47 protein-coding genes are annotated in these 42666 nt (G+C 70.9%); 19 read left to right on the plus strand and 28 right to left on the minus strand.

Features of this window, described 5'->3' with window-relative positions:
• The 5 genes from mptB to V7E09_RS02665 all read left to right on the plus strand — a co-directional run.
• A partial coding sequence (mptB, locus tag V7E09_RS02645; RefSeq protein WP_324522971.1) for a polyprenol phosphomannose-dependent alpha 1,6 mannosyltransferase MptB occupies positions 1-1031 on the plus strand: 1031 nt, incomplete at its 5' end.
• Between the two features lie 23 nt (positions 1032-1054).
• Complete coding sequence (locus V7E09_RS02650; protein WP_324522972.1) at positions 1055-1948, plus strand: DUF1731 domain-containing protein; 894 nt, start codon at positions 1055-1057, stop codon at positions 1946-1948.
• Positions 1949-2018: 70 nt separating this feature from the next.
• Complete coding sequence (gene guaB, locus V7E09_RS02655) at positions 2019-3539, plus strand: IMP dehydrogenase (RefSeq protein WP_324511188.1); 1521 nt, start codon at positions 2019-2021, stop codon at positions 3537-3539.
• A 5-nt stretch (positions 3540-3544) separates the two neighbouring features.
• Entirely contained in the window at positions 3545-4651 is a 1107-nt protein-coding gene (locus tag V7E09_RS02660) for a GuaB3 family IMP dehydrogenase-related protein (RefSeq protein ID WP_324511232.1), read from the plus strand.
• A gap of 2 nt (positions 4652-4653) precedes the next feature.
• Positions 4654-6540 carry a penicillin-binding transpeptidase domain-containing protein gene (locus V7E09_RS02665; RefSeq protein ID WP_324522973.1) on the plus strand — a complete coding sequence of 629 codons (1887 nt, stop codon included), beginning with the start codon at positions 4654-4656 and terminating at the stop codon, positions 6538-6540.
• Here the strand turns inward: V7E09_RS02665 and V7E09_RS02670 are convergent.
• The 4 genes from V7E09_RS02670 to V7E09_RS02685 are packed head-to-tail and all read right to left on the minus strand — an operon-like array spanning position 6537 to position 8659.
• Entirely contained in the window at positions 6537-6944 is a 408-nt protein-coding gene (locus V7E09_RS02670; RefSeq protein WP_324511190.1) for a hypothetical protein, read from the minus strand. The genes V7E09_RS02665 and V7E09_RS02670 overlap by 4 nt on opposite strands.
• On the minus strand, positions 6944-7711 hold the full coding sequence (locus tag V7E09_RS02675) for a hypothetical protein (RefSeq protein ID WP_324511191.1): 768 nt from the start codon (positions 7709-7711) through the stop codon (positions 6944-6946). The genes V7E09_RS02670 and V7E09_RS02675 overlap by 1 nt, the downstream gene beginning before the upstream one ends.
• Positions 7712-7721: 10 nt before the next feature.
• Complete coding sequence (locus V7E09_RS02680) at positions 7722-8213, minus strand: diacylglycerol/lipid kinase family protein (protein WP_324522974.1); 492 nt, start codon at positions 8211-8213, stop codon at positions 7722-7724.
• On the minus strand, positions 8213-8659 hold the full coding sequence (locus V7E09_RS02685) for a diacylglycerol/lipid kinase family protein (protein ID WP_324522975.1): 447 nt from the start codon (positions 8657-8659) through the stop codon (positions 8213-8215). The genes V7E09_RS02680 and V7E09_RS02685 overlap by 1 nt, the downstream gene beginning before the upstream one ends.
• Before the next feature lie 50 nt (positions 8660-8709).
• Here V7E09_RS02685 and V7E09_RS02690 point away from each other — a divergent pair, with 50 nt between their 5' ends.
• Positions 8710-9006, plus strand: coding sequence for a chorismate mutase (locus tag V7E09_RS02690; RefSeq protein ID WP_324511193.1), 297 nt, complete (start codon positions 8710-8712; stop codon positions 9004-9006).
• Positions 9007-9017: 11 nt separating this feature from the next.
• On the opposite strand, the gene V7E09_RS02695 is transcribed toward V7E09_RS02690, so the two are convergent.
• From V7E09_RS02695 to V7E09_RS02725, 7 genes are all read right to left on the minus strand, one after another.
• Positions 9018-9749 carry a glutamine amidotransferase gene (locus V7E09_RS02695; protein ID WP_324511194.1) on the minus strand — a complete coding sequence of 244 codons (732 nt, stop codon included), beginning with the start codon at positions 9747-9749 and terminating at the stop codon, positions 9018-9020.
• Positions 9746-10855, minus strand: coding sequence for a carboxylate-amine ligase (locus V7E09_RS02700; protein ID WP_324511195.1), 1110 nt, complete (start codon positions 10853-10855; stop codon positions 9746-9748). The genes V7E09_RS02695 and V7E09_RS02700 overlap by 4 nt, the downstream gene beginning before the upstream one ends.
• 10 nt (positions 10856-10865) lie before the next feature.
• Positions 10866-11417 carry a serine O-acetyltransferase EpsC gene (gene epsC, locus V7E09_RS02705; RefSeq protein WP_324511196.1) on the minus strand — a complete coding sequence of 184 codons (552 nt, stop codon included), beginning with the start codon at positions 11415-11417 and terminating at the stop codon, positions 10866-10868.
• 71 nt (positions 11418-11488) lie between these two features.
• Positions 11489-12310 carry a putative RNA methyltransferase gene (locus tag V7E09_RS02710; protein WP_324522976.1) on the minus strand — a complete coding sequence of 274 codons (822 nt, stop codon included), beginning with the start codon at positions 12308-12310 and terminating at the stop codon, positions 11489-11491.
• 7 nt (positions 12311-12317) lie between these two features.
• On the minus strand, positions 12318-13076 hold the full coding sequence (locus tag V7E09_RS02715) for an SDR family oxidoreductase (RefSeq protein WP_324511198.1): 759 nt from the start codon (positions 13074-13076) through the stop codon (positions 12318-12320).
• Between the two features lie 11 nt (positions 13077-13087).
• A complete protein-coding gene (locus tag V7E09_RS02720; protein WP_324511199.1) occupies positions 13088-13891 on the minus strand; it encodes an SURF1 family cytochrome oxidase biogenesis protein in 804 nt (267 codons plus the stop codon).
• Complete coding sequence (locus tag V7E09_RS02725; RefSeq protein WP_324511200.1) at positions 13888-14217, minus strand: DUF3099 domain-containing protein; 330 nt, start codon at positions 14215-14217, stop codon at positions 13888-13890. The genes V7E09_RS02720 and V7E09_RS02725 overlap by 4 nt, the downstream gene beginning before the upstream one ends.
• A gap of 42 nt (positions 14218-14259) precedes the next feature.
• On the opposite strand from V7E09_RS02725, the gene fabG reads away from it, so the two are divergent.
• The 5 genes from fabG (at position 14260) to V7E09_RS02750 (ending at position 18397) form a co-directional block, all read left to right on the plus strand.
• A complete protein-coding gene (fabG, locus tag V7E09_RS02730; RefSeq protein ID WP_324511201.1) occupies positions 14260-14979 on the plus strand; it encodes a 3-oxoacyl-ACP reductase FabG in 720 nt (239 codons plus the stop codon).
• Positions 14980-15029: 50 nt separating this feature from the next.
• Entirely contained in the window at positions 15030-15803 is a 774-nt protein-coding gene (gene fabI / locus V7E09_RS02735; protein ID WP_324511202.1) for an enoyl-ACP reductase FabI, read from the plus strand.
• 38 nt (positions 15804-15841) lie between these two features.
• Positions 15842-16645 carry an ABC transporter ATP-binding protein gene (locus tag V7E09_RS02740; RefSeq protein ID WP_324511203.1) on the plus strand — a complete coding sequence of 268 codons (804 nt, stop codon included), beginning with the start codon at positions 15842-15844 and terminating at the stop codon, positions 16643-16645.
• Between the two features lie 6 nt (positions 16646-16651).
• A complete protein-coding gene (locus V7E09_RS02745) occupies positions 16652-17119 on the plus strand; it encodes an NfeD family protein (RefSeq protein ID WP_324511204.1) in 468 nt (155 codons plus the stop codon).
• Positions 17120-17185: 66 nt separating this feature from the next.
• Entirely contained in the window at positions 17186-18397 is a 1212-nt protein-coding gene (locus tag V7E09_RS02750; RefSeq protein WP_324522977.1) for an SPFH domain-containing protein, read from the plus strand.
• A 91-nt stretch (positions 18398-18488) separates the two neighbouring features.
• On the opposite strand, the gene V7E09_RS02755 is transcribed toward V7E09_RS02750, so the two are convergent.
• From V7E09_RS02755 to V7E09_RS02770, 4 genes are read right to left on the minus strand one after another with little or no spacing between them, the layout of a single operon-like run.
• On the minus strand, positions 18489-19472 hold the full coding sequence (locus V7E09_RS02755) for an NAD-dependent epimerase/dehydratase family protein (RefSeq protein ID WP_324511206.1): 984 nt from the start codon (positions 19470-19472) through the stop codon (positions 18489-18491).
• A gap of 38 nt (positions 19473-19510) precedes the next feature.
• Positions 19511-20017 (minus strand): uridine kinase, encoded by a 507-nt coding sequence (locus V7E09_RS02760; RefSeq protein ID WP_324511234.1) that lies wholly within the window; start codon positions 20015-20017, stop codon positions 19511-19513.
• Positions 20018-20076: 59 nt separating this feature from the next.
• Complete coding sequence (locus V7E09_RS02765; protein WP_324522978.1) at positions 20077-21726, minus strand: phospho-sugar mutase; 1650 nt, start codon at positions 21724-21726, stop codon at positions 20077-20079.
• Positions 21726-22532, minus strand: a complete 807-nt coding sequence (locus tag V7E09_RS02770; RefSeq protein WP_324522979.1) for a purine-nucleoside phosphorylase — start codon at positions 22530-22532, stop codon at positions 21726-21728. Before V7E09_RS02770 ends, V7E09_RS02765 begins: the two co-directional genes overlap by 1 nt.
• A gap of 72 nt (positions 22533-22604) precedes the next feature.
• Between V7E09_RS02770 and V7E09_RS02775 the strand changes: the two genes are divergently transcribed.
• Both V7E09_RS02775 and V7E09_RS02780 read left to right on the plus strand, forming a co-directional pair.
• A complete protein-coding gene (locus tag V7E09_RS02775; RefSeq protein WP_324522980.1) occupies positions 22605-24032 on the plus strand; it encodes an NAD(P)H-quinone dehydrogenase in 1428 nt (475 codons plus the stop codon).
• A 93-nt stretch (positions 24033-24125) separates the two neighbouring features.
• Positions 24126-25037 (plus strand): hypothetical protein, encoded by a 912-nt coding sequence (locus tag V7E09_RS02780; RefSeq protein WP_324511210.1) that lies wholly within the window; start codon positions 24126-24128, stop codon positions 25035-25037.
• Positions 25038-25108: 71 nt separating this feature from the next.
• On the opposite strand, the gene V7E09_RS02785 is transcribed toward V7E09_RS02780, so the two are convergent.
• The 9 genes from V7E09_RS02785 to V7E09_RS02825 form a co-directional block, all read right to left on the minus strand.
• Positions 25109-26161, minus strand: a complete 1053-nt coding sequence (locus V7E09_RS02785; RefSeq protein WP_324511211.1) for a glycosyltransferase family 2 protein — start codon at positions 26159-26161, stop codon at positions 25109-25111.
• A gap of 103 nt (positions 26162-26264) precedes the next feature.
• Positions 26265-27074 carry a hypothetical protein gene (locus tag V7E09_RS02790; RefSeq protein WP_324511212.1) on the minus strand — a complete coding sequence of 270 codons (810 nt, stop codon included), beginning with the start codon at positions 27072-27074 and terminating at the stop codon, positions 26265-26267.
• Between the two features lie 78 nt (positions 27075-27152).
• Complete coding sequence (locus V7E09_RS02795; RefSeq protein ID WP_324522981.1) at positions 27153-28346, minus strand: SLC13 family permease; 1194 nt, start codon at positions 28344-28346, stop codon at positions 27153-27155.
• A gap of 104 nt (positions 28347-28450) precedes the next feature.
• The gene (locus V7E09_RS02800) at positions 28451-30217 is read right to left on the minus strand and encodes an acetyl/propionyl/methylcrotonyl-CoA carboxylase subunit alpha (RefSeq protein ID WP_324522982.1); all 1767 of its coding nucleotides are present in this window, start codon (positions 30215-30217) and stop codon (positions 28451-28453) included.
• A 119-nt stretch (positions 30218-30336) separates the two neighbouring features.
• Entirely contained in the window at positions 30337-31236 is a 900-nt protein-coding gene (locus V7E09_RS02805) for a decaprenyl-phosphate phosphoribosyltransferase (RefSeq protein ID WP_324511215.1), read from the minus strand.
• A gap of 75 nt (positions 31237-31311) precedes the next feature.
• Positions 31312-31923, minus strand: coding sequence for a Maf family protein (locus V7E09_RS02810; RefSeq protein ID WP_324522983.1), 612 nt, complete (start codon positions 31921-31923; stop codon positions 31312-31314).
• Positions 31924-32036: 113 nt separating this feature from the next.
• Positions 32037-32654, minus strand: a complete 618-nt coding sequence (locus V7E09_RS02815; protein WP_324511217.1) for a DUF937 domain-containing protein — start codon at positions 32652-32654, stop codon at positions 32037-32039.
• 132 nt (positions 32655-32786) lie between these two features.
• The gene (locus V7E09_RS02820; RefSeq protein ID WP_324511218.1) at positions 32787-33020 is read right to left on the minus strand and encodes an acyl-CoA carboxylase subunit epsilon; all 234 of its coding nucleotides are present in this window, start codon (positions 33018-33020) and stop codon (positions 32787-32789) included.
• Complete coding sequence (locus V7E09_RS02825) at positions 33017-34591, minus strand: acyl-CoA carboxylase subunit beta (protein ID WP_324511219.1); 1575 nt, start codon at positions 34589-34591, stop codon at positions 33017-33019. Before V7E09_RS02825 ends, V7E09_RS02820 begins: the two co-directional genes overlap by 4 nt.
• 81 nt (positions 34592-34672) lie before the next feature.
• On the opposite strand from V7E09_RS02825, the gene V7E09_RS02830 reads away from it, so the two are divergent.
• Positions 34673-35449 carry a biotin--[acetyl-CoA-carboxylase] ligase gene (locus V7E09_RS02830; protein ID WP_324511220.1) on the plus strand — a complete coding sequence of 259 codons (777 nt, stop codon included), beginning with the start codon at positions 34673-34675 and terminating at the stop codon, positions 35447-35449.
• Between the two features lies 1 nt (position 35450).
• Here the strand turns inward: V7E09_RS02830 and V7E09_RS02835 are convergent, their stop codons facing one another.
• The gene (locus V7E09_RS02835) at positions 35451-36080 is read right to left on the minus strand and encodes an alpha/beta fold hydrolase (protein ID WP_324511221.1); all 630 of its coding nucleotides are present in this window, start codon (positions 36078-36080) and stop codon (positions 35451-35453) included.
• Between V7E09_RS02835 and V7E09_RS02840 the strand changes: the two genes are divergently transcribed.
• Entirely contained in the window at positions 36079-36585 is a 507-nt protein-coding gene (locus V7E09_RS02840; protein WP_324522984.1) for a GtrA family protein, read from the plus strand. The genes V7E09_RS02835 and V7E09_RS02840 overlap by 2 nt on opposite strands.
• A 39-nt stretch (positions 36586-36624) precedes the next feature.
• On the opposite strand, the gene V7E09_RS02845 is transcribed toward V7E09_RS02840, so the two are convergent.
• The gene (locus V7E09_RS02845; RefSeq protein ID WP_324511223.1) at positions 36625-37338 is read right to left on the minus strand and encodes a Type 1 glutamine amidotransferase-like domain-containing protein; all 714 of its coding nucleotides are present in this window, start codon (positions 37336-37338) and stop codon (positions 36625-36627) included.
• A 52-nt stretch (positions 37339-37390) separates the two neighbouring features.
• On the opposite strand from V7E09_RS02845, the gene V7E09_RS02850 reads away from it, so the two are divergent.
• The 3 genes from V7E09_RS02850 (at position 37391) to V7E09_RS02860 (ending at position 40731) form a co-directional block, all read left to right on the plus strand.
• Positions 37391-38569: a 5-(carboxyamino)imidazole ribonucleotide synthase gene (locus V7E09_RS02850; RefSeq protein WP_324511224.1), complete on the plus strand. Its 1179-nt coding sequence runs from the start codon at positions 37391-37393 to the stop codon at positions 38567-38569.
• Entirely contained in the window at positions 38566-39069 is a 504-nt protein-coding gene (gene purE / locus V7E09_RS02855) for a 5-(carboxyamino)imidazole ribonucleotide mutase (protein ID WP_442956830.1), read from the plus strand. Before V7E09_RS02850 ends, purE begins: the two co-directional genes overlap by 4 nt.
• Positions 39070-39210: 141 nt before the next feature.
• Complete coding sequence (locus tag V7E09_RS02860) at positions 39211-40731, plus strand: LCP family protein (RefSeq protein WP_324522985.1); 1521 nt, start codon at positions 39211-39213, stop codon at positions 40729-40731.
• Positions 40732-40735: 4 nt separating this feature from the next.
• Here the strand turns inward: V7E09_RS02860 and V7E09_RS02865 are convergent, their stop codons facing one another.
• Entirely contained in the window at positions 40736-41581 is an 846-nt protein-coding gene (locus tag V7E09_RS02865; protein WP_324522986.1) for a serine hydrolase, read from the minus strand.
• An 83-nt stretch (positions 41582-41664) separates the two neighbouring features.
• Entirely contained in the window at positions 41665-42363 is a 699-nt protein-coding gene (locus tag V7E09_RS02870; protein ID WP_324522987.1) for a TIGR03089 family protein, read from the minus strand.
• Between the two features lie 35 nt (positions 42364-42398).
• On the opposite strand from V7E09_RS02870, the gene V7E09_RS02875 reads away from it, so the two are divergent.
• The coding region (locus V7E09_RS02875; protein ID WP_324522988.1) for a sugar phosphate nucleotidyltransferase at positions 42399-42666 on the plus strand (268 nt) is incomplete at its 3' end.

The following is a 42666-nucleotide window of genomic DNA, read 5'->3' on the forward strand; positions in this document are numbered from 1 at the left end:
GCGGTTCGGTCTACCGGCACGGGCTCGGGTCGGCGTTCGGCCCGTTCGGCGAGTCTGTCCATTCGCTCTGGCGTGGACACGGCGTCGCGTATCCGGCTCTCAGCCTCGTGGTGAATCAGGTCGTGGTCGCCGCCACCGGCAACCACGCCTACTGGTCGATCGTCGCCCTCCGGATCCCCGCCCTCCTCGGTGTCGCCCTGATCGCGGCCTGCGGGCCGCGGATCGCCCGCTTCCTCACGCCGAACGACCCGGACGCGGCGGGGCGGGCCTGGTGGTGGGGGGTGCTGAATCCGCTGGTGGCCGTCCACTTCATCGGGGGTGCGCACAACGACGCCTTGATGGCCGGCGTGTCCGTACTGGCCATCTACGCCACCGTCGTCGGGATCCAGGCCGGAGACACGCGGCGGGGACGCCTGCTGGTGTGGCTGGCCGGGCCCGTCCTCGTCGGCGTCGCGATGGCGCTGAAGCAGCAGGGCGGCCTGACCGTCTTGGCGGTCGCAGGCCTCCCCATCCTGGCCGCGCTGCGTGCCACCCCGCTGCCCGCCCGGCTGTTGCCCTACGGTCGGCGCACGGCCGCGGTCACGGCGATCGCCGTCGCCACCTTCGTCGCCCTCAGCCTCGTCACGGGCAAGGGATTCGGCTGGACCGCCTGGCTGTCGTTGATGGGATCGGCCGGGACACCCGCTCCCTTCGCGCTGCTGTCGGCGTGGGGCGGGGATGCCGTCGCGGCACTGGGGGCCGACCCCGCCGGATTCCGGGCGGTCGTCGGGGTGGCGTCGAACTTCGTGTTGCTGGCGGTGCTCGCCTGGGTGGTGGTCCGGTTCAGCGACCGACCCGTGGCCGCGGTCGGGTGGGGGTCGCTCGCCGTGGCCATCCTCGGCCAGTCGATGCACCCGTGGTACTTCCCGTGGAGCCTGGCCCTGCTGGGGCTGGTGCCGCTCACCACCCGGCAGCGAGGTTGGGTGGCCGGTTTTGTGATGGCCTTCGTCACCTGGAACGCCGTTCAGACCGTTTTGTGGCACGGAGGGTGACGAGCCGGTCTACACTCGCCCGCATGCGTGTCGCCGTCACCGAAGGGCCCCCTCACCTGGTCGGCGGGCTCGCCGAGGCCCTGCTGGAGCGCGGCGACGAGGTGGTGTTGCTGGAACGCGTGCCGCACGCGGCTCCCCCTGGCGTCGAGCGGCGGCATTGGGATCCGCTGGCCGGTTTGATCGACGGCCCAGGATTGAGCGATGTGGACGCCGCCATCAACATGTTCGGTAGTCCGATGACTGGACGCTGGTCGCCCGCGGTCAAGGAGGAACTGCGCGGCAGTCGCGCCACCGGGACGCTCAGCGTCGTCAGCATGCTGGATCCGGACGGCCGATGTCAGCGACTGTTGACGCTGTCCTCCACGAGGTTCTACGCCGACGCGGGGGCCGAGCCTCGCACGGGGGACTCCCCGCGAGGGTCGGGCTTCCTGGCTCAGGCCATCGGGATGTGGGAGGCGGCGGCCCGCCACAGCCCCGTGCCCACCGCCCTTCTGCGTACCCCCGCCATCCTCGCCCAAGGGCAGGGTTACCTGGCCCGCCGCGAGCACGGGCTGCGGGGGCGGGTCGGTACCGGACGTCAATACGTTCCCTGGATCCACCTGACGGACTGGGTGAACGCGGTCGTGCTGCTGCTGGGCGACCGCACCGAAGGACCGCTCAACATCGTCGCCCCCGCCGACACCACCGAGGCCGAGTTCGTGGCGACCTGGGCGCGCGTCCAGCGGCGCCGGGTGCCGCTGCCCGTGCCCGACTGGGTGATGCGGGCCAGGTTCGGCGCCGACGCGGCCCAGGAGTTGTGGTGGGCGAGCGCCCGCGCCGTCCCGCAGCACCTCCTCGACGTCGGGTTCGCCTATCGCTACCCCGATCTGGAATCGGCTCTCGCGCAGGCGGCCGGGCCCGCGTCCGCCCAGGGCTGATCGGGCCGGCGTCCCGCTGCAGACGCGTAGACTGCGGCGTGAACCAGCGTCGAGCGGAAAGTGGGTTGGCATGGCTTTGGACGATCTGACGGCGGCAGGGGTCCCGGCCCCGTTCGCGCCGCTCGGGCTCACGTTCGACGATGTCCTGCTGCAACCCAACGAGAGTGACGTCATCCCCGCCGACGTCGACCCGACCACGCAGGTCAGCCGGCGGATCACCTTGCGGATCCCCCTGATGAGCTCGGCGATGGACACCGTCACCGAGTCCCGCATGGCCATCGCCATGGCGCGTCAGGGCGGGCTGGGAATCCTGCACCGCAATATGACCGCCGAGGAGCAGGCCGCCCAGGTCGACCGGGTGAAGCGCTCGGAGGCGGGCATGGTCGATCAGCCCATCACCACCACCGTGGATGCGACCATCGGTCAGGTCGACGAAATGTGTGGCACGTATCGGGTCTCCGGTCTCCCGGTCGTGGACGATCAGGGCCACCTGGTCGGCATCATCACGAACCGCGACATGCGCTTCGAGGACGATGCGAACCGCCCTGTGGGCGAGGTCATGACCCGCATGCCGCTCGTCACCGGGCACCCGGGCATCTCGTCCGAGGACGCGTTGAAGCTGCTGGGGCAGTACAAGATCGAGAAGCTGCCGCTGGTTGACGACGACGGAATCCTGCGCGGCATGATCACGCTCAAGGACTACGTGAAGTCCGACAAGTACCCGCTGGCCACCAAGGATCCGCAAGGCCGCCTCCGCGTCGGGGCGGCCATTGGCACCTTCGGGGACGCCTGGGAGCGGGCCATGCTGCTCGTGGAGGCGGGCGTGGATGCGCTGGTCACCGACACCGCGCATGGCCACAGCCGCTCCGAGATGGATCTGATCCGCCGGTTGAAGGCCGAGCCGCTGGCCGCCCACGTGGATGTGATCGGCGGCAACGTCGCCACCTACGAAGGCGCCAAGGCCATCGTCGAGGCGGGCGGTGACGCCGTGAAGGTCGGCATCGGACCCGGCTCCATCTGTACCACCCGCGTCGTCGCAGGCGTCGGCGTCCCGCAGGTCACGGCGATCTACGACGCCGCTCGCGCCGCCAAGCCCGCCGGAGTGCCGGTGATCGGCGACGGCGGGCTGCAGTACTCCGGCGACATCGCCAAGGCCCTGGTGGCCGGGGCCAACGCCGTCATGCTGGGCTCGTTGCTGGCCGGTTGCGAGGAGAGCCCCGGCGAGCTGGTGTTCATCAACGGCAAGCAGTTCAAGAGCTACCGGGGGATGGGCAGCCTGGGCGCCATGAAGGCGCGTGGCAAGGCCGGCAGCTTCGCCTCCGACCGCTACTTCCAGGCCTCGGCGACCACCGATGACAAGTTCATCCCCGAGGGCATCGAGGGGCAGGTCGCCTACCGGGGGCCGCTGGCCGCGGTGGCCTATCAGCTCATCGGTGGGCTGCGGCAGTCGATGTTCTACTCCGGCGCCCGCACGGTGCCCGAGCTGCAGGAACGCGGCCGGTTCGTCCGCATCACCTCCGCCGGTCTGCGCGAGTCCCACCCGCACGACATTCAGATGACCGTCGAAGCCCCCAACTATTCAGCTAAGTGAGCGACATGATCGAGATCGGACGCGCCAAGCGCGCCACCCAGGTGTACGGCTTCGACGACATTGCCATCGTCCCCACGCGACGCACCCGCACCCCCGAAGACGTGAAGCTCACGTGGACGATCGACGCCCTCACCTTCGACTTCCCGATCGTGGCCGCGCCGATGGACTCGGTGATGTCGCCGGCGACCGCCATCGCATTCGGCAAGCTGGGTGGGCTGGGGGTGCTCAACCTGGAGGGGCTGTGGACGCGCTACGCCGACCCGCAGCCGCTGCTGGACGAGCTCGCCGAGATCAGTGACGCTGTCGCAGCGACCCGGCGGATGCAGGAGATGTACTCCGCCCCGGTCCAACCGGAGCTCATTCGGGCGCGGATGCAGGAGATCCGGGACGCGGGGGTTCCGGTCGCCGGGGCGCTCAGCCCGCAGCGGGCCCAGGAGTTCGCCTCCGTGGTCGAGTCCTCCGGCGTCGACTTCTTCGTGATCCGCGGTACCACCGTCTCCGCCGAGCACGTGTCGGCCTCCGATGAACCCCTCAACCTGAAGGAGTTCATCCGCAAGCTCGACGTCCCCGTCATCGTGGGTGGCTGCGCCACCTACCAGGCTGCCCTGCACCTGATGCGGACCGGCGCTGCTGGCGTCCTGGTCGGCTTCGGCGGCGCCGCCACCGGCCGCACCCGGCACGTCCTGGGTGTTGAGGTTCCGATGGCCTCGGCCATCGCCGACGTCGCCGCCGCGCGCCGCGACTACATGGACGAGTCCGGCGGTCGCTACGTCCACGTCATCGCGGACGGCGCGCTGGGGCGCTCCGGTGATCTGGCCAAGGCGATCGCCTGCGGCGCGGACGCCTGCATGGTCTCCACCCCGCTCGCGCGTGCCACCGAGGCCCCCGGCAAGGGCTGGCATTGGGGTCCCGAGGCCTGGCACCCGCGCCTGCCGCGCGGCGAGCGCGTGCGGGTGGGCCGGGTCGGCAGCCTCGCCGCCATCGTCGAGGGTCCCTCGCATGTGCCCGACGGCACCATGAACCTCGTGGGCGCGCTCCGCAAGGCGATGAGCACCACCGGCTACACCGAGGTCAAGGAGTTCCAGCGCGTCGAGATCGTCGTCCACGCCTGACCATGAGGCGCGGGCTCGCGCTCGTGGTGGCCGTCACCCTGCTGGTGACGACCGGCGGGCTGGTGTGGTGGTTCGCTTACCTTCCCGGTGCCCGCGCCCGTGAGCGGGCGGACTCGGTCGCGGCCGGGCTCGCCTCCGGAACCCTGCAGGACGCCTGGTTCACCGCCCCCGGCGCCGCCGCGGAGCTGACCCGCATCTACAGCGGCATGGGAGCCCTGCGTCCTCAGGTGACGGTCGGGGAACTCACGTCGCAGGCCGATGGCGCGCTCGGAGCTGACCTGACCTGGCGCTGGGAGATCCACGCGGGCAAGGACCCGTGGGAGTACACCACCTTGCTGCGGCTGCACCGTGCCGACGGCCCGGACTGGGCAGCGGAGTTCACGCCCGCGCTCGTCGCGCCCGGGCTGGAGACGACGGATCGGCTGCGGGCCACGCGGCTCTCCGCGGTGCGCGGCGCCATCCTCGGGGAGGGCGGGGAGATCCTGGCGGGCAACACGTCCGCCTATCGGGTGGGGATCGACAAGACGCTCACCACCCCGGAGTCGGCCCTGGCGAGCGCGCGGACGCTGGCCGACCTGATGGGGATCGACGCCGACCGCTACGTGGCCCGCGTGGAGGGCGCCGGCTCGAAGGCCTTCGTCGAGGCGCGCGTCCTGCGCCGCGGTGACCCGGCCGAGTCGGAGCTGGCGCTCCGCGCCGTCGACTTCGCCGGAGTGCGCGCGATCACCACGACGTTCCCGCTAGGGCGCACCTCCAGTTTCGCCCGGCCCTTGCTGGGGGTGGTGGGGGAGGCCACCGCGGAGCAGGTGGACGCGTCGGCGGGCACGATCCGAGCCGGGGATCTGGCAGGGCGAGGTGGCCTGCAGGAGGCCCGCAACCATGTGCTCGCTGGTCTGTCCGGGTTCGTCATCGATCGCGTCGACGCCGACAACCGCGCCACGGAACTGTTCTCGGTCGAGCCGCTGAACGGAACCGATGTCGTCACCACCGTGGACGCCGACCTGCAGCAGGCCGCCGAGTCGATCCTGGCGGGCGTCGGTCCCGCCAGCGCGCTGGTCGCCATCCGGCCCTCCGACGGAGCCATCCTGACCGCTGCGGTCGGGCCCGGGTCGCAGGGCTTCTCCACCTCCACCCTCGGGCAGTACGCCCCCGGGTCCACCTTCAAGGTGGTGACCTCGCTGGCCATGCTGCGCGGTGGCGCCACCGCCGATTCCCTGGTGCACTGCACCGACGGCGCGGTCGTCGACGGGTACCGATTCGACAACTGGCAGGGCTATCCCCGCACCGCCCTGGGGGACGTGCCGCTCCACACCGCCTTCGCGTACTCGTGCAACAGCGCGTTCCTCAACGCCCGGGACACGGTCAGCCAGGCCGACCTCGTCACGGCGGCGGGCAGCCTGGGACTCACGGCTCGCGCCCAGATCGTGCTTCCCGGCTTCCTCGGCTCCGTGCCCGAGGATGCGTCCGGCACCGCCCACGCCGCCTCCATGATCGGGCAGGGGCAGGTGCTGGCCAGCCCGCTGGGCATGGCGACCGTCGCGGCCAGCGTGGCCGCAGGCCACACCGTCACCCCCGTGCTGGTTCCCGAGCCGGGGCAGCAGCCCGGGACCCCGGCCGTCCCGCTCGCCACCGACGAGGCTGACGCGCTCCGTTCGCTGATGCGCGCGGTGGTCACCGAGGGAGGTCACGCGGCACTCGCCACGGTGCCCGGGGACGCGGTCGGCGCCAAGACGGGCACGGCTAGCTACGGCTCCCCGGTCCGGTATCACGGCTGGATGATCGCCATCCAGGGTGACCTGGCCGTCGCGGCGTTCACCGAAGACGGTTCCAGCGGGACGACGAACGCCGAGCCGCTGGTGGTGGCGTTCCTGGAGGCAGCGAACGGCTAGTCGTCGGCGGCGGTCAGCCGGGCCACGTCGGCGGCGAAGGCGTCCCGAGCCCGGCGTTCCTGTTCGGGGGAGTCCCACACGATCGCGTCGAGCGCGACGACCGACTGCTCGTGGACGCGCGCCACGGCGGCCGCGGAGATGAGCCCTGCCCGGCGCAGCAGCAATGCGGCACCCAGATAGGTGTCGAACGTCGCGATGCCTCGTTCGGCCCGTTCGGCGCGCACGGCAGCAGGGGTGTCCACCACGTCGTGGATCAGGACGGCGTCCACGAAGCCGGCGAAGCGCTCCCGGACGAGTTCCCCGACGGTGACGTCGCCCTGCCCGGAGTCGCCGATGAACACCAGCCGGTACTCGGGGAACAGTTGCCGGTAGTGGGCGATGTTGGCGATCTTGCGAGCCGCCATCAGGTCGTGGCTCGCGAGGGCGGCGAACGTGCCGGTGAGGACGCTGTGGGAGGCGATGCCGGCCGTCGCAGGGTGGCACGGGTGTGGTTCTCGATGAGTCCGAACAGGTCGCCGGGGCGGGCGGTGACGAACGTCAGGTCGCCCAGCGAGTAGGCCGCATCCTCGGGGCCGCGGTCCAAGGCGTCGAGCACCGCCAGGACGCCCGGATACACGGTGCCGCGCGGGAACCGGCGGTCGTGCAGGGCCGCGGCGACCGTGTCGTCGATGTCGCACAAGACCTTTGCCTCGCCAGGGTGCACCCCGACCGACTCGGCGGCGATGTGGGCCAAGATGGTCGCGCGCACCTCCTCATCGGCGATGTCGGCGAAGACGAGCTCCTCCAGGTCGTGATGGTCGGGCCGGTTGTTGATGGCGTTCTTCACGGCGGTGAGTTGCTCGCCACCCACCGCCAGGAACACCGCCGCGATGGTCTCGGCGTCGGCCCCGTCGGTGTGCCCGGCTTGCAGCCCGTACACGACGTTGGCCAAAGCGGGCACCGACAGCGCCTCGAGCCGTTCCAGGATCAGGTTGCGCAAGGCGGTGCGGTGATCGGGGCCCAGCAGACGATCGTCCAGGCTGGCGAACAGTTCGGCGGCGTCGACGCTGGCCAGCGCGTGATCGAAGTCCGGGTCGGAGGCCTGGCGCAGCAGCGACAGCACGGCGGCTTCGTCGTCGCGGTCGGTGTGGCCCCGCAGCAGGGCGGTGAGCAGGTCGAGGTTGAACGGCACGCGCGCCAGTCTAGGAACCGGCAGGTGCGCGCACGCGCAGCGCGGCATGCTGCACGCGAATGCGCAGGTCGGCGACGGGTCCGACGTCGTCGCCGTCGAGGTGGAGGGGGGCCGGATCGTCGGGGACGGCCCACAGGGTGCGCACCTTGGTGTAGCGAAGCGCCGTCGTGTCGAGCCGGTGCCCGGTCAGCCCGGCGAACGCGACCGGCCCCCACTGGGCGCGGGTGCGCAGCGGAAGCTCCATGACGTCGAGCAACCCGTCGTCGGGGACGGCGTCGGGGAACACCTCGATTCCGCCGGGGATCGTGCCCGCGTTGGCCACCAGCAGCGTCCAGGTCTGCACCCGGCGACCGGGGGCGTTGTCGAGGGAGACCCGCATCGCCAGGGGACGCGCGAACAGATGCCGGGCGCCGCTGGCCAGGTAGGACAGCCACCCCAGGTGCCGTTTGAGCCGTGGGCTGGTGGTGCCCACGGTCGCCGCGTCGTGGCCCAGGCCTGCCATCACCAGGAACGGGCGCTCCGCGGTGGGGGCCCCGACCGCACCCTCGGGGGTGACCTCCCCCAGCCGATGTCGACGGTCCGCGCGGGGGCGAACAACGCTCGGTCGACGGCCAGCAGGGGCTTGCGGGTCCGCAGCCGCAGGTTGTAGGCGAACAGGTTGGCGGTGCCGATCGGCAGGATCCCCAGCTCGACGCCGGTGCCGGCGACCGCGCGCGCCACCTCCCGGACGGTGCCGTCGCCGCCGGCGACCACCACCACCCGTGCCCCGGCGGCCACCGCGTCGCGGGCCTGCGGATAGCCGTCGGCGTCCACCGTGGTGGTGGCGACGATCGGGGCGGGCAGGCCCGCGTCCCGGCAAGCGGACTCGAGGACGCGACGCATCACGGCGTAGCCTCGGGCGGCGGGGTTCATCACCGCCCACAGCGTCCCGGACGCGGCCTCGCTCACGCGTCCCATTGTGCCCGGGTCGGGGACCGGTCCGCCGCTAGGGTGGGGGCATGACCCAGTTGCCCGCCGAACTCACGGAACTGCGCGCCAGCATCGACAACCTCGATCAGGCCCTGATCTGCCTGCTGGCCGAACGGTTCAAGGTCACCCAGCGCGTCGGGCACCTGAAGGCGGCCAAGGGCCTGCCCGCGGCCGACCCCGCGCGCGAACAGCAGCAGATCGCCCGCCTGCGGCGGCTGGCCGACGAGGCGGGCCTGGATCCCGAGTTCGCGCAGAAGCTGCTCGCGTTCATCGTCACCGAGGTGGTCCGCCACCACGAGCAGATCGCTCGCGACACCCGCGGCTGACGCCGGCCGCGTCAGGCCTGAGCGAAGCGGGCGACGAAGTTCGCCAGGATCAAGGCGGGCTGGTCGCCCACGTCGGAGGACCGGGCCTGCGTCGACAGGGTCTCGAAGTCGGCCGGGTCGAAGTAGCCGGCGTCGGCGTAGATCGCCATGCGGGCCACGAGGCGCTCGGCGTCCAGTTCGGGATGGAACTGCGTCACGTACACGTTCTCGCCGACCCTGAATGCCTGCACGGGGCAGGCCGTGCCGCTGGCCAGCAGGACGGCCCCCGGTGGCAGTTCGGCGCACGCTTCCTTGTGCCCGGTGAACGCCCGGAAGCTGGGGGCCAGCCCTTCGAACAGCGGGTCGACGAGCCCGGCCTCGGTCAGGGTGACCGCCACGGCACCAGCCCCCTCGCCGTACTGGCGGTCGACGACGCCGCCCAGATGCGAGGTCACCACCCCGAGCCCGTAGCACAACCCCAGCAAGGGGACGCCGCCGGCCAGTGCCGCGTCCACGAGGCGGCCCAGGTCGGCTTCGACACGCACCTGGGTGTCGCTCTTGTCCTCATCGGAGGCGTTGAACTGCCCGCCGCCGATGATGACGCCCGCGAAGTCGTCGGGGTCGATCATGGGCAGCGGGGCCTGCTCCGCGCGCACCTGGATGAGGCTGCCGCCTGGCAGCCCGGTCAAGGTGAGCAGGGTCTGGAACTCCGCCTCGGCGGCACCGTCGTGGTCGCGCACCGACACGTGCAGGAACGGTTTCATAGATCCTCCTTCGTCTCGGCGCACACCGCATCCACGACCCCGAGTAGTCCCGAGTGTGCCGCCGCCCGCTGCCGGGTGGCGCTGTTGCCGTGCGCGCTCAGCGTGAGCGCGTGATCGAGGTCGTCTCGGCAGCCGAGCCGCTCGGCCAGCGGGGCGAGGCGGGCATGCCACGAGGCCACCAGCTCCCGCATCGGCACCGGTCCGTCCGCGGTGATGACCTCAGCCTCCAGGCCGTAGCGGGCGGTGCGCCACTTGTTCTCATGCACGAACCAGGGCGCCAGCGGAGGCAGCGGTGTCCCGGTCTGCTCCCCGACGATGAGGTGTTCGGTGAGGCACTGCGTCCAGGCGGCGAGGCAGCCGATCTCGGTCAGCGTGGGGGACGTGTCGGTGACCCGCAGTTCGACGGTGCCGAACTTGGGGGCCGGGCGCACGTCCCAGCGGATCTCCGAGGGGCTGGAGACCATCCCGGCCGCGGAGACCTGCTCGTAGTACGACTCGAAGGCGGCCCAGTCGGGCACGTCCGGAGGGAGCCCGTTGGTGGGCAGTTGCTGGAACAGCATGGTGCGCTGGGAGTCGAAGCCCGTGTCCTCGCCCTCGAAGAAGGGACTGGACGCCGTCAGGGCGAGCAGCAGCGGGGACAGCCGGGTCAGGCCGTGGACGAGGGGGAGGGTGAGGTCCCGGTCCGGTACCCCGACGTGCAGGTGGGTCCCGCAGATCAGCATGCGGCGTCCCCACCAGGCGTTGCGCTCGGCGACCGTGTCGTAACTGGGTCCGCGCTCCACCTCGACGTCGGCGGCGCGACTGAACGGATGGGTGCCCGCGGCGTACACGGCCAGCCCCTCGGCGTCGGCCGCGCCGGACAGCCGCTCCAGGTCACCGCGCAGTTCGGCGACGGCGGCCCCCACCGTCGCGTGGACGCCCGTGACGAGTTCCACCATGCAGGTGAGGTACTCCCCGCGGAGGGGACCGTCCTTGGTGGCACCCAGCCGCGCCAGCGTGGCGGGAGCGCCGGGAGCCAGCGCCCGCGTCGAGGTGTCGACGAGGGCGACCTCCCACTCCACCCCGAGCGAGCCGCGGGCGGAGGGAGTGAAGTCCAGGGGGCTCATGATGGCCGACCTAGGCGACCGGATCCGACTGCGTGTTGGCCACGACCCCCGTGACCACCGAGTTCGGCGGGATGTCGTGGACGACCAGCGCGTTCGCGCCCACCTTCGAGCCCGCTCCGACGGTGATCGGACCGATGACCTTCGCTCCCGCCCCCAGCAGGACGCCGTCGCCGATGGTCGGATGGCGCTTGAACCGGCCACGACTGCGTCCGCCGAGGGTGACCTGGTGGCACATCAGCACATCGTCGCCGATCTCCGCCATCTCGCCGATCACGATGCCCATGCCGTGGTCGATGAAGAACCGGCGGCCGATGACGGCGCCGGGGTGGATCTCCACCCCGGTGAGGAACCGGGCCACCTGAGAGAGCAGGCGGGCCAGCGGCCGAGCGGTCGGACGGCTGGTCCACAGCCAGTGCCCGACCCGGTGCGCCCAGATGGCGTGGACGCCGGGGTAGAGCAGGGCGATCTCGAGCTTGTTGACGGCCGCGGGATCCTCGCGCAGGGCCGTGTCGAGGTCTTCATCCGCGCGCTGCCACACGGCACGAAGAGACGGGGTGGCCATGCTGGTTCCTTTCGGGCGGTCAACGCTTGTGGGGAAACCTACCCGTCCGTCGGAAAACAGCCGTGTTCATCTCAGTCGTGTGGCGCGCCGGAGCCGGGGCGGCGCAGCACCCACACGCTGACTGCCACCTCGGTGAGGACTCCGGCGACGTCGCCGTGATGACCGTGGAAGGCGTTGGGGCCCATCGCGATCAGGTCGGCGGCCAAGGGGGCGTCGGCGTCCAGCGGCGCCCGCACCCGATGGCGTGCCACGGCGTCGAACCGGCCATGGAGGCTGCGCAGCAGCCGGTCGGCCTTGCCCTCCTCGATGTCGAGCAGTCCCTCGCGGGCACGCAGGGAGGCCAGGTGCTCCTTGTCCGGGGTGACGATCAGCGCCAGCCCGGAGGGCCGCAGGATGCGGGCGAACTCGGCGATGTTGCGGGGAGCGAACACGCACGTGACGACGTCGAAGCGTCCCGAGCGGAGCGGGAGGGCCGCCCACGCGTCGGCGACGACGGCGGCGGCGCGGGGATGGACGCGGCCGGCGCGTTTGGCCGCGGGGACGGACACGTCGAGGCTGACGCCGCGCGCGGCCGGGTGGGTCTCCAGCAGGCGTGCCAGGTGGTGTCCGGTCCCGCCGCCGATGTCCGCGATCGTGACGCCGTCGTCGACGCGGCGGGCCAAGGCGTCGTCCACCGCATCGAAGGCGCCCGAGGCGAGGACCCGGGCGCGGGCAGCCACCATCGGCGGGGTGTCGGCGTTGCCGGGCTGCGGCCCCCCGAGCAGGTTGAGGTAGCCCTGGCGCGCGGCGTCGTACCGGTGCCCGGCCCTGCAGGACGCGCCGTGGTCGTCCAGGTCGAGCGGGTTCCCGCAGGACGGACACGACAGCAGCCCGGCTGCGGCGGCCAAGCTCACCGGAGGATCACAGCCCGCGCAGGCGCCCGCCGTCCACGGGCACGATGCAGCCGGTGACGTACGAGGCGGCCTGCGACAGCAGGAAGGCGGCGACCCGGCCGAACTCGGCCGGCTGCCCGACGCGACCCATCGGGGCGGCGAGCCCCATCGCGGCGACGGCTGCCTCCGCGTCGGGGGTCTGGGCGGCGAGCCAGTTGATCCGGTCGGTTTGGATGGTGCCCGGCATGAGGCCGAACACCCGCGACCCGGAGGCCCCGAACTCGTCGGCCAGCTCCCGGATCAGGAGCGCGAGACCGGGGCGCGTGACGTTGGAGGGGGCCATGTCGGCGAGGGGTTCCTTGGCGGAGGTCGAGAGCACGAAACCGAGCGTGACGGGGCCGGTGGCGGCCGAGACGACCTCGCGGGCGGTGCGGATCGCGGCGACGACGACGGAGTCGAAGGCCGCGGCGTAGGTGGCGTCGGGGGTGGTGAGGACGCCTCCCTTGGCGGGTCCTCCGACGCTGATCATCGCCCCATCGAGGCGATCCCACGTCTGGAGCGCGAGGGCGCAGGCCTCGGCGGCGGAGGAGAGCTCGTTCAGGTCCCGGGCCAGCCCGATCGCGGAGTCGGGGCCCAACGCTGCGACGGCAGCCTCCAGCTGCTCGGGGCGCCGGGCGACCAGGACCACCTTGGCGCCCTCCGCGACGAGCTGGTCGGCGGTGGCGCGTCCCAGGCCGCCCGAAGCGGCGGTGACGACGAAGACCTTTCCGGCGAGTCCGAGATCCATGGTGAAGCCTCCTAGGCGTTGTTGTTCGCGGCGGTGTCGGACGGTGGGGACTGCGGTGGGAGGCCGTCGGCCCGCGCCCGGGCGGCCTTCGCCTTGGCTTTCTTGCGGTCGCGCACATCGTTGCGGATGAGCACCACTAGGCCGAAGCCGGCGATCGCGGCGAACGAGAACCACTGCAACGCGTAGGACAGGTGCGGACCCTCGGTGAGCTCGGGGGGCGTCACGGGGATGAGTTCCTCGCTCTGGCCGGGCTCCACGGTGATCAGGCTGAGGTAGCCGTTGACCAGCGGACGGCCGAGCCACGGTGCGATCGCGTCGGAGTTGATGAGCCGCACCGTGTTCTCGGTGGGCGTCATGGCGTTCGTGCTGCCCTGCTCGTTGCGGCGCACGTACCCCACCAGGTGCACCTCCCCGGCGGGCGGGGCGGGGAACACCTTGGGGAAGTCCTGTGAGGCGGGCCGCACGACGAAGCCGCGATCCACCAAGACGACCTGGCCTCCGGTGGTGACCAGCGGGGTGACCAGCTCCCAGCCGGTCTCGTCGTTGTGGGAGCGGTAACGCGCCTGGAGCTGAGAATCAGCCAGGAAGGTGCCGCTCACCTCGACGCGCTGCCACTGATCCTGCTCGGTGATCACGTGGGAGAAGGCGTCCTCGAAGGAGACCACGGCCGCCTGCTCGTGGGTGACCACGTTGGCGTTGCGGTCACGGCGCTGTTCGAGCCGGTCCAACTGCCACTGTCCAAGACTCACGAACGTGAACCCGAGGGCCACGACGAACAGGCCCATCAACGCCCAGCGCAACCACACTCTCTTCACGCGGCATCGCCCTCCGCCACATCGCCGGGGACCACATCGCCCGTGGTCAATTCCGGCGGCCGCTCGGCCTCCGGCGGGCGGGCGACCGGGGCGGCGTGGTTGTCGGCGGCGTTGCCCAGCAGAACCGCGAGACCGGGCAGCAGCGCCGCCGCGAGGAACAAGATCAGGTTGTGGGGCGCCGGGCTGAGGACGGCGGCGAAGAAGGCCACCACCCGGAACCCCATCGTGATGAGGTAGCGGCGCATGCGCTGCTCGGTGGAGAGCGTCCTGCCGATGCGCGCGTCGGTGATCACCGACGGGCGATCCTCCGCCCCACGTCCAGCCATGATGTCAGCCTAACCCGGCCCGCGAACCGCGCACGATACGGTGTGCGGGTGAAGCAGCAACCACGCAGCATTCTGGTGACCGGCGGAGCCCGCGGCATCGGAGCGGCGATCGTCGAGGCGTTCTTGGAACAGGGGCACACGGTGGCCGCCGCGAGCACCAGCGGAGCGGCCCCCCAGGGAGCGCTCGGGATCGTGTGTGATGTCACCGACCCCGCCTCCGTGGACGCGGCGTTCGCCCAGGCCGAGGAGGCGCACGGCCCGGTCGAGGTGGTCGTCGCGAACGCGGGCATCACCAAGGACACGCTGCTGATGCGCATGACCGACGCCGATTTCGACGCCGTCGTCGACGTCAACCTCAAGGGCGCCTTCAACGTCGCCAAGCGGGCCTCGCGCGCCATGCTGCGCGCCCGCTGGGGGCGCATGATCTTCATCGGGTCCGTGGTCGGCCTGTACGGCTCTCCCGGTCAGGTGAACTACGCGGCGACCAAGTCCGGACTCGTCGGCATGGCCCGCTCCCTGACCCGGGAGCTGGGCGGGCGGCACATCACCGCCAACGTCGTCGCGCCCGGATTTATCGAGACTCGGATGACCGCCGAGCTCCCCGAGGCGACGGTCGCCGGCTACCAGGCTGCGATCCCCGCCGGTCGCCTGGGACAGCCCCAGGAAGTCGCGGCCGCGGTCACGTTCCTGGCCTCGGACGCCGCCGGCTACATCAGCGGGGCCGTGATCCCCGTCGATGGCGGCCTCGGCATGGGCCATTGAGCCCGATCAGTCACCACACGCCCACGCACCACAGGAAGAAGAGCGCAGCCATGGGAATCCTCGACGGGAAGACGATCCTCGTCACCGGTGTCACGATGACGTCCTCGATCGCCTACAAGGTGGCGGAGATCGCCCAGCAGGAGGGGGCCCGCGTCCTGGTCTCCAACTTCGGCCGGGCGCTGAACCTGACCAACCGCGTCGTGACGCGGCTCGACCCGGTCCCGACGGTGCTGGATCTGGACGTCACCTCCGAGGATCAGCTCGCTGGCTTGGCGGACGTGCTGCGGGCCGAGGGCGTCGAACGACTCGACGGCGTCGTCCACTCGATCGCCTTCGCCAACCCGGAGACGGCGCTCGGCGGCGCTTTCCTGGAGACTCCCTTCGGGGACGTGTCGGCGTCGGTGCACATCTCCGCGTACTCGCTGGTATCCCTGACGATGGCCTGCAAGCCGCTGTTCGGAGAGTCGGCCTCGGTGGTCGGGATGACGTTCGACGCGCGGGTCAGCTGGCCCGCCTACGACTGGATGGGCGTGTCGAAGGCGGCCCTGGAGTCCGCTTCGCGCTACCTGGCCCGCTACCTGGGTCCCGAGGGCGTGCGCTCCAACATCGTGGCGGCCGGGCCGGTCGACACCATCGCCAAGAAGGCCATCCCCGGATCGCACTCCTTCAACGACATCTGGGCGCAGCGCGCTCCGCTCGGGTGGGACGCCGCCGACGCCACCCCGACCGCGAAGGCCGTCGTGGCCCTGCTGTCGGACTGGTTCCCCGCCACCACCGGCGAGCTGATCCACGTCGACGGCGGGCTGCATTCAACGGGCGCGTGAACCTCCTGCAGGTGCTGTCGGGCCGGTAGGTTGAAGTCATGGCACCGGTTGTTGAACTCGCAGACGTCACCGTCGTCCGTGGCAAGGCCACGCTCCTGGATCGGGTGAACTGGGTCATCGACGAGGCGGACCGGTGGGTGATCATCGGCCCGAACGGGGCGGGTAAGACGACGCTGCTGCAAGTGGTCTCGGCCAACCTGCACCCGACCGCAGGCAGGGCCGCCATCCTCGACGAGGTGCTGGGTGCGGTGGACGTCTTCGAGTTGCGCCCGCGCATCGGCGTGACCTCTGCGGCACTGGCCGAACGCATCCCTCGCTCGGAGTCGGTCGGCAATGTGATCGTGTCGGCGGGCTACGCGGTAGTGGGCCGGTGGACCGAACGATACGACGTGACCGACTTCGAGCGGGCGGGGGCGCTGATGCGCCAGTTGAGCATCGAGCGTCTGGGCAAGCGGACGTTCGGCACCCTCAGCGAGGGCGAACGCAAACGCGTCCAGATCGCCCGCGCTTTGATGACCGATCCGGAACTGCTGCTGCTGGACGAACCGGCCGCGGGCCTGGATCTGGCCGGGCGGGAGTCGTTGGTGGCGACGCTGGGGGAGATCATCGCCGACCCGCACGCACCCGCAACCGTGCTGGTGACGCACCACCTGGAGGAGATTCCCGCGGGCATGACGCACGCCCTGCTGCTCAAGCAGGGCCGCATCGTCGCCGCCGGACCCATCGCGGAGGTGCTCACCGACGACCTGCTCAGCGACGCTTTCGACCTGCCGCTGCAGATCACCCAGACCGACGGCCGCTGGTCGGCGCGCGCCCGCAGCGCCGCCCCCACGGGGAGCTGAGCCGCCATGTGGGAGTGGGTGCAGGCCAACTTCTGGACGCTGTGGCTCGTCGCCGCGGGCGGCCTGGCCGTCTCGGAGATGCTCACGTTGGACATGACGCTGCTCATGCTGGCGGGCGGGGCCCTGGCCGGGGCCGGCGTGGCCCTGTTCTTCCCGGCCCTGCTCTGGCTGCAGATCCTCGTCGCGGCCGTGGTGTCCGTGGCGTTGCTGGGTTTCCTGCGGCCTCAGGTGCTGAAGCGACTGCATCGGGGCCCCGGCTACCGCAGCACTTTCGAGCAGTTGCTGGGCAGCATCGGTCGAGCGACCGGCGAGATCACGGCCGCGGGCGGTGAGGTGAACGTCAATGGCGAGACGTGGTCGGCCCGCAGTTATGACGGCGATCCGATCCCCGCAGGGACCGAGGTCGACATCATCGAGGTGGACGAGCTGACCGTCGTGGTACAGCCGCGACACAAGCCCCTGAGCGGGGGCTGACCGAACCTGGGCCGGGGTGGCGGCGACTCGCTAGGGTGTGGGAAACACCCTAAAGAAGGAGTCGGGATGGAGTTCGTGATCCTCGCCATCGTCATCCTCGCCGTCGTCGGCGTCGCATTGGCACTGTCGGTCCGCGTCATTCAGCAACAACAGCTCGGCATCATTCAGCGGCTGGGGAAGTACCACAGCACGATCGACCCCGGTCTGCACCTGATCTTCCCGTTCATCGACCGGGTGGCCTACACCATGGACATGCGCGAGGCGGTCGTCCCGTTCCCGCCCCAGGGTGTCATCACCGAGGACAACCTGATGGTCGGCATCGACTCCGTCATCTACTACCAGATCGTCGACCCGGTTCGGGCGGCCTACGAGGCCCAGAACTACATCCAGGCCATCGAGCAGCTCACGCAGACGACGCTGCGCAACATCATCGGCGGCATGGACCTGGAGGAGACCCTCACCAGCCGTGAGGACATCAACCAGAAGCTCCGCACGGTCCTCGACGAGGCCACCGGCAAGTGGGGCATCAAGGTCAACCGAGTCGAATTGCGTTCGGTCGAGCCGCCCGCCACCATCCGCGACGCCATGGAGAAGGGCGCCCGTGCCGAGCGCGAGAAGCGAGCCCAGGTGCTGCTGGCCGAGGGCCAGCGGCAGTCGCAGATCCTCTCCGCGTCCGGTGACCGGGAGTCCAGCATCCTGCGCGCCCAGGGTGAGCGGGAGTCCGCCGTTCTCCGGGCGCAGGCCGATCGGCAGGCCTCGATGCTGCGTGCCGAGGGCGAGGCCCAGGCCATCACCACCGTGTTCAACGCGATCCACGCCGCCGAGCCGGATCAGGCTCTGCTGTCCTACCAGTACCTGCGGATGCTGCCCGAACTCGCCAAGGGGGATGCCAACAAGGTGTGGATCATCCCCAGCGAGCTCAACGACGCTCTGAAGGGACTCGGCGGCCCCGTCGGGGATGCCGTGAAGTCGTTCACGCAGGCGGACCCAAGCCGCTTCACCGCCCCCGAGCGGGTGGACGTGTTCGCGGAGATCGCCGACGCGAAGCGGGCCGAGGAGGCGCAGTCCCAGGCTCAGGTGCAGCAGGCGATCGAGGAGGCCAAGCGGATCGAGCACGGCGACGCGGGTGCTCCGGTCAACGCGCTGGCACCCGGTGCCGCCCTGGGCCCCGTCGAGCAACTCGTCGCCGGGACGGCGACGGCCGAGGGGCACCCGGGCTTTGCTGCCCCCGAGCCGGGGGGTACCGCCCCGCAGCGGGCCGTCGAACCCGAGAACTGAGCCGCCCAGGATCACGGCCCTCGGGGCCCGGCGCACGCGCATCGACGCCGGGGTCATCGTTTCGACGGTGACCCCGGCGTTGTCTTTGGCGTTACGCCCAGGCGTGGATCCTGGCCACCACGCCGTCGCAGAAGGCGTCGAACGCGGGATCCTCCTCGTGGGCCTCGGGGTGCTGGCGCAGCCACGCCCAGGATCGATCCAGCCCGTCGGAGAACCGGGTCGGTGTGGTGAAGCCAGGCACCAGCGTCCGGATCAGGCTGGTGTCGAAGATGACCGTGTTCGACTTGTCGCCGCTCAACGACGCTTCCAGGTCGGGACGCAGTGCCACCAGCATTGCGGTGGAGACGTGCGCCAGCCGCGGGGTGACCCCGAGCGTCTCGCCGAGCGTCGCGAAGGCCTGGTTCCAGGTCAGCGACTCGTCGGAGGTGATGTGGACGGTGCGCTGCCGTGCCCCAGGATTCCCCAGGAGTCCCAGCAGGCCGACCGCGAAGTCCTCGTTCCAGGTGAACGTCCACAGCGACTCGCCGTCCCCCTGGACGAGGACCGGTTCGCCGCGCAGCAGCCGGGACACCACCGCCCACGGCCGGCCGAAGTGCAGGTTCACGGGGATACCGCGCTCCCCGTAGGTGTGGCTGGGACGAACGATCGTCCAGGGCACGTCGTCACGCCCCCGCAGGACGGCTTCGCAGGCGATCTTGTCCCGGGCGTACGCCGAGAACGGGTTTCCCACGGGCGTGTCTTCCGTGATGACCGGGTCGGTGACCGGCTTGGCGTACACCGAGGCCGAGCTGATGAGCACGTACTGCCCGGTGCGTCCCGCCAGGACGCGCAGGTCGCGCTCCACCTGGTCGGGGGTGAAGGCAACGAACTGCACGACCGCATCGAAGGTGCGCGAGCCCAGCGCCGCCGACCAGGCCGCCTCGTCGCGGGCGTCGGCCACGAGGTGCTCCACCCCGGCGGGCACCGCTTCGCGGGTGCCGCGGTTCAGCACGGTCACCCGGTGACCGGCGGCGCAGGCGACGGCCACGACCGCCCGGCTGATGGTGCCGGTTCCCCCGGTGATCAGGATGCGCATGGCCCGATTGTGCCAGCCCCGCCTGGTCGTGGGCTGCGTCAGTCGGCGAGCTCGGCCAGCGCCGCGCGCATGGTGAGGGGCCGGAACCCTGCGGCGAGGGCGCGATCTCGTTGCGCCGGCTGGGCCTGGAGCAAGGCCCAGCCCCGATGCAGCAGGACGCGGGGGGATTTACGATGCTGAGCCAGGTCGCGCCGCAGCCGCAACCCCGCCACCAGCCAGCGATTGCGGTCGAGGTACAGCGGGCACACCGGCAGCCCCGCCTCGCGGATGAGCGGCAGCAGGTCGAGGGCGAAGATGCCCTCCGCGACGATGAGCTGGTGCGCCCCGACCTCCACCGTGTGTTCCCCCACGCGGCGTGACTGCGCGATCGAGTAGGTGGGCACGACGGCAGCGCCGTCCTGCAGCAGCCCGGTGAGGGCCGTCAGCGCGCCCACGGCGTCCCAGGTCGCCGGGTCGTCCCAGTCGACGATGCCGTGCGCGCAAGGCAGCCCCGGAGCGTCGGCGTCGCGGTAGAAGTCGTCCAGCCGCAGGGGCAGTGCCCCCACCAGCCTGGCCAGCCGCGACTTGCCGCCGCCGGACGGCCCGGCGAGCAGGACGAGCCGGGTCACAAGCCCAAGGCGGCCGTCATGTCGGCCTTGAGCTGCGTCATCGTCGCGGACGCGTGCGCGCGCGCCGCCGCCAGGTCGGCCGAGCGTTCGGCCGGAAGGTTCACCTGCAGGTACACCTTCAGCTTGGGCTCGGTTCCCGAGGGGCGCGCCACCGCCCGCACCCCGGCGCCTTCGAACAGGACGCCGTCGGTAGGCGGCAACCCGTGCCAGCCGTCGTTCAGATCCGACGCCTCCACCGCGACCCCGGCGAGCGCCGCGGGCAACCGGTCCCGCAGCCGCGCCATCGCGTCGCCGATGAGGGACAGATCCGCCACCCGGAAGGACAACTGTGCGGTGACGTGGACGCCGAACCGACGCGCGATGTCGTCCAGCCGACCCGCGACCGTGCCGCCCTGGGCTTTGAGCCGGGCTGCCAAGGCCAGCAGCCGGGTCAGCGTCGAGATGCCGTCCTTGTCGGCCACGGCGTCGGGATCGGTGCAGTAGCCGATGGCCTCCTCGTAGCCCAGCGCCAGGCCAGGGACGCGGCCGATCCACTTGAAGCCGGTCAGCGTCATCGCGAACGGCTGTCCGCCCGCCGCCGCCATGGCCGAGAGCAGCGTCGAGGACACCACGGAGCACGCGTAGGTGCCCTGCGCGCCGCGCGCGAGCGCGTCATCGGCGAGCAGCCAGCCGAGTTCGTCGCCGCTGAGCATCCGCCAGGTGCCGTCGAACGGGGCCGCCAGCGCACACCGGTCGGCGTCGGGATCGTTCGCGATGGCGATGTCGGCGCCCACCTCTGCCGCCAGGGCGAGGGCGAGATCCATGGCGCCCGGCTCCTCGGGGTTCGGGAACGCGACCGTCGGGAAGGCCGGGTCGGGGAGCGCCTGGGCGTCCACCAGGGCGGGGGCGGGGAACCCGGTCGCCGCGAGGACGCGAGCGACGACGTCGGCTCCCACTCCGTGGAGAGGCGTGTACGCCCAGACGAGATCCCGGGGAGCGTCGAGGGTCACCAGGGAGGCGGCGCGGGCCACGTAGGCGTCCACCAGGTCGTCCCCGACGAGTGAGTAGGCGTCCGAGCGCGGGATGTCGGCCAGCGGCTCCGCCGCGACGGCGTCGATCTGCGCGGCGATCTCGGCGTCGGTGGGCGGCACGATCTGGGAGCGGCCCACGTACACCTTGTAGCCGTTGTCCTGCGGTGGGTTGTGCGAGGCCGTCACCATGACGCCGGCCGCACAGTCCAGGTGGCCCAGCGCGAACGCCACCAGCGGGGTGGGGACGTGACGATCGGTGAGCAGCGGCGTGAGGCCGTGCCCGGCGAGGATCTCGGCGGTGTCGCGGGCGAACACGTCGGAGTTGTAGCGGGCGTCGTAGCCCACGATCACCCGGGCGCCCGCGTGGCCGTTGGCCACGAGCCAGCGGGCCAGGCCCGCGGCGGCCTGGGAGACCACCACCCGGTTCATCCGGTTCGGGCCAGGACCCAGGGCGGCGCGCAGCCCGGCGGTGCCGAAGGCGAGGCGTCCTGCGAACGCGTCGACCACCTCGGCCACGGCCTCGGAGTCGCCCCGCTCCGCACGTTCGATGAGATGATCCAGCGCGGCGACGGTCGCCGGGTCGGGATCCTGGGCCTGCCAGGCGCGCAGGGTCGTCAGCCGGTCGTCGTTCAGCATCACAGCACCTCCAGGATTCCGGACAGCAGGGACCGCAGTCGGGGCACCGCGCGGGTTCCGGCCTCGATCACCTCGGCGTGGTTCAAGGTCTCCCCGCTGAGGCCCGCCGCAGGGTTGGTGACCAGCGAGATGCCCAGCACGTCCATGCCCGCCTCGCGGGCGGCGATGGTCTCCAGGGCCGTCGACATGCCGACCAGGGAGCCGCCCAGCACCCCGGCCATCCGCACCTCGGCGGGGGTCTCGTAGGCGGGGCCGTGGAACTGGACGTAGACGCCTTCGTCGAGACCGGGATCGACGCCGAGGGCGAGCGCACGCAGGTCGGGGGAGTAGGCCTGGGTGAGGTCCACGAAGCGGGGTCCGACCAGCGGGGTCGTACCGGTGAGGTTGATGTGGTCGCTGATCAGCACCGGCGTCCCCGGACCCCACGCCGGGTTCAGGCCGCCGCAGCCGTTGGTGAGGACGAGCCGCCCGGCGCCTGCCGCCGCCGCCGTGCGGACCCCATGGACCACCGCGTGGGCGCCGCGGCCCTCGTACAGGTGGGTGCGACCGGTGAACAGTGCGACGACCCTGCCCGCCGGGGTGCGCAGCGCCCGGACGGTGCCGCCGTGGCCGGCGACCACCGGCGCAGCGAAGCCAGGCAGGTCCGCGAGCGAGACCTCGCCGAGGGTCTCGCCCAGCCCGGCGGACGCGGTGGACCAGCCGGATCCCAACACGATGGCCGCGTCCAGCTTCTCGACCCCCAACCGCTGGGTCAGGGAGGAGGCGGCCTCCGCAGCGAGCGCGTAGGGATCAGGCTGTTCGGTCATCCCCGCAGCATAGTGGCGTGGGGGCACGGCTCGCTTCGCCCGGGTGCTGCCTCGCGTGGGAGAATCCGGCCCATGACGCACGTGGTGATCATCGGGGGTGGACCAGGCGGCTACGAGGCCGCGCTGGTGGGGCAGCAACTCGGGGGCGCAGTGACCCTGATCGAACGGCGGGGCATGGGCGGCGCGGCCGTCCTGACCGACGTGGTGCCCTCCAAGACGCTGATCGCGACCGCCGAGGTGATGTCCCAGATCGGCCGTGCGGACGACCTGGGGCTGTGCCCCAAGCAGCACAGCGGCCCGACGGTTCAGACGGTCGCCGACACCATCAAGGTCGACTTGGCGCGGGTGAACGCCCGCATCGTCGGTTTGGCCGAACAGCAGTCGGCCGACATCCGCGCGCGGCTGCTCGCCGAAGGCGTCCGCATCATCGAGGGGAGCGGACGCCTGGACGGACCCGAATCCGTGCTGGCCACCCACGCCGACGGCACCTCCGAACTCCTGCCCGCCGACATCACGCTGATCGCGACCGGCGCGCGGCCACGCGAGCTGCCCGACGCGCCCTGCGACGGCGAACGCATCCTCAACTGGACGCAGATGTACAACCTCACTGAGCTTCCCCGGCGCCTGATCGTGGTCGGGTCGGGCGTCACGGGCGCCGAGTTCGCCAGCGCCTACAACGAGTTGGGCGTCGACGTCGTGCTCGTGTCCTCCCGCAACCAGGTGCTGCCGAGCGAGGACGAGGACGCCGGTCGCGTCCTGCAGGCCGTGTTCGAGGAGTCGGGCATGACGATCATGTCGCGGGCCAGGGCCGTCGCCGCCACGGTCGTCGGGGACGGCGTCGTCGTCACGTTGGAGGACGGCCGGACCATCGAGGGCAGCCACGTCCTGATGGCGGTGGGCGCTGTGCCGAACACCGACGGGCTCGGGCTGGAGGAGGCGGGCATCGCGACCAAGCCGGGCGGCCAGATCATCGTGGATCGGGTCTCGCGGACGACGGCGCGGGACGTGTACGCGGCCGGTGACTGCACCGGGGTCTTCAACCTGGCCTCCGTGGCCGCCATGCAGGGCCGGATCGCCATGTGGCACGCGCTGGGGGACGCGGTGGAGCCCCTGGATCTCAAGTCCGTCTCGGCCAACGTCTTCACCGCCCCCGAGATCGCCACCGTCGGGGTCACCCAGGGCGAAGTGGACGCGGGCGTCGTGCGCGCCCGCGAAGTCGTCTTGCAACTCGGCTCCAACGCGCGAGCCAAGATGCAGGGCCTCACGGACGGCTTCATCAAGGTCTTCTGCCTACCCACCACCGGCATCGTGATCGGCGGGGTGATCGTCGCCCCGCACGCCAGCGAGCTGATCCACACCTTGTCGCTGGCGGTGCGCGCCAAAATCACCGTCGACCAACTCGCGCAGGTGTTCACCGTGTATCCCTCACTGTCGGGCTCTGTGGGGGAGGCCGCGCGACGGTTGCACGGGACTGCTGGTGACGAAGCGCTCATCTACTGAGGGGTGGAGCCAACTCCCCCATGTGCGACTGGGGGATGATTCCGGGGGGTCGAACCACCGGAGGTGGCCGCTGATTGGCTACGGTAGGTTCCCGTGACCCAGAACATCCCATTGGCCATCGCGCTCGTCGTCATTGGATCGTTCTGCTTCGCCTTGTCCGCGCACTTCCAACACAACGCGGTCGACTCCCACCTGGAGGGGAATCGCGGCAAGAAGCGGATGCAGTTCGGCGCCTTGATGGAAACCGTCCGCAGCCCCCGCTGGTTGCTGGGCCTGGGGCTGCTGGGCACCTCCTTCCTGCTGCAGTGCACCGCTTTGCTGATGGCTCCCGTCTCCGTGGTGCAGCCGGTCGGCCTCCTCGCGTTCCCGTGGTCGATCCTGCTGGCGGCCCGGGTGGCCCGTACCGGCATCCCCAAGCGGGTGCAGGCCTCCGTGGCCGTCACCGTCGTCGCGACGCTGGCCTTCACCGTGATCACGGGACTGCACGCCAGCGAGCAGTCCGACCTGGTGCTCAAGCGCGTCATCTGGGGTGCCCTGGTGGTCTATGCGATCGCCATCTTGTTCGGGCTGCTCGGCTCGAAGGGCCCCGGCGCGTGGCGCAGCCTGTTCTGGTCTTCGGGCGGGGCCCTGTTCTATGGCCTGGAGGCGTCCTTGGTGAAGTCGCTCATCGAGTACTTCCGGACCCACCAGTGGCCCTATTCGCCGGCCATCATCGGCATCGTCGTCGCTCTCATCCTCGGGGCGCTGGCCGCAGGCTGGATGATTCAGCAGGGCTACGCGACCGGGCCCGCGGAACTCGTCGTGGGGTCGATGACCGTCACCAGCCCCGTCGTCGCGGTGGCGTTCGGCTTCCTGGTGCTCGGGGAGGCGTCCCGGATCACGGTGGGCCCGGCGATCGCCATGGTGGCCCTCGGCATCGTCGCGATCCTGGGAGTGGTGTCCCTCACCCGGTTCCATCCGACCTACCACGACGCGATCGAGCCGCAGCCAGAGTCGGTGGGCTGACCTTCCCGGTCGCCCCTGCAACGCGACAACGCCCGGACGGTGTCCTCACCGTCCGGGCGTTGTCGCGTTCGCTAGCTGAACTTGTAGATGCGCTGGGCGAGCCGGTAGAGGGCCAGCGAGGTGGCACGGCCTAGCGGGCCGGGGAGGTTCGCGGCGAGCACCAGCGGCTGGCGCAGCCCGAGGCGTCCCTTCAGGAGGGGATCGACGCGGTCGACGTGCTCCCACATCTCGCGGCGCATCCGCAGGCCGTTCTCGGTACCCTCCAGCAGTGCGAACATCGATGAGGCCGCCATGATGAGGCCCAGGTACTGCTCCATGTACCCGGCCAGGTGCCGGTTCCCGGCGCCCTCGGGGAGCTTATGGGCCTCGATCATGATGTCGGTGACCCGCATCTGCTGATCGAGTCGGCTGATCTGGACGCTCTCGTTGACGGACTGATCCTCGCGGCCGATGAAGTAGCGGTACAGGTTCACCGGGAGGTAGTACAGCGTCGAGACGCTCGGAAGCGGCACGTAGACGAAGATGTTGTCGACGTAGAAGGTGTGCTCGGGCAGTTCGACGCCGGAGTCGCGCAGCACCTGGGTGCGGAAGATCGCCGAGTGCATGAGGATGTTCTGCCCGGGCGAGGGGATGCCCATCTCGTTCCAGGTGAAGATCCGGTTCTGCGGCATCATCCGGCGATAGCGGATGACCTTCTGCGTGCCCGTGTTGGTGTGCTCGTAGACGTAGTTGGCGATCACCAGGTCCACCGGGCTGCCCGAATGGATGAAGTGTCGTAGCTTCGACAACGTCAGGTTGAGCGCGACCGGGTCGAGCCAGTCGTCGGAGTCAACTACCTTGAAGTAGACGCCGGACGCGGCGCGCAGACCCGCCATGACGGCGCCGCCGTGGCCCTTGTTCTCCTGATGGATGACCTTGATCACCCCGGGGTGGCGCTGCGCCCACTCGTCGGCCTTGGCAGCCGTGTCGTCCTTCGTCGAGCCATCGTTGACGATGATGATCTCGATGTCGCCCCGCCCGTGCAGGATCGAATCGATGCAGTGATCCATGTACTCGGCCGAGTTGTAGCAGGGGACGACGAAGGTGATCTCCTTCTGCTGACGGTAGGGATGGTCGTCGGTCACAAGGGTCCTCCGGTCGCGGCTGGCCGGCGGTCGCGCGGCGCAGCGTCCAGGCTACCGGGAGCCGAACACGTGCGCAGCCCGGCGCGCGCTCGGCTCACGGGGATCAGTCGAACAGATCCCCGAAGCCGTCGAACATGTCGCCGATGCCGTCCCCGATACCCTCCAGGCCGTCGCCCAGGCCCTCGCCGAGCCCCGCCAGACCCTCGCCCAGGCCGCCCATCAGGTAGGGCAGGCTGCTGATCCCCTGGAAGACCAGGGCGCCGATCGCGATGTCGGCGATCAGCGAGTTCCCGCGCCAGTTGCTGTAGTAGCCCTGCGCCCAAGGCGCGTACGCCTCGCCGCCTTGCCAGTAGGGGACACGCTGGGCGCCGACCTGCACCGTGCGGATCGACGGCTCAGCACCGGCCAGCACGCGCTCGGCGTCCGCGGCGCACGCGGGAACGCTGCGGGGCGATCCGCCCGGGGGCGCCCACTCGACGTTCTGGGTGCTGGGGCCGTGCGCCGGGTTGAAGAAGCACGGTGGGCGCTTCGCGGGCAGCGGCTCCCCGGCGACCCGCGCCTTCACGCACGCGACCCCGTAGCGGCCATCCTCCAGGATCTCGGTGACGTGCCGGATCTCGTCGGGACGCGTCACCGCGTCGAGGGAACTCTTGGCGTTCTCGTAGGCGTCCAGAGCCCGTTCGTAGTCCTGCCGCATCGCATCGTCGAGGGAGTGACCCGCCACGTCCGAATCCAGGTGCCGCAACTCCTCGCCGAACTTGGTCACGTCTTCCTCGGCCGCCTTCTTCGACGTGGCCAACTGCGTCTCCAACTCCTGCTTCTGCTCGCGTTCGACCGCCCGATTGCGGGCGCCCAAGCGAAGGGCGCCATAGATCACCACGGCGACGACGAGCAGGAGAAGTACCAGTTCCATGTCCTCAAGTTTGCCAGCGGGCACCAAGGTCGACAGGGCTTCTCGCTGTGGATCGGCTGTGAGACGGTCTGCGTCGTCTCAGGCGTGCGTCAGTCCCAGCAGGACAACGGCCGTGACGACGGTCAGGACCGCCACCAGGGCGCTGGCGGCCATGTAGCGAGGCCAGCGCACCGCCACGTCCAGGCCGAGGAGCCGCTCATGCCACAGCAGGATCGCCAGGCTCGCCCACGGCGTCACGAGGGCGCCGGCGTTGACGCCGACCAGCAGCCCGGCCATGCGGGTCGGCTCGGTGGCCAGCGGTTCGAGCGCCAGGTAGGCGGGCAGATTGTCGATCCCGTTGGCCACCAGGGCTCCCACCCCGGCGACGCGCAGCAGGTCCGGGATGTCCTCGCCCTGCCCCACCAGGGGAGCGACCGCGGCACTGAGGCCGTGCGCATGCGCGGTCTCCACGACCAGGAAGAGGCCGCAGGCGAGGAGGATGATCTGCCACGGCATCAGCGACCACGACAGCGCGGTGGGGCGCCGCACGGCGATCAGGACGCCGAGGGCGAGGGCCGCCGCGCACGCGGGCAGCCACACCGGCAGGCCGCTCACCAGCGTGGGCAGCAGGGCGGCGACGATGATGCCCGCGATCCAGGTCAGGGCGGGGTCCTGCAGGGGAGCGGACGGCGCCGGGGCGAGGCGTCCGCGCAGCGCGCGGCGGTAGGTCACCCCGATCACCAGGACCGGCACGACGATGCCGACGACGGCGGCGGGCGCCATCAAGGCGGCGAACTCCCAGGCGTCCAACCCCAGGGTGTGCGCGGCGAGGAGATTGGTGAGGTTCGACATCGGGAACAGCAAGGAGCCGGTGTTGGCGAGCCAGATGGTGGTCAAGGCGAACGGCATAGCGTCCAGCCCACGTCCGCGAGCCAGCAGCACGACGACCGGCGTCAGGAGCACGGCGGTGGTGTCCAGCGACAGGAACACGGTGGCCACCACGGCGAGCGCGACGACGAGCAGCCACAGCACGACGACCCGACCGGCCGCAGCGCGGCCTAGGCGATCGGCGACGGCGTCGAAGACCCCGGCCGCGGCCGCCAACTCCGCGACGAGGGTCGCGGCGATCACGAACAGCAGGATCGACCAGGTGCGATCGGCGACCTCAGCGGCCGAGTCCAGCGGGAGGACTCCCGCGGCCAGGAGAACCGCCGCAACGGCCAGCAGCGCGCCGCCGATCATCCCGGTCCAGGGACGCTGCCGCGGCGCCGGGCGGCCTGAATCGGTGATCACCCGGGAGAGGCTACTGCGACGTCACCCGCGGCGGCGGACCGACGACGGACGTGCACGGCGCGCGTCCCCGGCCATCAGAGTCCGGGGACGCGCACCGTGGCGGATCAGGCCGGGTCGACGATCTCGCAGAGGGTGGTGCCCGAGGCGACGGTCTCGCCCGCCACGGCCGTCAGCCCCTGCACGACGCCGGAGCGGTGGGCGTTGATCGGCTGCTCCATCTTCATGGCCTCCAGCACGACGATGAGATCACCCTCGGCCACCTCATCGCCCTCGCTGACGGCGATCTTGACGATGGTGCCCTGCATCGGAGACGTCAGCGCATTCGACGACGGCGCGGCCGCCTTGGCCCCGCCCCGATCACGGCGGGTGGGCCGCTTGGCCGTCTTCGCGGACGCGGCCGGCGCGGTGCCGAGGGTGGCTGGGAGCCGGACCTCGACGCGACGCCCGTTCACCTCGACGACCACGGTGGCCCGCTCGGCCTCCTCCGCCTCTCCCAGCACCCCGGTGTAGGGGGTGATGGTGTTGTCGAACTCGGTCTCGATCCACCGGGTATGCACGCCGAAGGTGCCGTCGGCAGCGGTGAAGGCCGGCTCGTTCAGCACGGCGGAGTGGAACGGGATGACGGTGGGCATGCCAGCCAGCACCGTCTCCGACAGCGCGCGCCGCGACCGTTCCAGGGCCTGCTCGCGGGAGGAACCCGTGACGATGATCTTCGCCACCAGGGAGTCGAAGGAGCCCGGCACGACCATGCCGGTCCGGTAGCCCTCGTCCACGCGGACGCCGGGGCCCGCCGGCGGCTGCCAGGCCGTCAGCGTGCCCGGAGCCGGCATGAAGTTGCGACCGGCATCCTCGGCGTTGATCCGGAACTCGAAGCTGTGCCCCGACACCTGCGGGTCCCCGTAGCCGAGCACCTCACCGTCGGCGATCCGGAACATCTCGCGCACCAAGTCGAGGCCGGTGACCTCCTCGGAGACCGGATGCTCCACCTGAAGTCGGGTGTTCACCTCCAGGAACGAGATCCGGCCATCCTGCGCGACGAGGAACTCGCACGTTCCCGCACCGACGTAGCCGGCCTCGATCAGGATGGCCTTCGATGCGGTGTACAGGGTCTGCCTCTGCTCCGGGCTGAGGAAGGGTGCGGGTGCTTCCTCCACGAGCTTTTGGTGGCGACGCTGCAGCGAGCAGTCCCGCGTCGACACGACGACCACGTTGCCATGAGCGTCGGCCAGGCACTGGGTCTCCACGTGACGCGGGCGGTCCAGGTACTGCTCCACGAAGCACTCGCCCCGGCCGAAGGCCGTGACGGCCTCACGCGTGGCCGACTCGAACAGTTCGGCGACCTCGTCGAGGTGACGGGCGACCTTGAGGCCGCGACCGCCACCACCGTAGGCGGCCTTGATGGCGATCGGCAGGCCGAACTCCTGGGCGAACGCGACGACTTCGTCGGCGCCCTGGACCGGATCGGCGGTGCCCTCCACCAAGGGAGCGCCCACCTTCTGCGCGATGTGACGGGCCTTGACCTTGTCGCCGAGCGCGTCGATCGCGGCGGGCGGGGGGCCGATCCAGGTCAGGCCGGCGTCCAGGACGGCCTGCGCGAAGGCGGCGTTCTCGGCCAGGAAGCCATAGCCGGGATGCACGGCGTCCGCCCCGGATCGTTCGGCGATGGACAGGATCTTGGCCACGTCGAGGTAGGTCTCGGCGGGGGTCTGACCGTTGAGGGCGAAAGCCTCGTCGGCGAGCTTCACGAACAGGGAATCAGCGTCGGGATCGGCGTACATGGCGACGCTGGCCAAGCCGGCGTCACGTGCGGCGCGAATGACGCGGACGGCGATTTCGCCGCGATTTGCGACGAGCACTTTGGCGATCGGCACATTTCCTCCTTGAAAAGTCCCAGGCGACCCGTGAGGCCGCGCCCGATCGCGAGTCTAGGACCAAACCGCCGCCGGGTTCGAATCCCGGGTTCGCCCGACGCCCCGGCCGGGGGCGCGCGTCAGGTGAAGACGCCGATGCCCAGCGGGACCACCCACACGACAGCGAGCACCTGCAGCACCCGATCGGTGAGGACCACGTCCTCGGGCTCACCGGCGTCACCGCGGTCGATGACGTAGGCGTACCGCAGCAGGGCGAGCGTGAACGGGGCGATCGAGAACGCCGCCCACGGCAGTCCCAGCCACTCCCGTTCGCCGCGCTGCTCGAAAGCCCACAGGCTGTAGGAGAGGATGACGGCGGTGCAGGCCAGCGTCCAGACGAACCGCAGGTAGGTGGCGGTGTAGCGGGCCAGGGAGGCCCGGGTCCCGGCCTCGGCGCCGAGTTCGGAGATCTCCGAGTAGCGTTTCCCGGCCACCATGAACAAGGACCCGAACGCCGCCACCAGCAAGAACCACTGCGACAGTTCGATCCCGGAGGCGACGCCGCCGGCCACGGCGCGCAGCAGGAAACCGGAGGCGACCATGGCTAAATCGATGATCGGTTCGTTCTTCAGGAACAGCGAGTAGCCGACCTGCAACAGCCAGTAGACCGCCACGGTCAGGGCGAGCAGCGGGGTCACCAGCCAGCTCAGCACCAGGGACGCGATCAGGCAGGCCGCCGCCAGGATCAGCGCGGTGCGCACGGAGAGTTCCCCGGCCGCGATGGGACGCAGGCGCTTCTTGGGATGCTGCCGGTCCGCCTCGACGTCGCGGACGTCGTTGACGAGGTAGATCGAAGCGCTGATCAGGCAGAAAGCCAGGAACGCCCACGCCGTGCTGACGAGCACGGGCACCTGGAACAGGGAGCCGGCGGCCACCGGCGCGGCCAGCACGAGGACGTTCTTCACCCACTGCCGGGGCCGCATGGCGCGAAGGGCGGCGGGCAGGCGGGAGGCAGCGGGCGTGGGCGTGAGATCGGACATCACCCACAGCCTAGCGGCGAGCCTGGCCTGGTCGCCTGCGAGAGTCGCCGCAGCCGCCCTACCCCGTGGGCGCGCTCAGCGTCCGGGGACCTGCCACAGGGACGTCCACGCGACACCCAGATCGGCCAGCAGCGAACGCAGCAGCGGAATGCTGATCCCGACCACGTTGTGCGGGTCGCCACCCAGCCCGGTGATGAACGCGGCGCCGTACCCGTCGATCGTGAAGCCGCCCGCGACCTGGTGCGGCTCCCCCGTGGCGATGTAGGCCTCGATCTCCTCGTCGGACACGTTCGCGAACCGGACCCGCGTCGTGGCCGCCGCGGAAGCGGTATGCGCCACGCCGTCTCGGCGCACCACCACGTAGTGCCCCGTGGTCAGGAAGGCGTCGCGGTTGCGCAGGGAACGCCAGCGTTCGCGGACCGCCTGGTCGGTGCCCGGTTTGCCGACCGCGACCCCGTCCAGGTCGAGCACCGAGTCGCAGGCCAGCAGCACCAGGTCGGCGTTCGGGTCGAGCGTGGCCAGGGACGCGTCACCCTTGAGCCGGGCCAGCGTCAGGGCCAAGGCCCGAGGCGTGGGCGCGGTGACGGCGCCCTCATCGATCCCGGACACGACCACGCGAGGGGCCAGCCCGGCCGCCCTCAACTCCCGCAGCCGCGCCGGGGACGACGAGGCGAGGACGACGTCCACGGTTCAGTTCCGGCCGCGCAGCAGGTCCGACAGGATGCCGCCCAGCAGGTCTCCCGCGCCGGAGCCCCCGGCCGCCTCGCTGCGCGGCTCCTCCGCGGTACCCGATGCAGGGGTCAGGGAGGTCTGTCCCGGAGTCGGGACGCGGAACGTGCCCTCACCGGTCGAGGCCGGGACCTGCGGCGAGGTGGTGGGGGAGGACGGCTGCCCGAGGGAGCCGCCGAGGATGCCGCCCAGGAGGTCGCCCAGTCCGCCCCCGAACCCCCGCCCAGAATGCCCCCGAGGAGGTCGCCGAGTCCGCCCTGATCGGACGGGACGCCAGCGGGCTGCTGCGCCGCAGAGCCGGCGGACTGGCTGAGGTAGTCCGTGAGCTTCCCGGCCAGGTAGTTCATGACCAGGGGCGCCAGGATCGGCAGGAGGGTGCGCACCAGATCGCCGCCGACGCCTTGAGACAGGGACTGGATCTGATCGGCTGAATAGACGTGCTGGATGATCTTGGCCCCGTCGGCGGTGTCCACGGCGTCGACGTCGAACGGAGCGGCTCCTGCGTGGTCTCCCAGCGCCCGGGTCAGGCTCAGCGCGGTGGCGGGATCGCCGACGTTGGCGTCCATCGTCCCGACCAGGGACGTCAGCGCCTCCTCCACCGCCTGGGACGCGGTGGCCTGATCGGTGCCCAGGACTCCAGCCACCTGGGCCAGGTCGAGACGTGCGGTGATGTCGGATACGGCGGACATGCGAGCTCCTTCGCGCCAAGACGGTGGGCGCGAGCCTATCGCCCGCATGCCGCGTGGAGCACCGTCGTCGCGCTGACGAGGCACGGCCGCCGCCTGGCCCCACACGAGGGACCAGGCGGCGGCCGTGTCAGGTCAGCGTCGCGCCGTGCTGCGCCAGGCGCCGTGACCCTGGAGCAGGTCGTGACGCACGAGGTGCCAATGAGAGCGCCAGCCACCGGCGATGGCGGCATTCGTCGGGATGTGGGGGCGTCCCCGTTCCCGGCGCAGCACCGCCAAGACGGCGGTGAGGGCGGCCAGTTCCTCGTCGCTGGGCGTCCCGCTGACCACCTCGAAGGCCACCGGGGTCTCGACGATCGCCTCGCTCACAGCGGGATGTTCCCGTGCTTCTTGGGCGGCAGTGACTCCCGCTTGGTGCGGAGCAGTCGCATGACCCGGATGATGGTCTCCCGCGTGGCGTGCGGGTAGATGACCTGGTCGATGTAACCGCGCTCCGCGGCGACGTACGGGTTGGCCAACTCGTCGTTGTACTCCTGCACGAGTTCCTTGCGGCGAGCGATGGGATCCTTCGCCTCGGCCAGTTCCTTGCGGTACAGGATCTCTACCGCGCCCTCGGCACCCATCACCGCGATCTGGGCGGTCGGCCACGCGAGGTTCACGTCGGCACCCAGGTGCTTCGACCCCATGACGTCGTAGGCGCCGCCGTAGGCCTTGCGGGTGATGATGGTCACCAGCGGAACGGTCGCTTCGGCGTAGGCGTAGATCAGCTTGGCGCCCCGGCGGATGATGCCGCTGTGTTCCTGCTGCACCCCCGGGAGGAAGCCGGGAACGTCGACGAACGTCAGCACCGGGATGTTGAAGCAATCACAGGTCCGCACGAACCGGGCGGCCTTCTCCGAGGCATCGATGTCGAGGCAGCCCGCGAACACCATCGGCTGGTTGGCCACGACGCCCACCACTCGTCCTTCGATGCGTCCGAACCCGACCACGATGTTGCCGGCGAACAGTTCCTGGACCTCCAAGAACTCGTCGTCGTCGAGCACCGTCTTGATGACCGTGCGGATGTCGTAGGGCTGGTTGGGCGAGTCGGGGATGAGCGTGTCGAGTGCTCGGTCCCGGTCGGTGATGGTGAGGTCCACCTCCGCCTCGTCGTAGACGGGCGCGTCCTCGAGGTTGTTCTGCGGCAGGTAGCTGATCAGGTCGCGGACGTACTCGATCGCGTCGTTGTCGTCGGCGGCCAGGTAGTGCGCATTTCCGGACTTCTCGTTGTGCGTCCGGCCGCCGCCCAACTCCTCCAGCGTGACGTCCTCGCCGGTGACCGTCTTGATGACGGCCGGGCCGGTGATGAACATCTGGCTGGTCTGGTCCACCATGATCGTGAAGTCGGTCAGGGCGGGGGAGTACACGTGGCCCCCGGCGGCAGCGCCCATGATCAAAGAGATCTGCGGCACCACCCCCGATGCCAGCGTGTTGCGCCGGAAGATCTCCCCGTACAGGCCGAGGCTGACCACGCCCTCCTGAATGCGGGCACCGCCGCCCTCGTTGATGCCGATCAGCGGGCAACCGGTCTTGATGGCGAAGTCGATGATCTTGACGATCTTCTCGCCGTACACCTGTCCCAGCGCGCCGCCGAAGAGGGCGACGTCCTGGGAGAAGACGCAGACGGGACGGCCGTGGATGGCGCCGACGCCGGTGATGACGCCGTCGGTGTAAGGGCGCTTGGCTTGCATGCCGAACGCCACGGATCGGTGGCGGGCGAACTCGTCGAACTCAGCGAAGGTGCCCTCGTCCAGCAGCGCAGCGATGCGCTCCCGAGCGGTGAGCTTTCCCTTGGCATGCTGCTTTTCAACGGCAGCAGGGGATGCAGCATTGACAGCGGCGTCGATGCGCTCCCCGAGATCGGCGATCTTCCCCTTCGTTGTGTGGATGTCGATCTCCATGGAGCGAATGTAATGCGTTGGCCCCGCTTTGACGAAGCGAGGCTGACCAGAGCCGGGTCACGGGCCCCTACAGTGGCGGCCATGACGCATCTTCCCGACGCGGCGTCGCTGCGTGCCGCCCTCGCCGACACGGGCTGGGGCCCGATCAGCGTGCTCGCGACGACCGGATCGACCAACGCCGACCTCGCAGCGTCCGCACGTCAGGGCGCCCCGGCAGGAACGGTGCTGGTCGCCACCCACCAAAGCGCCGGTCGGGGACGCCTCACCCGCTCCTGGGAGGCTCCCCCCGGCACGTCGGTGGCCACCTCGGTGCTGGTGGCTCCCCGGGTTCCCCTGTCGACGTGGGGTTGGCTACCCCTCCTGGTGGGGGTGGCGGTCGCTCGGGGCATCACCGATGCCACGGGGCTGGACGCACGGCTGAAGTGGCCCAACGACGTCCTGATCGGGGACCGCAAGGTGTGCGGCATCCTGTGCGAGGCCGTCCCCGAACCTCCCGGCCCGAAGGCGGTCCTGGGATTCGGGCTCAACACCGCTCTGCGCGCCGAACAGTTGCCCGTCCCCACCGCCACCTCGCTGCTCCTGGAAGGCTCCCAGGTGGACGCCACGACGGTGCTCACCGCGGTGCTGACCGAACTGGAAGAGGTACTACGCGCCTGGGAGGGCGGCGCGGATCCTCGCCCCGGCTACCGGGCGCTGTGCGCCACGTTGGGGGCCGAGGTATCGGTCCTGCTGCCGGTGGGCGATACCGTGCAGGGGCGCGCCGTGGACGTGGACGCCGACGGTGGCCTGATCGTCGACACCGCGAGGGGGCGCCGCACCTTCGTCGCCGGAGACATCCAGCACCTGCGCCCGCGGTGAGTCAGGCCAGGAAGTCGTAGACGAGCTTGTTGAACGCCGCCGGGTTGTCGGTGTTCACCTGCTGCCCCGCGCCGGGAACGACGCTCAGCCGTGCCCCCGGGATTCCGGCCGCCAGGGCCTCAGCGGCGGGCCGGTTCGCTCGGTCCTGCTCGCCGACCAGCACCAGGGTCGCCGCCGTGACGTCGCCGAGGCGGCCGCGGTAGTCGATCTGAGCTGCGGTGTCCAAGGCGCGCAGGAAGCGTCGTTTCTCCACCCCCATGGCGGCCAGCCGCCGGGCCGGGATCAGGCTGAACGCCAGCCGTTGCATGCGCATCACGGAGCGGGGCGGGTTGATCTGTCCCGCGGCCAGCACCAGGTGCGAGACGGCCTGAGGTGCGCGGATGGCAGCGTCCAGAGCCACCATGGCCCCCAGGCTGACACCGACCAGGGACATCTGTTCGACGCCGTATTGGTTGAGCAGGGCGAGGACGTCGTCGGCGGCCCCCTCGACGCTGAACTCTTCGGCGCGGGCGGGGCGCATGCCCCGCAGCCACGGGGCCACCGCACGGAATCCGGGTGGGAGTTCGGTCACCTGATCCTGCCAGCTTTGAGGGGTCTGGCCGAGGCCGTGCAGCAGGGCGAGGAGACGCATGGACGTCAATCTAGTGCGCTGTGGGACGATGGCGGGCGTGACTTCTCCCGCCGAACCCAGCGACCCGACGGCAGCGGCAGCAGCGCCCACCGCGCACCCTGCGGCGCCGTTGACGCTACGGACGCAGTTGGTCCGGTTCGTGCTCGCTGGGGGCGTGTCCGCCGTCGTCGACTACGGGCTCATGGTCGCCGGGATGAATCTCCTCGGGCTCGGGTACAGCCCCGCGAAGGCGATCTCCTGGGTGTTCGGCACGCTGACCGCCTACCTGATCAACAGCCGCTGGACGTTCCAGGCCGCGGGCAGCAAGAAGACGCTGGGCGCGGTGGTGGTGCTGTACCTGCTGACGTTCGCGCTTCAGGTGGGCACCTTCACCGTCCTCTACCCGCCCCTGGCGGCCTGGCTCGGGGTCACGGCCGCCCAGTTGGTCGGCTTCGTGATCGCCCAGGGGATCGCCACGACCGTGAACTTCATCGTTCAGCGAGGCCTGATCTTCCGCGGGCGCTGAGCGGGACGCCGGGGCCCGCGGGCCCCGGACGCCCCGGTGTCACAGGACGCGGACGGGAAGCTGCTCCACGACGACGCCCGAGGAGGTCGGCAGGTCGGAGGGGTGGATCCCGAACACGCGCTGGCCCGCGGACTCGCTGACGCTTTCGGTGTAGCTGCCGTCGGTGAAGTGGACGCCAGCGCCGTCGTCGGCGGCCCAGCCGCCGGGCAGGTCACCCGCCGACACGGCGTCGGTGAAGACCCCGACCCGGCTGTCTTCGGAGTCGAAGTGGCTGCAGAAGCTGCCCTGCACCAGGCCGAGTCCGCCGCGGAACGGGCGGAAGTCCCCGAACGAGTCGGTGACGCAGCCCTCGAACCAGACGTTCGCGCCGGCGGCGGTGCCCGCCAGCACCACGTCGCCCTGGGCGTAGCGCTGCTTGATGGCCTTGCCGACGCCATGGGCCTTCCACAGCGCGAGCGCGTTCACCGTGGCGCCGTTGCCGACCAGGATGAGGTCGGCCTCGGCGATCCGGGCGACCGCGTTCGCGGCGTCCTGCCACAGCGTCAGGACCATCGGACGGATGCCGAGGGTGCCATAGGCGACGAGGAATCGGTTGATGTACTGGGGGTCGTCGGCGGACGCGGTCGGAACGAAGCACACCAGCGGGCTTCGTTTGCCGGTCAGCTCGACGACGTAGCGATCGAAATTGGTGGGGGACCCCAAGGGCGACGTGGCGAACCCGCCACCGCCCATCGCGACGATGTGAGCGGTCATGCGGCCATCTTGTCATGGGGCATGCCCCCGATGACCAGTATCGTGAGCCCTCGTGACGGATCTCACCATCGGCATCGTCGGAGGCGGGCAGCTTGCTCGCATGATGAACGAGGCCGCGACACCACTCGGGCTACGTGTGCGACTGCTCGCCGAGGCGCCCCAGACCGCCGCGGCCCAGGTCGTTCCCGACACCACCGTCGGGGATTACGCCGACGCCGCCACCTTGTCGGACTTCGCCGCGGACGTCACGGCGGTGACCTTCGACCACGAACACGTCCCCACCGGCCTGCTGGCGGAACTCGAGGCGTCCGGGACCCCGGTTCGCCCCGGGCCTACCGCCTTGGAGTTCGCCCAGGACAAGGCCGCGATGCGCGCCCGGCTGAGCGCTCTCGGCGTCCCCTGCCCGGCCTGGCGCGTCGTCGCCACGCCGCAGGAACTGGCCGACTTCGCCGCTGAGACGGGGTGGCCGGTCATCGCCAAGACGTCGCGGGGCGGCTACGACGGCAAGGGCGTATGGAAGCTGGCCGGTCCGCAGGAGGCTGAGGCCCCGTTCGCCGCGCTGCAGCACGCGCTCGGCCCCACCGAGCGCGACACCGCGGCGGACGCGCCGGCCGACGCCGTCATCGTCGCCGAGGAGTTCATCCCGTTCACCCGGGAACTGTCGGTGCTGGTCGCTCGCCGGCCCGGCGGCGAGGCGGTCGCCTACCCGGTGACCGAGACGGTCCAGCGCGACGGGATCTGCCACGAGACGACCACCCCCGCACCCGGCCTCGACGCCGCGCGCGCCGCGGCCCTGGAGGCGCTGGGTCGCCGCATCGCCGACGAACTCGGGGTCGTCGGGATCCTGGCCGTGGAGCTGATGGAACGCCCTGACGGGGAGATCGTCGTCAACGAGCTCGCCATGCGGCCGCACAACACCGGGCACTGGAGCATCGAGGGTGCGGTCACCAGCCAGTTCGAGAACCACCTGCGCGCCGTCGCCGACCTGCCGCTGGGTTCGGCGGCGCTGCGCGCGCCGGTCGCGGTGATGACCAATGTGCTCGGCGGCGCCAACCCCGATCTGGTCGGGTCGCTGAACCGGGTCCTGAGCGACCCGGACGTCCGCGTCCACCTGTACGGCAAGGGGGTCAAGCCCGGACGCAAGGTCGGCCACATCACCGTGCTCGGCGCCGACGTGGACGCCGCCCGGCGTTCGGCGCGCGCCGCAGCCGCGATCCTGGAAGGGGAATGAGCATGACCGAACCGACTCCCGTGGTGGGGATCGTGATGGGCTCCGATTCGGACTGGCCCACCATGGAGGCCGCCGCCCTGGCGTTGCGCGAGTTCGGCGTCGGCTACGAGGCCGATGTCGTCTCCGCGCACCGGATGCCCGAGGAGATGGTCGAGTACGGCAGGGCGGCGCACGAGCGCGGCCTGAAGGTGATCATCGCCGGTGCCGGTGGGGCCGCCCACCTGCCGGGCATGCTGGCGGCGCTCACTCCGCTGCCCGTGATCGGGGTCCCGGTGGCGCTGCGGCACCTGGACGGCATGGACTCGCTGCTGTCGATCGTCCAGATGCCGGCCGGGGTCCCCGTGGCGACGGTCTCGATCGGGAACGCCCGCAACGCCGGGCTGCTGGCGGTGCGGATGCTCGGCATCGGGGACGCCGATCTCGTGGCGGCGATGACGACGTTCCAGACCGAGCTGCGTGACCTCGCTCGTGACAAGGGGAGTCGGGTCCGGGGCCGCTGAGGTCCACCCCGACCCCGGCGGGTCCCCCGCCAGGGGGACTCGCGCGGACGATCTGTCAACACGCCGTCGCGGAATCGAAGCGGGCGCGCGTGGGGACGCCACCATGAGCTGACCGTCCTCGTCCTTCCTCCGAGGTGATCCATGCAGCAGGTGCCCACCGTCGACGCCGCGCAGCGCAGCAGGCAGCTCGCCTGGCGCCGCGGCGTGGGCCTGCTCATCATGACCGCCGTGGCTCCGGGATCCGCCCAGCTCGTGGCGGGCGGTCGCGGGCTGGGGCGGTTCGCGCTGCGCCTGTGGGCGGGGGTGTGGGCGTTGGCGCTCGCGTTCCTCGCGATGGCCTGGCTTCGCCGCGACCTCGCCGTCGCCGTCTACACCCATCCGGTCACGCACTGGATCGCCTCCGGGCTGGTCGTGGTGCTCGGCCTGGGGTGGGCGTGGCTGTTCCTCGACGCCTGGCGGATCAGTCGTCCCCGCTCAATGGGTCCCCGCCAGTTCCTCATGGCGGCGCTGGCGCTCGTCCTGGCCGCCGCCGTCGGTCTCGGGGCCCTGCAGGCCTCGGCCCTGTCGCGCAGCCAGGCCCAGCTCTTCGGGCAGGTTTTCGCCGGCGGGGGCGACTCCGCCGCCAAGGACGGCCGGATCAACGTGCTGCTCGTCGGGGCCGACGCCGGCGAGGACCGCCGCGGCCTGCGCGCCGACACGATCATGGTCGCCTCGATCAGCGCCAACACCGGCCGCACCGTGCTGTTCAGCCTGCCGCGCAACCTGCAGCACGCCCGGTTCCCGCACGGGACCGCGCTCGCCAAGCAGTATCCGAACGGCTACGCCTGCGCCGACCAGAGCTGCCTGCTCAACGCGGTGTACGCGCTCGGCCAGCAGCATCCCGAGGATTTCGGCGACGCCGCCGATCCGGGCATCGCCGCGACCCGGGCGGTGGTCGCCGAGACGCTCGGCCTGGGGATCAACTACTACGCGATGGTCGACATGCGAGGCTTCGAGAACCTCATCGACGCACTCGGCGGGATCAGGCTCGACATCGCCAAGGCCGTCCCGATCGGCGGTGGCGCCGCCAAGGTGGAGGGCTACATCCAGCCCGGCACGAACGTGCAGCTCAACGGGTTCCAGGCCCTGTGGTTCGCCCGCTCCCGGGAGGGTTCCAGCGACTACGAGCGGATGACCCGGCAGAAGTGCGTCATCAACGCCCTGGTGAAGCAGGCCAACCCCGTGACGGTGGCTACCCGCTTCACCGCGCTCGCCGAGGCGGGCGGGGCGATGGTGACCACCGACATCCCCGGTGGCGACATCGCCCGGCTCCTCGAGTTGGCGGCGTCCGGGCGCTCGCTGCCGCTCGCCTCGACCGCGTTCTCCCCGCCGCTGATCGAGCCGTCACGCCCCGACATCGACCTGATCCGGCGCACGGTCGCCGGGGAGATCGCCCACTCCCAGAGCCTCGACGCCGAAGCCGAACGGCAGGTGACGGCCACGCCGGATCCGGTGGGGGGCACCGCCTCGGCGGAACCTGCGGCCGCCACGACGCCCGAGCCGAGCGCCGCCTCCCCGGGGACGGACAAGCCCGTCGTAGGCAAGAAGGCCGAGAAGTCGCAGGGCGAGTTCAGCACGCAGCGGCAGACCGACGACCTGACCCAGGTGTGCGGCGTCGCCTAAGCGCTCAGACCAGTTCGCCCGAGCCCAGGATGCGGAACACATCGGCGCCGATGGCGTCCACCAGGTCGCGTCCCTCCTCGAACGTCGGGCGGCGGCACATGAAGGCGGCCGTGTAGTCGCGGCCCTCGCCCTGGACGCGTCCGATCGAGTTGACCGCCCACAGGTTGTCCAACGACTTGAACTGGACCCAGCCGTTCTTCATCTGCACGTCGACGGAGTTCTTCTTGCGGTCGTGGCCCACCCCCCACGTCTGCTCGGCGTTGGTCTGGGACATCACGTCCAGGAGATAGAGGCGGTCCTCCTGGGCGACGGCAGGGGTTCCCTCGACCAGCAGGTCGATGAGCAGGCGCTGATCGTCGGGGGTGGTGTTCGTCCAGGACCAGAACGGGCTGCGGGGATCCGCGTGCGTGTGGGGCAGTCCCAGCCCCACCGCCAGCCGGGTGTATTGGTCGCCACCGCCGACCCACTCCCACAACGCGTCGGCGGCATCGTTGTCGGAGTTCACGATCGCCTTGCTGATCTGCTGGTAGCGCTCGAACGGCAGCTCTTCGCCCGCGGCCCGCGCCTTGTTGAGGGCCAGCAGGGAGATCATCACCTTCGCGATCGAGGCGCTCTGGGTGTCGAAGTCCCCCCGGAACGCATACGCCGCGCCGGTGCGGCGATCGCGGATCGAGACCCCCAGCAGGTCTGTGTTGCGGGCATAGACCTCCATGACCGCATCCAGTTGCGAGCGGACCGAGCCGGTCGGGGACGCGGTCGGCGTCACCAACGGGTCGGCGGTGCGACTGCAGGCGACCAGAGCGAGGGCGGCGGCGCCCGCGAGCAGGCCGCGGCGGGAGAGGGGAGACATGCACAACCTTTCTGGGGCGACCCGCCCATCATGCCAGGACGAGGGCCGTCGGCTGGGCCGCGCCTCGGCGTCGGCGGCACCGCTCACCGCGGGATGCGCGCCCGTTCGGCATCCGCGATCCGCGCCGCTACAGCCGGCTCCGCCTCGGCGGCCAGGACCAGGGAGCCGCCGCCGAGCAGCACCGCCGTCACCACCTGGAGGGCCTCGACGGGGTCGGCAGGGCGGATCAGCACCCGATCGTGGATCGGCTCCAGCCCGGCGAGGTCGGTCAGGCTGAGCGACGTGTCGGCACTCACCCAGGCGGGAACATCGACGGGCAGGGGATCGGGCAGCGCCGCATCCGGTTGGGCAAGCGCCTCCCCGGTGTAGTCGGCCAGCCCGGCGGGAGGCTCGGGGAGCGGACGCGCCCAGGCGTCCAGCGAGCAGGCGAAGCCGGAGGTGTCCGTGGCGGGATCGGGACCCTGGGGGCCGGTCACCACCAGGTCGGGGTGCGCCGTGGTCTGGTCGACGCTCGCCCCGGCGTCCCACACGGCCAGCGCCCAGATCAGCGACATCCAGTGTGCCGGGTGGTCTCGGCTGACCTCCAGCCGGACGCGCGACCCCGCTTCCACGTCGGCCTCCGCCAGCAGATTCACCGTCTTGGCCACCCAGTTCTCGACGCTGGCCACCGACAACTCGGTGCGCGCTCCGGCGGCTCCGTACCACGTCAGGAGCGGTGTGCCGCCCTCGCGGGCGGCGCGGGAACGCAGGATTTCACCGAGGGGTCGCACGGCATGGGTCACCGACCCAGGATAGGCCGACGGCTACCCTGACCCCTATGCGCTACGTCGTGATCATGGCGGGCGGCTCGGGGACCCGCCTGTGGCCGCTGTCCCGCAAAGGCACCCCCAAGCAGCTGCTGAAGCTCATCGATGGGCGCAGCCTGCTGCGGCTGGCCTTCGAGCGTGCCCAGCGGCTCGTCCCCGACGAACGCATCCTGGTCGTGACCGGCGCCCCCTACCTGGACAACGTCGCCGCCGACCTGCCCGAACTGCCGCGCGCGAACCTGCTCGGCGAGCCTGAGGGGCGCGACTCGCTCAACGCCG

Source organism: Propioniciclava sp. (genome assembly GCF_036744435.1).
Lineage (GTDB): Bacteria > Actinomycetota > Actinomycetes > Propionibacteriales > Propionibacteriaceae > Propioniciclava.

What these genes read in the sequence shown, in the direction of transcription:
- V7E09_RS02805 (WP_324511215.1), bottom strand. Translation starts at nt 31,236, where the DNA reads ATGTCCGATCTCACGCCCACGCCCGCTGCCTCCCGCCTGCCCGCCGCC.
- fabI (WP_324511202.1), top strand. Translation starts at nt 15,030, where the DNA reads ATGGGAATCCTCGACGGGAAGACGATCCTCGTCACCGGTGTCACGATG.
- V7E09_RS02830 (WP_324511220.1), top strand. Translation starts at nt 34,673, where the DNA reads ATGACGCATCTTCCCGACGCGGCGTCGCTGCGTGCCGCCCTCGCCGAC.
- V7E09_RS02770 (WP_324522979.1), bottom strand. Translation starts at nt 22,532, where the DNA reads ATGACCGAACAGCCTGATCCCTACGCGCTCGCTGCGGAGGCCGCCTCC.
- guaB (WP_324511188.1), top strand. Translation starts at nt 2,019, where the DNA reads ATGGCTTTGGACGATCTGACGGCGGCAGGGGTCCCGGCCCCGTTCGCG.
- V7E09_RS02740 (WP_324511203.1), top strand. Translation starts at nt 15,842, where the DNA reads ATGGCACCGGTTGTTGAACTCGCAGACGTCACCGTCGTCCGTGGCAAG.
- V7E09_RS02715 (WP_324511198.1), bottom strand. Translation starts at nt 13,076, where the DNA reads ATGGATCTCGGACTCGCCGGAAAGGTCTTCGTCGTCACCGCCGCTTCG.
- V7E09_RS02845 (WP_324511223.1), bottom strand. Translation starts at nt 37,338, where the DNA reads ATGACCGCTCACATCGTCGCGATGGGCGGTGGCGGGTTCGCCACGTCG.
- V7E09_RS02815 (WP_324511217.1), bottom strand. Translation starts at nt 32,654, where the DNA reads ATGTCCGCCGTATCCGACATCACCGCACGTCTCGACCTGGCCCAGGTG.
- V7E09_RS02660 (WP_324511232.1), top strand. Translation starts at nt 3,545, where the DNA reads ATGATCGAGATCGGACGCGCCAAGCGCGCCACCCAGGTGTACGGCTTC.
- V7E09_RS02750 (WP_324522977.1), top strand. Translation starts at nt 17,186, where the DNA reads ATGGAGTTCGTGATCCTCGCCATCGTCATCCTCGCCGTCGTCGGCGTC.
- V7E09_RS02825 (WP_324511219.1), bottom strand. Translation starts at nt 34,591, where the DNA reads ATGGAGATCGACATCCACACAACGAAGGGGAAGATCGCCGATCTCGGG.
- V7E09_RS02835 (WP_324511221.1), bottom strand. Translation starts at nt 36,080, where the DNA reads ATGCGTCTCCTCGCCCTGCTGCACGGCCTCGGCCAGACCCCTCAAAGC.
- V7E09_RS02765 (WP_324522978.1), bottom strand. Translation starts at nt 21,726, where the DNA reads ATGCTGAACGACGACCGGCTGACGACCCTGCGCGCCTGGCAGGCCCAG.
- V7E09_RS02680 (WP_324522974.1), bottom strand. Translation starts at nt 8,213, where the DNA reads ATGGCAGGCCTGGGCCACGACGCGGCGACCGTGGGCACCACCAGCCCA.
- V7E09_RS02700 (WP_324511195.1), bottom strand. Translation starts at nt 10,855, where the DNA reads ATGAGCCCCCTGGACTTCACTCCCTCCGCCCGCGGCTCGCTCGGGGTG.
- V7E09_RS02670 (WP_324511190.1), bottom strand. Translation starts at nt 6,944, where the DNA reads ATGGCGGCTCGCAAGATCGCCAACATCGCCCACTACCGGCAACTGTTC.
- V7E09_RS02745 (WP_324511204.1), top strand. Translation starts at nt 16,652, where the DNA reads ATGTGGGAGTGGGTGCAGGCCAACTTCTGGACGCTGTGGCTCGTCGCC.
- V7E09_RS02665 (WP_324522973.1), top strand. Translation starts at nt 4,654, where the DNA reads ATGAGGCGCGGGCTCGCGCTCGTGGTGGCCGTCACCCTGCTGGTGACG.
- epsC (WP_324511196.1), bottom strand. Translation starts at nt 11,417, where the DNA reads ATGGCCACCCCGTCTCTTCGTGCCGTGTGGCAGCGCGCGGATGAAGAC.
- V7E09_RS02690 (WP_324511193.1), top strand. Translation starts at nt 8,710, where the DNA reads ATGACCCAGTTGCCCGCCGAACTCACGGAACTGCGCGCCAGCATCGAC.
- V7E09_RS02695 (WP_324511194.1), bottom strand. Translation starts at nt 9,749, where the DNA reads ATGAAACCGTTCCTGCACGTGTCGGTGCGCGACCACGACGGTGCCGCC.
- V7E09_RS02755 (WP_324511206.1), bottom strand. Translation starts at nt 19,472, where the DNA reads ATGCGCATCCTGATCACCGGGGGAACCGGCACCATCAGCCGGGCGGTC.
- V7E09_RS02860 (WP_324522985.1), top strand. Translation starts at nt 39,211, where the DNA reads ATGCAGCAGGTGCCCACCGTCGACGCCGCGCAGCGCAGCAGGCAGCTC.
- V7E09_RS02840 (WP_324522984.1), top strand. Translation starts at nt 36,079, where the DNA reads ATGGACGTCAATCTAGTGCGCTGTGGGACGATGGCGGGCGTGACTTCT.
- V7E09_RS02865 (WP_324522986.1), bottom strand. Translation starts at nt 41,581, where the DNA reads ATGTCTCCCCTCTCCCGCCGCGGCCTGCTCGCGGGCGCCGCCGCCCTC.
- V7E09_RS02725 (WP_324511200.1), bottom strand. Translation starts at nt 14,217, where the DNA reads ATGGCTGGACGTGGGGCGGAGGATCGCCCGTCGGTGATCACCGACGCG.
- V7E09_RS02650 (WP_324522972.1), top strand. Translation starts at nt 1,055, where the DNA reads ATGCGTGTCGCCGTCACCGAAGGGCCCCCTCACCTGGTCGGCGGGCTC.
- V7E09_RS02775 (WP_324522980.1), top strand. Translation starts at nt 22,605, where the DNA reads ATGACGCACGTGGTGATCATCGGGGGTGGACCAGGCGGCTACGAGGCC.
- purE (WP_442956830.1), top strand. Translation starts at nt 38,566, where the DNA reads ATGAGCATGACCGAACCGACTCCCGTGGTGGGGATCGTGATGGGCTCC.
- V7E09_RS02790 (WP_324511212.1), bottom strand. Translation starts at nt 27,074, where the DNA reads ATGGAACTGGTACTTCTCCTGCTCGTCGTCGCCGTGGTGATCTATGGC.